Annotated in this window: 51 protein-coding genes (2 of these 51 only partly in view); 35 read left to right on the top strand and 16 right to left on the bottom strand. The window is 69.5% G+C overall.

Features of this window, described 5'->3' with window-relative positions; translation table 11 throughout:
* The 5 genes from ACSVDD_RS20855 to ACSVDD_RS20835 form a co-directional block, all read right to left on the bottom strand.
* Positions 1–623 carry the 5' portion of an ABC transporter substrate-binding protein gene (locus tag ACSVDD_RS20855; protein ID WP_448191316.1) on the bottom strand. It extends 592 nt beyond the left edge of the window, so 623 of the gene's 1215 nt are visible here — the first part of the coding sequence; it begins with the start codon at positions 621–623; the stop codon falls past the left edge of the window.
* A gap of 49 nt (positions 624–672) precedes the next feature.
* Entirely contained in the window at positions 673–1755 is a 1083-nt protein-coding gene (locus tag ACSVDD_RS20850) for a 3-hydroxyacyl-CoA dehydrogenase family protein (protein WP_448191315.1), read from the bottom strand.
* Positions 1756–1825: 70 nt separating this feature from the next.
* On the bottom strand, positions 1826–3490 hold the full coding sequence (locus ACSVDD_RS20845) for an acyl-CoA dehydrogenase family protein (RefSeq protein ID WP_448191314.1): 1665 nt from the start codon (positions 3488–3490) through the stop codon (positions 1826–1828).
* A complete protein-coding gene (locus ACSVDD_RS20840; RefSeq protein WP_448191313.1) occupies positions 3487–4728 on the bottom strand; it encodes a thiolase family protein in 1242 nt (413 codons plus the stop codon). The genes ACSVDD_RS20845 and ACSVDD_RS20840 overlap by 4 nt, the downstream gene beginning before the upstream one ends.
* 10 nt (positions 4729–4738) lie before the next feature.
* Positions 4739–6598: a feruloyl-CoA synthase gene (locus ACSVDD_RS20835; RefSeq protein WP_448191312.1), complete on the bottom strand. Its 1860-nt coding sequence runs from the start codon at positions 6596–6598 to the stop codon at positions 4739–4741.
* A 541-nt stretch (positions 6599–7139) separates the two neighbouring features.
* On the opposite strand from ACSVDD_RS20835, the gene ACSVDD_RS20830 reads away from it, so the two are divergent.
* Both ACSVDD_RS20830 and ACSVDD_RS20825 read left to right on the top strand, forming a co-directional pair.
* Positions 7140–7919 carry a crotonase/enoyl-CoA hydratase family protein gene (locus tag ACSVDD_RS20830; protein ID WP_448191311.1) on the top strand — a complete coding sequence of 260 codons (780 nt, stop codon included), beginning with the start codon at positions 7140–7142 and terminating at the stop codon, positions 7917–7919.
* Between the two features lie 52 nt (positions 7920–7971).
* Positions 7972–8466, top strand: a complete 495-nt coding sequence (locus tag ACSVDD_RS20825) for a MarR family winged helix-turn-helix transcriptional regulator (RefSeq protein WP_448191310.1) — start codon at positions 7972–7974, stop codon at positions 8464–8466.
* 6 nt (positions 8467–8472) lie between these two features.
* Here the strand turns inward: ACSVDD_RS20825 and ACSVDD_RS20820 are convergent, their stop codons facing one another.
* The 3 genes from ACSVDD_RS20820 to ACSVDD_RS20810 all read right to left on the bottom strand — a co-directional run bounded on the left by ACSVDD_RS20820 (position 8473) and on the right by ACSVDD_RS20810 (position 12415).
* Positions 8473–9012, bottom strand: a complete 540-nt coding sequence (locus ACSVDD_RS20820; protein ID WP_448191309.1) for a GNAT family N-acetyltransferase — start codon at positions 9010–9012, stop codon at positions 8473–8475.
* A gap of 178 nt (positions 9013–9190) precedes the next feature.
* A complete protein-coding gene (locus tag ACSVDD_RS20815; protein WP_448191308.1) occupies positions 9191–10567 on the bottom strand; it encodes a sigma-54-dependent transcriptional regulator in 1377 nt (458 codons plus the stop codon).
* On the bottom strand, positions 10568–12415 hold the full coding sequence (locus tag ACSVDD_RS20810; RefSeq protein WP_448191307.1) for a sensor histidine kinase: 1848 nt from the start codon (positions 12413–12415) through the stop codon (positions 10568–10570).
* 191 nt (positions 12416–12606) lie between these two features.
* Between ACSVDD_RS20810 and ACSVDD_RS20805 the strand changes: the two genes are divergently transcribed.
* Positions 12607–13947: an MFS transporter gene (locus ACSVDD_RS20805; RefSeq protein ID WP_448191306.1), complete on the top strand. Its 1341-nt coding sequence runs from the start codon at positions 12607–12609 to the stop codon at positions 13945–13947.
* A gap of 54 nt (positions 13948–14001) precedes the next feature.
* On the opposite strand, the gene ACSVDD_RS20800 is transcribed toward ACSVDD_RS20805, so the two are convergent.
* The gene (locus ACSVDD_RS20800) at positions 14002–14388 is read right to left on the bottom strand and encodes a NifB/NifX family molybdenum-iron cluster-binding protein (RefSeq protein WP_448191305.1); all 387 of its coding nucleotides are present in this window, start codon (positions 14386–14388) and stop codon (positions 14002–14004) included.
* Between the two features lie 180 nt (positions 14389–14568).
* Here ACSVDD_RS20800 and exbB point away from each other — a divergent pair, with 180 nt between their 5' ends.
* From exbB to ACSVDD_RS20775, 5 genes are all read left to right on the top strand, one after another.
* Positions 14569–15375: a tonB-system energizer ExbB gene (exbB, locus tag ACSVDD_RS20795; protein ID WP_448191304.1), complete on the top strand. Its 807-nt coding sequence runs from the start codon at positions 14569–14571 to the stop codon at positions 15373–15375.
* Positions 15376–15378: 3 nt separating this feature from the next.
* Positions 15379–15804: a TonB system transport protein ExbD gene (gene exbD / locus ACSVDD_RS20790; RefSeq protein ID WP_448191303.1), complete on the top strand. Its 426-nt coding sequence runs from the start codon at positions 15379–15381 to the stop codon at positions 15802–15804.
* Positions 15801–16559 (top strand): energy transducer TonB, encoded by a 759-nt coding sequence (locus ACSVDD_RS20785; RefSeq protein WP_448191302.1) that lies wholly within the window; start codon positions 15801–15803, stop codon positions 16557–16559. The genes exbD and ACSVDD_RS20785 overlap by 4 nt, the downstream gene beginning before the upstream one ends.
* 99 nt (positions 16560–16658) lie before the next feature.
* A complete protein-coding gene (locus ACSVDD_RS20780) occupies positions 16659–17663 on the top strand; it encodes a putative 2OG-Fe(II) oxygenase (protein WP_448191301.1) in 1005 nt (334 codons plus the stop codon).
* A gap of 172 nt (positions 17664–17835) precedes the next feature.
* Entirely contained in the window at positions 17836–19995 is a 2160-nt protein-coding gene (locus ACSVDD_RS20775) for a TonB-dependent receptor (protein ID WP_448191300.1), read from the top strand.
* Between the two features lie 199 nt (positions 19996–20194).
* On the opposite strand, the gene ACSVDD_RS20770 is transcribed toward ACSVDD_RS20775, so the two are convergent.
* Positions 20195–20575 carry a hypothetical protein gene (locus tag ACSVDD_RS20770; RefSeq protein WP_448191299.1) on the bottom strand — a complete coding sequence of 127 codons (381 nt, stop codon included), beginning with the start codon at positions 20573–20575 and terminating at the stop codon, positions 20195–20197.
* Between the two features lie 242 nt (positions 20576–20817).
* Here ACSVDD_RS20770 and ACSVDD_RS20765 point away from each other — a divergent pair, with 242 nt between their 5' ends.
* The 5 genes from ACSVDD_RS20765 (at position 20818) to ACSVDD_RS20745 (ending at position 27687) form a co-directional block, all read left to right on the top strand.
* On the top strand, positions 20818–21030 hold the full coding sequence (locus tag ACSVDD_RS20765) for a hypothetical protein (protein ID WP_448191298.1): 213 nt from the start codon (positions 20818–20820) through the stop codon (positions 21028–21030).
* A 140-nt stretch (positions 21031–21170) separates the two neighbouring features.
* Entirely contained in the window at positions 21171–21554 is a 384-nt protein-coding gene (locus tag ACSVDD_RS20760; RefSeq protein ID WP_448191297.1) for a hypothetical protein, read from the top strand.
* 176 nt (positions 21555–21730) lie between these two features.
* Entirely contained in the window at positions 21731–25597 is a 3867-nt protein-coding gene (locus ACSVDD_RS20755) for a PAS domain-containing hybrid sensor histidine kinase/response regulator (RefSeq protein WP_448191296.1), read from the top strand.
* A gap of 82 nt (positions 25598–25679) precedes the next feature.
* A complete protein-coding gene (locus ACSVDD_RS20750; protein WP_448191295.1) occupies positions 25680–26084 on the top strand; it encodes a response regulator in 405 nt (134 codons plus the stop codon).
* Between the two features lie 10 nt (positions 26085–26094).
* A complete protein-coding gene (locus ACSVDD_RS20745; protein ID WP_448191294.1) occupies positions 26095–27687 on the top strand; it encodes a response regulator in 1593 nt (530 codons plus the stop codon).
* On the opposite strand, the gene ACSVDD_RS20740 is transcribed toward ACSVDD_RS20745, so the two are convergent.
* Positions 27671–28213 carry a nitrogen fixation protein NifQ gene (locus ACSVDD_RS20740; RefSeq protein ID WP_448191293.1) on the bottom strand — a complete coding sequence of 181 codons (543 nt, stop codon included), beginning with the start codon at positions 28211–28213 and terminating at the stop codon, positions 27671–27673. The genes ACSVDD_RS20745 and ACSVDD_RS20740 overlap by 17 nt on opposite strands.
* A gap of 152 nt (positions 28214–28365) precedes the next feature.
* On the opposite strand from ACSVDD_RS20740, the gene ACSVDD_RS20735 reads away from it, so the two are divergent.
* The 4 genes from ACSVDD_RS20735 to ACSVDD_RS20720 are packed head-to-tail and all read left to right on the top strand — an operon-like array spanning position 28366 to position 31647.
* Positions 28366–29607, top strand: a complete 1242-nt coding sequence (locus ACSVDD_RS20735; RefSeq protein ID WP_448191292.1) for a hypothetical protein — start codon at positions 28366–28368, stop codon at positions 29605–29607.
* Positions 29608–29623: 16 nt separating this feature from the next.
* The gene (locus ACSVDD_RS20730) at positions 29624–30418 is read left to right on the top strand and encodes a motility protein A (protein ID WP_448191291.1); all 795 of its coding nucleotides are present in this window, start codon (positions 29624–29626) and stop codon (positions 30416–30418) included.
* Entirely contained in the window at positions 30405–31187 is a 783-nt protein-coding gene (locus ACSVDD_RS20725) for an OmpA/MotB family protein (RefSeq protein WP_448191290.1), read from the top strand. Before ACSVDD_RS20730 ends, ACSVDD_RS20725 begins: the two co-directional genes overlap by 14 nt.
* A 40-nt stretch (positions 31188–31227) precedes the next feature.
* Positions 31228–31647, top strand: coding sequence for a secondary thiamine-phosphate synthase enzyme YjbQ (locus ACSVDD_RS20720; RefSeq protein WP_448191289.1), 420 nt, complete (start codon positions 31228–31230; stop codon positions 31645–31647).
* Positions 31648–31654: 7 nt separating this feature from the next.
* Here ACSVDD_RS20720 and ACSVDD_RS20715 read toward each other — a convergent pair whose 3' ends face one another.
* A complete protein-coding gene (locus ACSVDD_RS20715) occupies positions 31655–32923 on the bottom strand; it encodes a lytic murein transglycosylase (protein WP_448191288.1) in 1269 nt (422 codons plus the stop codon).
* Positions 32924–33148: 225 nt separating this feature from the next.
* On the opposite strand from ACSVDD_RS20715, the gene ACSVDD_RS20710 reads away from it, so the two are divergent.
* From ACSVDD_RS20710 to ACSVDD_RS20685, 6 genes are all read left to right on the top strand, one after another.
* Positions 33149–33481, top strand: coding sequence for a hypothetical protein (locus ACSVDD_RS20710; protein ID WP_448191287.1), 333 nt, complete (start codon positions 33149–33151; stop codon positions 33479–33481).
* A gap of 133 nt (positions 33482–33614) precedes the next feature.
* Complete coding sequence (locus ACSVDD_RS20705; protein ID WP_448191286.1) at positions 33615–34115, top strand: DUF4405 domain-containing protein; 501 nt, start codon at positions 33615–33617, stop codon at positions 34113–34115.
* A 70-nt stretch (positions 34116–34185) separates the two neighbouring features.
* The gene (locus tag ACSVDD_RS20700; RefSeq protein ID WP_448191285.1) at positions 34186–35142 is read left to right on the top strand and encodes a cation diffusion facilitator family transporter; all 957 of its coding nucleotides are present in this window, start codon (positions 34186–34188) and stop codon (positions 35140–35142) included.
* On the top strand, positions 35142–35861 hold the full coding sequence (locus tag ACSVDD_RS20695) for a DUF72 domain-containing protein (protein ID WP_448191284.1): 720 nt from the start codon (positions 35142–35144) through the stop codon (positions 35859–35861). Before ACSVDD_RS20700 ends, ACSVDD_RS20695 begins: the two co-directional genes overlap by 1 nt.
* Before the next feature lie 63 nt (positions 35862–35924).
* Positions 35925–37235, top strand: coding sequence for a hydroxyacid-oxoacid transhydrogenase (locus ACSVDD_RS20690; RefSeq protein ID WP_448191283.1), 1311 nt, complete (start codon positions 35925–35927; stop codon positions 37233–37235).
* A 150-nt stretch (positions 37236–37385) separates the two neighbouring features.
* Positions 37386–39311: a propionyl-CoA synthetase gene (locus ACSVDD_RS20685; RefSeq protein ID WP_448191282.1), complete on the top strand. Its 1926-nt coding sequence runs from the start codon at positions 37386–37388 to the stop codon at positions 39309–39311.
* A gap of 63 nt (positions 39312–39374) precedes the next feature.
* Here ACSVDD_RS20685 and ACSVDD_RS20680 read toward each other — a convergent pair whose 3' ends face one another.
* Positions 39375–40805 carry an MFS transporter gene (locus ACSVDD_RS20680; RefSeq protein WP_448191281.1) on the bottom strand — a complete coding sequence of 477 codons (1431 nt, stop codon included), beginning with the start codon at positions 40803–40805 and terminating at the stop codon, positions 39375–39377.
* A gap of 133 nt (positions 40806–40938) precedes the next feature.
* On the opposite strand from ACSVDD_RS20680, the gene ACSVDD_RS20675 reads away from it, so the two are divergent.
* The 4 genes from ACSVDD_RS20675 to ACSVDD_RS20660 all read left to right on the top strand — a co-directional run bounded on the left by ACSVDD_RS20675 (position 40939) and on the right by ACSVDD_RS20660 (position 45702).
* Positions 40939–41832, top strand: coding sequence for a LysR family transcriptional regulator (locus ACSVDD_RS20675; RefSeq protein WP_448191280.1), 894 nt, complete (start codon positions 40939–40941; stop codon positions 41830–41832).
* A gap of 134 nt (positions 41833–41966) precedes the next feature.
* A complete protein-coding gene (gene glpD, locus ACSVDD_RS20670) occupies positions 41967–43502 on the top strand; it encodes a glycerol-3-phosphate dehydrogenase (RefSeq protein WP_448191279.1) in 1536 nt (511 codons plus the stop codon).
* A 29-nt stretch (positions 43503–43531) separates the two neighbouring features.
* Complete coding sequence (gene glpK, locus ACSVDD_RS20665; RefSeq protein ID WP_448191278.1) at positions 43532–45040, top strand: glycerol kinase GlpK; 1509 nt, start codon at positions 43532–43534, stop codon at positions 45038–45040.
* A gap of 131 nt (positions 45041–45171) precedes the next feature.
* A complete protein-coding gene (locus ACSVDD_RS20660) occupies positions 45172–45702 on the top strand; it encodes a peroxiredoxin (RefSeq protein ID WP_448191277.1) in 531 nt (176 codons plus the stop codon).
* Here the strand turns inward: ACSVDD_RS20660 and ACSVDD_RS20655 are convergent.
* On the bottom strand, positions 45677–46963 hold the full coding sequence (locus ACSVDD_RS20655; protein WP_448191276.1) for a cation:proton antiporter: 1287 nt from the start codon (positions 46961–46963) through the stop codon (positions 45677–45679). The two genes, ACSVDD_RS20660 and ACSVDD_RS20655, sit on opposite strands and share 26 nt — an antisense overlap.
* Positions 46964–47050: 87 nt before the next feature.
* Positions 47051–47611, bottom strand: coding sequence for a Spy/CpxP family protein refolding chaperone (locus ACSVDD_RS20650; protein ID WP_448191275.1), 561 nt, complete (start codon positions 47609–47611; stop codon positions 47051–47053).
* 95 nt (positions 47612–47706) lie between these two features.
* Between ACSVDD_RS20650 and ACSVDD_RS20645 the strand changes: the two genes are divergently transcribed.
* The 3 genes from ACSVDD_RS20645 (at position 47707) to ACSVDD_RS20635 (ending at position 51183) form a co-directional block, all read left to right on the top strand.
* On the top strand, positions 47707–48297 hold the full coding sequence (locus ACSVDD_RS20645; RefSeq protein WP_448191274.1) for a Crp/Fnr family transcriptional regulator: 591 nt from the start codon (positions 47707–47709) through the stop codon (positions 48295–48297).
* A gap of 78 nt (positions 48298–48375) precedes the next feature.
* Positions 48376–49887 carry a S10 family peptidase gene (locus ACSVDD_RS20640; protein WP_448191273.1) on the top strand — a complete coding sequence of 504 codons (1512 nt, stop codon included), beginning with the start codon at positions 48376–48378 and terminating at the stop codon, positions 49885–49887.
* A 171-nt stretch (positions 49888–50058) separates the two neighbouring features.
* Positions 50059–51183, top strand: coding sequence for a tyrosine-type recombinase/integrase (locus tag ACSVDD_RS20635; protein ID WP_448191272.1), 1125 nt, complete (start codon positions 50059–50061; stop codon positions 51181–51183).
* A gap of 10 nt (positions 51184–51193) precedes the next feature.
* Here ACSVDD_RS20635 and ACSVDD_RS20630 read toward each other — a convergent pair whose 3' ends face one another.
* Positions 51194–51493 (bottom strand): hypothetical protein, encoded by a 300-nt coding sequence (locus ACSVDD_RS20630; protein ID WP_448191271.1) that lies wholly within the window; start codon positions 51491–51493, stop codon positions 51194–51196.
* Between the two features lie 180 nt (positions 51494–51673).
* Between ACSVDD_RS20630 and ACSVDD_RS20625 the strand changes: the two genes are divergently transcribed.
* The 5 genes in view from ACSVDD_RS20625 to ACSVDD_RS20605 are tightly spaced (at most 18 nt apart) and all read left to right on the top strand, a layout consistent with a single transcriptional unit that may run on beyond the window.
* The gene (locus ACSVDD_RS20625; RefSeq protein ID WP_448191270.1) at positions 51674–52057 is read left to right on the top strand and encodes a hypothetical protein; all 384 of its coding nucleotides are present in this window, start codon (positions 51674–51676) and stop codon (positions 52055–52057) included.
* Positions 52054–52380, top strand: coding sequence for a hypothetical protein (locus ACSVDD_RS20620; protein WP_448191269.1), 327 nt, complete (start codon positions 52054–52056; stop codon positions 52378–52380). The genes ACSVDD_RS20625 and ACSVDD_RS20620 overlap by 4 nt, the downstream gene beginning before the upstream one ends.
* A complete protein-coding gene (locus tag ACSVDD_RS20615; RefSeq protein WP_448191268.1) occupies positions 52377–53840 on the top strand; it encodes a terminase large subunit domain-containing protein in 1464 nt (487 codons plus the stop codon). Before ACSVDD_RS20620 ends, ACSVDD_RS20615 begins: the two co-directional genes overlap by 4 nt.
* Positions 53837–55921, top strand: coding sequence for a portal protein (locus ACSVDD_RS20610; protein ID WP_448191267.1), 2085 nt, complete (start codon positions 53837–53839; stop codon positions 55919–55921). The genes ACSVDD_RS20615 and ACSVDD_RS20610 overlap by 4 nt, the downstream gene beginning before the upstream one ends.
* An 18-nt stretch (positions 55922–55939) precedes the next feature.
* A protein-coding gene (locus ACSVDD_RS20605; RefSeq protein WP_448191266.1) for a hypothetical protein crosses the window boundary here: on the top strand, positions 55940–56643 show its 5' portion. It continues 271 nt past the right edge of the window; only the first 704 of its 975 coding nucleotides appear in the window; its start codon is at positions 55940–55942; the stop codon falls past the right edge of the window.

The raw sequence follows: 56643 nt of genomic DNA, 5'->3' as shown, positions 1-56643 counted from the left end.
AAGTCGTTGGAACCAAGCGGGTGACGCACCGCTCCGATCACCTCGCCGCCGCCGGTCGTGACCGCCGCGCGGGCGTTGCGCTCCAGGTCGTGGCCGAAGGCGTAGTCGCTGGTGACGAAATACCAGCGCTTGCCGCCGCGCTGCACCACCGCCTTGCCCACGCCGTTGGCGAGCGCCCAGGTGTCGTAGGTCCAGTGCACGGTGTTGGGCGTGCACTTCGGCCCGGTGAGGTCGGCGGTGCCGGCGCCCGATCCGATGAACACCTTGTTCTGCTCACGCGCGATCTCGTTGACCGCCAGCGCCACCGCCGAGTTCGGCACGTCGAGCACGACGTCCACCCCTTCCTGGTCGAACCACTTGCGGACGATGGAGACGCCGATGTCGGCCTTGTTCTGGTGGTCGGCCGGAACGATCTCGATCGGGCGCCCGGCGACCTTTGCCCCGTAGTCCTCAACGGCCATCTGCGCGGCGAGGACCGAACCACGTCCCTGGTAGTCTGAATAGACACTCGACATGTCGTTGAGGATACCGATGCGGAGCGGCTTGACGTCGGCCGCCGCGGCCATTGAAACCCCGGCTGCTCCCGCCATCAGAATGGTCAGTGTGAAGAGGGCCTTGCGCATTCCGTTTCCTCCCGCTGGTGTTGTGGCGCATGAGATCGTCCGAACCGCGTCAGGCCGGCAAAAGCCCGAGGCTCTTCGGAAGGGACAGGCGATGGATCTCGATGAGTGGGGCGAGGAGCCGCGCGACCGCATCCCGCCCGAGCGAGACCATCGTCTGCCATGGCTGCATCGTCCAGTGCAGGCCAATGGTGGCGCCCAGGTCGATGTCGGCCGGTGAGGCGACCTCCTGATCCAACGCGTCAAGCACGGCGAAGAAGACGGCGGCGCGCAGACGGTGGCTGACGACCGTGGCCTGCGCGCCCGCCGCGCGGTCCTCCACCGACCAGAGACCACCCTCGGCGGCCTTCGCCACCAGCCCGGGCGCCGGCGCATAGAAAGGATGGAGCCGAGCCAGCGTGCCGGCGGCATGGCAGGCGATGACCGGCTTGGTCAGGTCCATGACGCGGAACGGCCCGGCGGGGGTGCCGAACACCTCACGCGCCACGCTCTCCACCACCCCTGCGGGCACTCCCTCGTCGACCAGCCGGACCGCCTCGTTGAGGTAGGGGACGAAGAAGCGGTTGATGGCGAAGCCGAAGACATCGCGACAGACGATCGGCGTCTTGCCGGTGCGCTGCGCGAACGCCGTCGCGGCGTCGCGGGCGGCAGAGCCGGTGGCCGCACCGGGAATGATCTCGATCAGCGGATTGACGGCAGCCGGGAAGAAGTAGTGCAGGCCGATGAAGCGCTCCGGGTTGGCGATCCGGCCGGCCAATTCGCCGATGCGCAACGTGCTGGTGTTGGTAGCGATGATCGTCTCGCGCGGAAGCGCCGCCGAGAGGTCCCGGAACAGGGCCCCCTTAGCGTCCTCGTCCTCGACGATGGCTTCGACGATCAAGCCGCAACCGCTCAGATCCGAAAGCGCCGACGCCGCGCGCAATCGCTCGGAGGCCATGCGGGCATCGTTCTCGCTCAGCCGGCCGGCCTCCGCGGCGCGGGTCCACGAGAGCCGGGCGCGCTCGACGGCCCGTTCGGCCGCCCCCGGTTGCCGGTCAAGGATCAGAACCTTGTATCCAGCGCGCGCGGCGCCTTGTGCGATTCCCGCCCCCATGGTTCCGGCGCCCACCACGCCGACCCGCCCGGTCTTGTCCATGATCCCCCCGTTTGCATGGCTTCCATCGTGACGCCCACGCTTTCCCCCTCTTCAAAGGCGGGGGCCTGCGCTAGGCCATCGTCAGTGCGTCGGCAAAATCGTCGGGCGCCGTTGCTTCTCCGCAGCCGCGCGCCAGGTGGTGAACCTCGGGCAGCATGTGGCGGCGAACGAAGGCGGCCAGTGCGCGGATGCGCTCCGGAGCCGGCGCCTGCGCAGCCGCCGCTTCGAGCCGCGCCCAGGCGGTCGCGAAGGCGACGAGGCCGGTCAGCCGCAGGTAGCCGGCGGCGGCGAAGCCCGGATCGGCGATCCGGCGCACCACCTCGCTTGCCTCGCGCCAGACCGACAGGGCATCGGCGAGGGACGCGGCCGTGTCGCGGCAGCCCGCGGCTTCGGCCACCGCCGCCGCGTCCTCCACGTCGCGGGCGAACGCGTCGGTCCCGCGTCCGGCCGGCAGCAGGCGGCCGGCCAGCGTCATGGCCTGGATGCCGTTGGTGCCCTCGTAGATCTGGGTGATCCGCGCGTCGCGCAGGATCTGCTCGACCCGGTATTCGCGCAGGTAGCCGTAGCCGCCGTGCACCTGGATGGCGAGGTGGGCCGTCTCGACCGCGGCGTCGGTGGCCAAGGCCTTGCACACCGGCGTCAGGAAATCGACGAGGTCGGGGCGCGCGCCCAGTTCCTCCTCGACCGCGGCGCGGTACACCATGGCCCGGCAGCCGAGCGCCAGCGCCGCCTGGGTCAGCAGCATGCGGCGGACATCGGCGTGGCGGTCGATGGGGGCCGCCCCCTCCACGCCGGCCGCCTTGCCCTGCCGGCGCGCCGCCGCGTGGTGCCGGGCGCGTTGGCCCGCCACCTCGGCGAGGCCGACGCCCTGGACCGCCACCTCCAGCCGCTCGAAATTCATCATGGTGAACATGCGCGCCAGCCCCTCGCCCGGCGCGCCGACGATCTCGCCCACCGCCCCGTCGAAGGCGAGCTGGCAGGTGGGCGAGGCGTGCATGCCCATCTTGTCCTCCAGCCGGACGACCGAGACGGCGTTGCGCCGCCCGTCCTCCAGCTCCGACGGGCACAGGAACAGCGACAGCCCCTTGACCCCGGCGGGTGCCCCCGGCGTGCGGGCCAGCACGAGGTGCAGGACCCGCCCGGTCATGTCCTGATCGCCGCCGGAGATGAAGATTTTGCTCCCGTCGAGCCGCCACCCCTCGGCGTCCGGGCGGGCGGTCGTGGTCACCAGACCGAGGTCGGAGCCGGCCTGCGGTTCGGTCAGGCACATGCTGGCGAGCCATTCGCCGGACGCCAGCCGCGGAATCCACAGCGCCCGCTGCTCCGCCGAACCGCTCGCGGCCAGCGTGCGCATGGCGCCCTGCGCCAGCGTCAGGATCATCTGGAAGGAGATGCAGGCGCCGGCCAGCATCTCCGACACCGCGGCGGCGAGGACGTGCGGCAACTCCTGCCCGCCGAACCGCTCGGCCACCGCGAGGCCGGCCCAGCCGCCGTCGCGGTGGGCGGCGTAGGCCGACACGAACGCCTCGGGCATCCGCGCCCGGCCGTCCACCAGCCGCACCCCTTGTGCGTCGCCCACCGGGTCGAGCGGCGCCACCACGGCATCGACGAAGCGGGCCGCCGCGCCGAGGATGTCGGAGGCAAGCTCCGCCTCGTATCCCGGCAGGCGCTCCGCGTCCGCCGCGGCCCGCAGGGTGAACAGGATGTCGCCGACCGGCGTCCGATAGTCGATCACGCGGCCTCCGGATTCTCGATGAGGATGGCCACGCCTTGCCCGCCACCGGCGCAGGCCGAGGCGATACCGTAGCGCAGGTTCCGCCGCCGCAGTTCGCGCGCCACCGTGACGGTCAGCCGGACGCCGGACGCGGCCAGCGGGTGGCCGATGGCGATGGCGCCGCCGTTGACGTTGACCCGGCTGCGGTCGAGGCCGAGCTCCCGTTCCACCGCCAGGTACTGCGCGCCGAACGCCTCGTTGATCTCGAATCGGTCGATGCGGTCGAGGGTCAGCCCGGTCATCTCCAGGAGCGCCCGAATTGCCGGCGCCGGACCGATCCCCATGATCTCCGGCGGCACGCCGACCACGGTGCCGGCGGCGACGCGGGCGAGCGGCACGAGCCCCTGCGCCCGGACGAACCCGCCGGCAGCAACGACGCACGCCGCGGCGCCATCGACGATGGCCGAGCTGTTGCCGCCGGTCTGCACCCCGCCGAAGGCGGGCCGGATCTTGGCGAGCGACGCCAGATCGGTCGGCTTGACGTGCTCGTCGGCGGCAAGCGGCGGGGTGCCGCGCGGCAGCCGGATGCCGCGCGTGGCGTAGCCCTCTAGCTCGAACGTCTCGTCGGCGACGGCGACCAGCTCGCCCTCGAAGAAGCCATCGGCCTGGGCCGCCACGGCGCGGGCGAAGCTCTCGGCGGCAAACGCGTCCACCTCGCCGCGCGTGATGCCGTAGCGCTTGGCAAGGTTCTCCGCGGTGTCGCCCATGCGCGTGCCCGACGCGGTGTCGAGCGTCGCTTCCCACAGGAAGTCCTTGAACTCCACCTGCCCCATGCGGAAGCCGGCGCGGTGGGTGTAGGCGGCCACGGGGTTGCGCGACATGGACTCGGTGCCGACGCACAGCGCCGCCTCGGCCTTGCGCAGCGCCAGCGTGTCGGCGGCGGTCAGCACCGTCTCGAACCCGGTGCCGCACAGCCGGTGCACGAGCAGCGCCGGCACGTCGATGGGCAGCCCGGCATAGAGACCGATGTGGCGCGGCAGGTAGTAGGCGTCGAAGCTCGACTGCGCCATGTTGCCGGCGATCACCGTGCCGACGGCGTCGGCCGGGACGCCAGTGCGCGCCAGCACGGCGCGCGCGGCCTTGATGCCGAGGTCGGTCGGCGAGACGTCGCGCAGCGTGCCGTTGTAGTCGGCGAACGGCGTGCGCACGCCGTCCACCAGCCAGATGTCGTCGTACCGGGTGCCGAGATGGGTGGGCATGGGCGCGTCCTCAGGTCAGGCGGATGATCGCGGGGTCGTCGTCGGCGTACAGCCTCTCCACGAGGTCCGCCCGCCGCTCCAGGACACGCCGCTGGTTGATGTAGCCCTTGTCGGTGATCTCGTTGGCGTCGATGGACGGCGGCTCCTCCATCAGCAGCGCCCGCACGACCCGTGCGGAGCTGCCCGCCCCGCCGCCGGCAAGCGTGCGCAGCGCGGCGGCGACGTGGGCGCGCACCTCCGGGCGGGCCAGCAGGTCGGCGAACGGCATGTCGGGGTCGGCGCCGGGGCACAGCGACAGGCAGGCCGGCCGGTTCGGGAAGATCAGCACGCCGACCTCCTCGCGGTCGTGCCCGGTGACCACGGCGTCCTGGATGACCGGCGCGCCGGCTTCCAGCACGGCGATGCGCAGCGCGCCGACGTGCACCCAGGTGCCGGACATCAGCTTGAAGTCCTCGGCGATGCGGCCGTCGAAGCGGATGCCCTTGGCCGGGTCGCCGGGGTCGGCGAGGCGGACGGCGTCGCCGGTCTTGTAGTAGCCCTCCTGGTCGAAGGCGGCGGCGGTCAGGTCCGGGCGCTTGAAGTAGCCGGGCGTCACGTTCGGACCGCGTACCCGGATCTCCTGCTTGCCGCCGGAGGGCACCAGCTTGATCTCCGTCCCCGGCACCGGCAGCCCGATGTTGCCGCTGTGCCCGGTCAGGAAGTGCAGGCCGGTGGCGAGCGGCGCGGTCTCGGTGCATCCCCAGGCCGACACCAGCGGAACCTGGCGCCCGGTCGCCTCCAGCGAGAGCCGCTGCAAGCCCTGCCAGAGGTGTTCGGGCAGGGCGGCGCCAGCGTAGAACATCAGCTCCAGCCGGGTGAAGAAGGACTTCTGCAGCGCCCGGTCCCCGCGCAGGATCGGCAGCAGCATGTCGAAGCCGCGCGGCACGCTGAAGTAGATGGTGGGGGAGACCTTGCGCAGGTTCTCCACCGTCCGGCCGATCAGGTGCGGCACCGGCTTGCCGTTGTCGATATACAGCGTCCCGCCGTGGCGCAGGATCATGTTGAAGTTGTGGTTGCCGCCGAAGGTATGATTCCACGGCAGCCAGTCGAGGATCACCGGGGGGCGCTCGGCCAGGAACGGCCACGTCAGCGTCATTGCCTCCTGGTTGGAGCACATCATGCGCTGGGTGTTCAGCACGCCCTTCGGCAACCCGGTCGAGCCCGAGGTGTAGAGGATCTTGGCGACCGTGTCGGGGCCGACCGACGCGTTGGCGTCCCGCATCCGCCGATCAGGCTCCGCCGCGAGCAACGCGTCGAACGGCAGCGCGCCGGGCACGGCCTCGCCGTTGCGGCTGGCGAAGACCGCGGCGCCGAAACGGTCCACGGCGCCGAGCGCGCCGGCGAAGGCGGCGGCGTCCTCGACGTAGATCAGCGCGGGGCGCAGTTCGCCAAGGATGTGTCGCAGCTTGGAGAAGTCCTTGGACATCAGCGAATAGGCCGGCGAGACCGGCGCCACCGGCACGCCGACATGCATCGCCGCCAGCATCAGCAGCGCGTGGTCCACACCGTTGTCGGAGAGGATGGCGACCGGGCGGTCGCGGTCCGCCCCGCGCTCGACCAGCGCCTGGGCGATGCGCTCCACCGCCGCCAGGGCCGCGGCGTACGACACCTCCCGCCAGCCGTCGCCTTGGCGTTCGGCCAGGAAAACCCGGTCCGGCGCGCGCTCCGCCCATCGCGCCAGCAGGTCGCCGAGGCAGCGCGGGCAGGGACCAAGGTCGAGCGGCGAACGCAGCACCATGCCGCCGTCCGGTCGCGGTTCGACGGTGACCTGCGGCGGGGCGAAGATCGCGGCGCCGTGCGCGTCCGTCGTGTCGTGTGTCGATGTCAGCATGATCCTACCCACCCCTGGCGGCGGACGGCGGCGGGGGGCATAGGCGGCGTACGCCCGCAGCCTCCCGCGTCCCGAAACGCCGGCGTTCCTGTCAAAAGTCGAGACGATGGTTGGGCGGGGCCGCCGGGGGCGGCCCGCGGGAAGTTCAGCCCTCGGGTGGGCGGACCTGCATGAGCGCTGGAATCATGGTGGTTTCCTCCGTGGCGGCGGTCTCGTCGGCGCCCCTTCGGCGCCCCGCAGGGCAGAAGGAAACTCCAGGGACCTGCGCTATTTTTTTACGATTGTTGCCAAGGCGAACAATCCTGTCAACGTCATTTGTTGCACAACACAACATTATTCGCTTGGAGACGGCAGGGCCGCACCGGCCGCGAACTTGGAAACATCAGGAAAAACGCGCCTTTCAGCGCTTTCTCCGCGGGTGTGCGACGAAACCGCGCAGTGCTTTGGCGGCAGAACTGTTGTTGATCGCAACATTTTCTTTGGCTAGGCTCGTGTTCGGGAATGGGAGGGGCCGCCCAGTGGTCCGAGTAGGAGTGCAGCCATGAATGAACACACGTTCGCCCACCTCACCGTCGAGCGGAAGGGGGCGCTCACCCTGGTCGGCCTGAACCGTCCGGACAAGCGCAACGCCATCAGCGACGCCCTGCTGGGCGAGCTGGACGCCGTCTTTTCCCGGCCGCCGGAGGGCACGCGCTGCATCGTGCTGCACGGCCACGGCGAGCATTTCTCGGCCGGGCTCGACCTGTCGGAACACCGCAGCCGGACCGCCTATGAGGTGATGCAGCACTCGCAGGCATGGCATCGGGTCTTCCACCAGATCCAGTTCGGCGGCGTGCCGGTGGTGGCCGCCATGCGGGGGGCGGTGATCGGCGGCGGCCTCGAGCTGGCAGCAGCAGCCCACGTCCGCGTCGCCGAGCCGAGCTGCTTTTACGCACTACCGGAGGGGCAGCGCGGCATCTACGTCGGCGGCGGCGCCTCGGTGCGCGTCGCCCGCATCATCGGCGTCGGCCGCATGACCGAGATGATGCTGACCGGGCGGTCGTACGACGCCGAGGACGGGCTGCGACTGGGCCTGTCGCACCATCTCACCCCCGAGGGCGAGGCGATGGCGACGGCAACCCACTTGGCCGAGCGCATCGCCAGCAACGCGCCGATGTCCAACTACGCGATTCTCAACGCGCTGCCGCGCATTTCCGATATGAGCATGAACGACGGCTTCTTCACCGAATCTCTCATGGCAGCGCTGGTGCAGACCAGTTCGGACGCCGAGGAGCGCATGCACGCCTTCCTGGAGAAGCGCGGTCCCAAGGCTGGGGCTTGACGGCCACCGCGTGCGGGAGCAGGCATAGGGCCCGACACAGAGAGGTGGACGCATGGCGGCCGGAAAGCGGCGGCGAACGGCGCGGAGCGCAGAGGACGAGGGATTCGAGGCGGCTGCCAGAGGGCCGGGCGTGGACGTCGACATGCTCGAGGACATCGTCGGCTATCCCCTGCGCCGCGCCCAGACGGCCATCTACCAGGACTATCAGCGCGCGATGGCCGAACACGGCATCCGCCCCGCCCAGTTCGCCGTCCTGGTCATCGCCGGCAAGAGCCCCGGCCTGACGCAGTCGGCGTTGGCCGAGGCGATGGGGATTGACCGCTCGGGCTCGGCCCTGCTCATCGACGCGCTGGAGAAGAAGGGCCTCGTCGCCCGCATCCCCTCGGCCACCGATCGGCGGTCCTACGCGATCATGCTGACGGTCCGCGGCCAGGGCGTGCTCGACCGCATGAAGGAACTGGTCCACGAACACGACCGCCGCGTCTGCGCCCGGCTGACGCCCGAGGAGCGGACCACCTTGATCGCACTGCTGAAGCGCCTGTATTAGGGCGGCCTACGCCGCCAGCCCCAGCGTCCGGACAAGGCCGCCGCGGGCGGGGGCTTCCACGGCGTAGATGCCAAGCGGACCGCTGAAGTGCCTCTCCGAGCCGACATACCGCATGCCCAGCCTCTCGGCGACCCGTAGGGAGCGGCCGTTGTCCGGCCCGATCATGGCGATCACGCTGCCCAGCTTCAGCGTGTCGAGTGCGTGCTCCAGCCAGCGCCGTGCCGCCTCGGTGGCGTAGCCGTTGTCCCATTGGTCCCGGCGGACCGCATAAGCGATCTCGGTGCGGCCGTCCGAGAGGGGAGTAAGGCCACACATGCCCAGGAGGTCGCCGGTGGTGCGCGAAACCACCGCCCAACAGCCCAGGCCCGCCTCCTGCTGCTGCTCCATGATGCCCGCCAGCCGTCGGCCCGTCGCGTCCACATCGCGATCCGCGCCGAAGACGCTGTGCCGCATCACCTCCGGGTTGCCGGTGATGCGATGAAGGGGAAGGTGGTCGTCGGCGGAGAAGGGCCGCAGGCAGAGCCGGGGGGTGACGAGGAAACGCATGCAAACCTGAGTCATCACTGCGCTTGTGCCAGACGCATGCACGCCGGCAGCGGCAACCTAGGCCTTTTCGCCAGACAGGCAATGATCCCGATCAATATAAGCCGGCATCCGGTCCCGAGGGGCACGACCGCTGCCCATCGGGAAATCGGTCAACCCATTGGGTTGGCTGGCTGTTTCGTCAGGGCACGAAGGCTTGGCGGTCGATGCCGTAGCGCTGCATCTTTTCATTGAGCGTACGGCGGGGGATGTCCAGGCGTTCCATCACCCGGCCGACGTCGCCGTCACAGGCGGCGAAGGCGCTGCGAATGGCGCGGCATTCGAAATCAGCCACCATCTCGGAAAGCGGCCGTGACGCGCCGGGTGCGGCGGTGTCCCCGCCGCTTCCCGGCGCCAGCGACACAGTGCCCGCGCCGAGACCGAGGGCAAAGCGCTCCGCCGCGTTCTTCAACTCGCGCACGTTGCCCGGCCAGCCATGGCCCATCAGGGCCGCCCGGTCGGCCGAGCCGAGCGTTCGCGGCGGCCGGCCATGGATGCGCGCCGCTTCGGAGGCGAAATACTCGAACAGCAGGGGGATGTCGTCGGCCCGGCGGCGCAGCGGCGGAATCAGGATTTCCGCCACCGAAAGACGGTAATAGAGATCCTCGCGGAAGCGCCCCGCGCGCACCGCTTCCAGAAGGTCCACCTTGGTGGCCGCGACCGTGCGCACGTCGATCGGGATCGAGCGGTTGGAGCCCAAAGGCTCGACCGTCCGCTCCTGTAAGGCGCGCAACACCTTGACCTGCAAGGCCATCGGCATGCTCTCGATCTCGTCGAGGAACAGCGTGCCGCGGTGGGCGTGCTCGAACTTGCCGGCCCGCCGCCCGGCCGCCCCGGTGAAGGCGCCGGGCTCATGGCCGAAGAACTCGCTTTCGAACATGCTCTCGGGAATGGCCCCGCAATTGACCGCGACGAAGGGCTGGCCGGCGCGTGGCCCCAAATCGTGCAGGCAGCGGGCGACCAACTCCTTGCCGGTGCCGGTCTCGCCGTGGACGATGACGTTGACGTTGGTTCCCGACAGTTCGAGGATCTGGCGGCGCAACGCATCCATCGCCGCCGCGGTGCCGAGGATGCGCGCCTCGATGCCGCTGTCGGCGGTCACCTGCCGGCGCAGGCGGCGGATTTCCAGCACCAGCCGGCGCTTTTCGCAGGCCCGCCGCACCGTGTCGGCCAGCCGGTCGGGCACGAAGGGCTTTTCGATGAAGTCGTAGGCGCCCTGCCGCATGGCGTCGACCGCCATGGCGATGTCGCCGTGCCCGGTGACCAGCACCACCGGCAGGTCGGGGTCGCGCTCCAGCGCGTGGCGCATCAGGGTCAACCCGTCCATCCGCGGCATGCGGATGTCGCTGACCAGGATGCCGGGAAAGTCGGCGTCGAGGCGATCCAGCGCCGCGGCTGCGTCCTCCACGGCGACGGTGCGCAGCCCGGCCAGCCCCAGCCATTGCACCAGCGCCACGCGCACCGCCTGTTCGTCGTCGACGACCAGGACATCGCAGGATTCGGCGCGGGACTCGGACATTCAAGGGCTCCGAACCAGAGGGGCCGCCGCCTTGGGCAGAACGACGGCGAAGACGGCGCCGCCGCCGGGAGCGTTCTCCGCCCGCAGGGTGCCGCCGAAATCTTGCACGATGCCGTAGGACAGCGAAAGGCCCAGCCCCAGCCCCTGGCCGACCTCCTTGGTGGAGAAGAACGGGTCGAACAGCTTGTCGAGATCGCCCGCCGCGATGCCGGTGCCGGTGTCGGCGATGCGCACCTCCCAGACCCCGCCATCCGCCCCCTCGGCCACGGTGAGCGACAAACGGCGCAGCGGCGCCTCCTTCATGGCGTCGGCGGCGTTGCGCAGCAGGTTGACGAAGACCTGCTCCAGCCGGATGGAATCCCCCATCGCCCAGGCGTCCGGACCCCCGGCGTCCGGTCCGGCGTGCCGGACCAGCTCGATGCCGTCCTCGCGCAGCGACGCCTCGACCAGCAGCAGCGCCCGGTCCAGCGCCCGGCCAAGGGCCACCGGCTCGCGCCGGCCGGGGCTCTTGCGGGCGAAGGTCTTGAGGTGGCTGGTGATCTCGGCCATACGGCTGGTCAGATCGTCGATCATGCCGAGGTTGAGGGCGACGGTGGCGAGGTCGCCGCGCTCGGCGAAGATTCGGGTCGAGGCGATGAAGGTGCGGATGGCCGCCAGCGGCTGGTTGATCTCGTGCGCCAGCGCCGCCGACATCTGGCCGAGCGCCGCCATCTTGCCGGCGTGGACCAGCGCCTCCTGGGCGCCGCGCAGATCGGCGGTGCGTTCCTCCACCTTGCGTTCGAGTTCGTCGCGGGCCGCGTGCAGCGCGTCGGCGACGGCGGCGCGCGCCTCCAGCAGCGTGCGCTGGCGCTGGCGGCGCTGGCGGAGCGCCAGGACCAGCAGTCCAGCCGCGAGAATCCCGGCCGCGGCCATGACCCCGGTGTCGCGCTGGCGCTGCTCGACCGGGGCGAGGTCGCCGACGTAGTGCAGCGTCCAGCCATGATCGGGCAGGGTGCGCGACAGCATCAAGGATCGGCGCCCGCCGGTGCGGACGATCCGGGCGTCGCCGGACAGCCGGGCGACCTCCTCGAAAGCGGCGCGGTGGAGCGGCGCGTTGGCGTATTGCTGGGTGGCGGCGATCTCGGCGGCGGTCGCCGGGGTGAGGTCGGCCAGGGTGCCGTAGCGCCAGTCCAGGCGGCTGGCCAGAATGGCGACCTGATGGGCGTCGGTCAGCATCACCCCCTCGCCGCCGCGCGCCCATTCCTGCTGCAAGGGCTCCAAATCCACCTTGACGACCGCCACCCCGGCCACCGCGCCGTCCTGTGCCCGGACGGCGCCGGCGATGAAATAGCCGGGCATGCTGGTGGTCACCCCGACGCCGTAATAACGGCCGCTGCCGCTGGCCACCGCCTGGATGAAATAGGGCCGGAAATCGTAGTGCGAGCCGACGAAGCTTCCCGGCTCCCGCCAGTTGCTCGACGCCAGCGTCAGCCCGCGCCCGTCCATGACGAAGAGCGCGGCGGAGCGCGCGTCGTCGTTGACGGTCGCCAGGGTGCGGTTGGCCCGCTCGGCCAGCGTCGCGTCGCCGCCAGCGGCCAGCAGGGCGCGGATGTCGGGATCGCGGGCCAGCAGCGCCGGCAGGTAGGAGTATTTCTCCAACGCCGTCGACACCATGCTGGCGTAGAGGTCGAGGCGCTGGTACCCGGCCGTGCGCATGTCGTCCAGCGCCCGGCGCCGCACCGCTTCGCCGGCCGCCCAGCCCATCAGCGCCGCCACCACGGCGAGCAGGACGATCATCCGCCCCGGCCCGCGGGCGAAGAATCGTCTGGCCGACGCGGCCTGCCGGCCCCCGATCCATCGCGCCTGCATGCCCCCTCCCAGATCCGGTACATCGGCGGAATTCCGCCGAGAACCCGCACCCCTTTCGGCGGAATTCCGCCGACGGCAACCGTCCTCACCCGGCATTTTCGTTGAAACTCAACGCGTTGCCAAGCGTCCGCCAACTGGTCCCGATCTTGAGTAAGGCCGGGCGGCCAACAGCAAGAACCGGGAGGACACGCATGGACGCCACATCCGCCACCGCCACCGCCGAAACCGCGCGCATCGACACCGCGCAGCCCGGCAGCCTCGCCGACATGCGCCGCCGTTTGAAGGCGATCTTCATCGGCTCGATCGGCAACCTCGTGGAATGGTACGACTTCTACGCCTACGCCGCGTTCGCGCTCTATTTCGCCAAGTCCTTCTTTCCCGATGGCGACGAGTTGGTCCAGCAGCTGAACGCGGCGGTGCTGTTCGCCGCCGGTTTCCTGGTCCGCCCGCTCGGCGGCTGGCTGTTCGGCCACATCGCCGACCGCCACGGCCGGCGCACGTCGCTGACCATCTCGGTGCTCTTGATGTGCTTCGGCTCGACGGTCATCGCGGTGACGCCGTCCTACGCCACCATCGGCTTCGCGGCCCCGGTCATCCTGGCCTTCGCTCGCATCCTGCAAGGTCTCAGCCTGGGCGGCGAATACGGCACCAGCGCCACCTACCTCAGCGAGATGGCCGATTCCAAGAACCGCGGTTTCTATTCGAGCTTCCAGTACGTGACGCTGATCGGCGGCCAGCTCTGCGCCATTTCGGTGCTGCTGCTGCTTCAGCAGGTCTTCCTGTCGGCCGAGGAACTGCGCGCCTGGGGCTGGCGGATTCCGTTCGTGATCGGCGGCCTGCTCGCCATCGTCGCCGCCGTCATGCGCCGCAATCTGGAGGAAACCGACAGCTTCATCGCCGCGAAAAAGCAGGCGCCGAAGGAGAGCGCCATCCGTGCCCTGATGCGCCACCCCCGTGAAGTCGTCCTGGTGATCGGGCTGACCATCGGCGGCACCGCCGCCTTCTACACCTACACCACCTACATGCAGAAGTTCCTGCGCCTGTCGGTCAAGCTGACCGACGACCAGACGACGCTGGTCACCGCCGGTTCGCTGATCTTCGCGCTGATCCTTCAGCCGATCTACGGCGCCATTTCCGACCGCATCGGCCGCAAGGCGCTGCTGATGGGCTTCGGCATCGCCGGCACGCTGTTCACCGTCCCGCTGCTGACCGCCTTGCAGAACGCCCACGACGCGTTGACCGCCTTCCTGCTGGTGGCCGCCGCCTGGATGATCGTCACCGGCTATACCTCGATCAACGCGGTGGTGAAGGCCGAGCTGTTCCCGGCCGGCGTGCGGGCCACCGGCGTCGGCCTTCCCTACGCGCTGACCGTCTCGATCTTCGGCGGCACCGCCGAGCCGATCGCCCTGTGGCTGAAGTCGGCGGGCCACGAGGTGTGGTTCTACTACTACCTGACCGGCTGCATCGCGGTGTCCCTGCTGGTCTACACGCTGATGCGCGACACCAGGAAGCATTCCGCCATCACCGCCTGACGCGCTCCGAAACGGCGCGCCGCCCACCGCCTTGGCCGGGCGGCGCGCCGGCTGTCAGCGGTGTTCGGAGAACAGGTCGCGCACCTTGCAGAGCAGCTTCCCGATGGGGCGCGGCTTGGGCGGCGTGACGGTGTCGGCGAACCAGTCGGCCACGGCCTTGGCGGGCTCCGACTCGCCGGTCATGATGGCGGCGATCCCGCGCTTTTCCATGCGCTTGAGAAAGCCCTCGCCCGCCGAGTTGGCGATCACCGCGACGATGCCGTCCAACGGGTGCGGGCCGTTGTCGCGCCAATGGTGGAAGGACTGTTCCCTGGTCAGCTCGACCTGGGACACCAGCGTCGGCGCCCGGTCCGGCGTCGCGTCGTACACCAGCCAATGCCGCGCCTGTCCGGCATGGCCCGTGACGGTCTGGTAATCCCGTGTGGCAACGGCGACGCGCATCGCGCTTCCCTCGACTGCGTATAAATGACGATGATCAAGTCGGACTATAGCCGGAGTTGCGGGGCAAGGCTTCGAAAAACATCGTGCGAATGCGAGTCGTTCGCATTATAAGCGGAAGGGAGGCGGGTCCGTGTCCATCGGCCCGCCGCCGATCCCTCCAGCCGGAGCTTGGTTTCCGCGATGCCCGACACACTTCCTGGGCGAACCGCCGCCCGTTTCCTGCCGCTCCCGATCATCCTCCTCGCCCCGGCCGCGGCGCTGGCGCAGGAGGGCGCGCCGGAGGTGGCGGCGGCCACGCTGCCGCACGATCTGTCGCCGCTGGGCATGTTCCTCGCCGCCAGCCCGGTGGTGCAGGCGGTGATGGTCGGTCTGGCGCTCGCCTCGGTCGCCACCTGGACGGTGTGGCTCGCCAAGTCGCTGGAACTGGCGGCGGCGAAGCGTCAGGCCCGCGCGGGGCTGGCCGGGCTGGAGCAGGCGCGCTCGCTGACGCAGGCGGCGGAACTCGTCGGCTTCACCAAGGGGCCGGTCGCGGACCTGCTGCGCGCCGCCATCGCCGAGGTGCACCTGTCGCAGGACGTGCCCGGCGAGGGGCTGAAGGAGCGCGCCGCCTCGCGGCTGGAACGGATCGAGGCGGCGGCCGGCCGGCGCATGATGCGCGGCACCGGGCTGCTGGCCAGCATCGGCTCGACGGCGCCGTTCGTCGGGCTGTTCGGCACGGTGTGGGGCATCATGTCCGCCTTCATCGGCATCGCCAAGGCGCACACCACCAACCTCGCCGTGGTGGCGCCGGGCATCGCCGAGGCGCTGCTGGCGACCGCCATCGGGCTGGTGGCGGCGATCCCGGCGGTGGTCGTCTACAACATCTTCTCGCGCTCCATCGCCGGCTGGCGAGCGCAACTGGCCGACGCCTCGGCGTCGGTGCTGCGCCATCTCAGCCGCGACCTCGACCGCCGCGCCCTGCCGCGCCTCACCAAGGCGGCGGAGTGAGCCATGGCCGCGCGCCTCGACCACGGCGAGGGCGACCTCGCGGAGACCCACGAGATCAACGTCACGCCGTTCATCGACGTGATGCTGGTGCTGCTGATCATCTTCATGGTGGCGGCGCCGCTCGCCACAGTGGACGTGCCGGTGGATCTGCCGGCCTCCACCGCGGCGCCGCAGCCGCGCCCCGATGCCCCGCTGTTCCTGACCGTCCGGGCGGACCGTTCGCTCGCCCTCGGCGACGCGGCCATCGAGCGTGAGCGGCTGGGCGCGGCGCTCGACGCGGCGAGCGGCGGTGCGAAGGACAGCCGCATCTTCCTGCGCGCCGACCGCACGGTGGACTATGGCGAGTTGATGGGTGTGATGAACGGGCTGCGAGCCGCCGGCTATCTGAAGGTGGCGCTGGTCGGGCTGGATGGCGGGGCGGCGCCGTGAGCGCGGCTGCGGTGCATCCGGACGGCGGCGACCTGCGGCGCTGGACGGCGAGCCTCGTCGTGGTGCTGGCCGCGCACGTGGCCGGCGGGGCGGGGGTGCTGGCGTGGCGCGCGACGGCCGACATGGCGGTGCCGCCGAGCGCCGTGTTGATCGACCTGGCACCGCTGCCGGAGTCTGCACCCGCACCGCCGGTCGAGACCGCGGCGGCCCCGGCGCCGCTTGAACCGCCGCCGCCCGAGCTGCTGCCGCCGGAACCGATCCCAGAACCGCTGCCCGACCTCCCGCCGCCACCGGTGCCGGCGCCCGAGGTGGCGGTCGCCCTGCCGCCGCGCACCAAGCCGCGGCCACCGGAGCGTCCGCAGCCCGCCACCAAGCCGGTCGAACCGCGCCCGCCGGTGTCGGCTCCCGCGCCGCCCGCCGCTGCGGTGCCGGCTGCGCCTGCCCCGGCGGTTGCCGCGCCCTCCGGGGCGGTGCGGAACTGGCAGGGCACGGTGCTGGCGCACCTGGAGCGGCACAAGCGCTACCCGCGCGCCGCCCAGTCACGGCGGCAGCAGGGGGTTGCCCACGTGCGGTTCGTCATCGACCAGCAGGGCCGTGTGCTGTCGCACAGCCTGGAGAAGGGCTCGGGCGTCGCCGCGCTGGACGAGGAAACCCTGGCGATGGTCGAGCGCGCCGACCCGCTGCCCGCCCCACCGCCGGACATGACGCAGCCGCGCATCGAACTGGTGGTGCCGGTGGTTTACGCCATCAAGTGAGGGCCTCCTTAAGCCTCGCCATTATCGATAGCTCCCGATACAATCCCGCCGCGTAATTGCTACGCCGATTCGCCGGTCACCGCAGGCAGGACACTCGGGATGGATGCTGATCTGGAGGGCGTGGCCTCGCCGGGGGCGGAAGAGGCGTTCCGCCGAATTCTCAAGGGTAATGAAGAGGGCGGCCTGCGGCTCTACAAGCAGGCGCTTTCAAACCGCGATGCCGGCCGCATTCCGGTCGGCGTGCACATCTCGATGATGCGGCAGGCCGGACGAGCGGCCATAGCCGATGTCATGGAGCAAACGGGCCGCCTTTTCGGCCATGATCTCGCGCTGTCCTCGGCGATGCCGGGGGTTTCGGCCGAACGCCGGATGTCCGAGTACCGCGCGCTTTTCGCGCGAGGGCAGGTGAACGCGCGGATGCTGGCCGGCTATGCCGACGCGCTCAGCGACGCGGGGGATGCCGCCAACCTCGCGGACCTCATGGATCCGGCCCGGCTGCGGGTGGTCGAAGCCGATTGGACGATGCCGGACGGGTCCGGGCGGCCGTTGCGCGCGGCGGTCGATGAGCTGCTTGCCGCGTCGAAAGACAAGGCGGAGTGGCGGGAAGCCGTCATGAGCGTCCGCAACATGCACTATCTGCCCGGCGCGCTCGATCTCGACCATCCCACGATGCGCTTCCTGGTCCAGTGCATTCGGCGCGAGGTGGAGTCCGCTCTGGCCGCTTTGACGTTCAGCAACCCGCTGCATCGGCTGGCCCATTGGCCATCGAAAACCTACACGCTGAACAGTTGGGCCATGTACTCGGACGGGGCCGGCTACAACACGCAGCACCACCACCCCAGAGGCATGCTGACCGGAGTCTATTACGTGGCGGGCGACTACGGAGAGAACGCCGACCCCGGCGACGGCGCCTTGCGGTTCGGGCCGAGCCCGACCGGCCGCGCCGAATGCGAGGGATGGCCCAGCGCCGTCATTCCGGCGGTGCCGGGGACGCTGTTGCTCATGCCCTCCTACTACACGCACTTCACCTTGCCCGTGGGCCGGCCGATACGGCGGGTCGTCATTCCCTTCGATGTCGTGGAGCGGCTGGATACGGGCGAATAGCCTCCAGCGTCCGTTCGAGCCGGCGGCGGCGATCTGTTTTCGCGAATGCGAATCAATCGCAAAAATGGGTTGCTTCCCGAGCCGGCTACCCCTTATGCCTATGCCTCAGTGATGCGAATGACTATCAATTGCGAATAGCCATCCGCGCGACGACACACGCAAGAGGCAGGACATGACGGGGATGATCGGCGGGTTCGGTGCACGGGGGGAGGGCGGAGGCATCCGCCGTGCGGTGCTTCTGCGGACGACGGCGCTGGTCGCCGTCTGTCTGGCCGGCGCGGCGAGCGCGGCGGAGACGGCGCAGGCCCCGGTCGTTCTCGATCCGGTGAAGGTGGAGGACAGCGCCCCCTCCGCGCGCGCCGCCGAAGGCTACGTCGCCAAGCGCACGAGCGCCGCCACCAAGACCGACACGCCGCTGCGCGACGTGCCGCAGTCGGTGACCGTGGTGACCGACGAGGCGATCAAGGATCAGGCCATGCAGGGCATGGGCGACGTGGTGCGCTACATGCCCGGCATTACCGCGGGGCAGGGCGAGGGCAACCGCGACCAGCTGACCATCCGCGGCAACAGCACCACGGCGGACTTCTTCACCGACGGCGTCCGTGACGACGCGCAGTACTTCCGCGACCTCTACAACGTCGAGCGGGTCGAGGCGCTGAAGGGGCCGAACGCCATGATCTTCGGCCGTGGCGGCGGTGGCGGCGTGATCAACCGCGCGTTGAAGGAGGCGGACGGCAAGACGGTCCGCGAACTTGGCCTGCGCGGCGGTTCGTTCGGCGACAAGCGCGTCAGCGCCGACGTCGGACAGGCGCTGTCCGACAGCGTCTCCGCCCGCGTCAACGCCATGGCCGAGAAATCCGGCAGCTTCCGCGAGGGCGTCAAGCTTGACCGCTGGGGCGTCAACCCCACCGTCACCGTCAAGCCGGGCGACCGGACCAAGCTCAAGCTGAGCTATGAGTACGTCCACGACGAGCGCACGGCGGACCGCGGCATCCCGTCCTTCCAGGGGCGGCCGCTCGACACGGGCGTGTCGACCTTCTTCGGCAACCCGGAACTGAACGTCGCGGAAACCAACGTCGACACCGTCGACGCGCTGGTCGAGCACGAGATCACCGACCATCTCACCATCCGCAACCGAAGCCGCTTCGGCGATTACGACAAGTTCTACCAGAACGTCTATCCCGGTGCCGTCGCCACGGCCGGCACCCGTGTGGCGCTGTCCGCCTACAATCACGCGGTCAAGCGCCAGAACCTGTTCAACCAGACCGACCTCGTCTACGACCTGACCACCGGAGCGGTGAAGCACACGCTGCTGGCCGGCGTCGAACTGGGGCGTCAGAAGACCGACAACTTCCGCCAGACCGGCTTCTTCCCCGGCAACGCCACGACGCTCAGCGTGCCGGTCGCGACGCCCACGGTGTTCACCCCCATGGTCTGGCGCCAAGCCGCCACCGACGCCGACAGCCGGGCCATCACCACCGTGGCGGGGGTCTACGTTCAGGATCAGATCGAGCTGACCGAGCAGTGGCAGGTGATCGCCGGGCTGCGCTACGACCGCTTCGACATCGATTTCCACAACAACCGCAACGGCCAGGACCTCGGCCATACGGACGGCCTGTGGTCGCCGCGCCTGGGAATCGTCTACAAGCCGGTCGAGCCGCTGTCGCTGTACGCCAGCTACAGCGTGTCGTACCTGCCCGGTTCGGGCGACCAGTTCACCACGCTGACCGGCACGACGGCGGCGCTGGACCCGGAGAAGTTCGTGAATCTGGAGGTGGGCGCCAAGTGGGACGTCCGTCCCAACCTGTCGCTGACCGCGGCGCTGTTCCAGCTCGACCGCGACAACACCAGCGCGCCCGATCCGAACAACCCGGCGCTGGTCGTGCAGACCGGCAGCCAGCGCAGCCGCGGCCTGGAACTGGGCCTGACCGGCAACATCACCGAGGCGTGGCAGGTGATCGGCGGCTACGCGCTGCAGAACGCCGAGATCACCAGCCGGACCAGCACCGCCTTCGCCGGCGCCACGGTGCCGGTGGTGCCGCGCCACACCGTCTCGCTGTGGAACAAGTATCAGTTCACGTCGATGTGGGGCGCCGGCATCGGCGTCGTCCACCAGAGCAGCGTCTATGCCGCCGCCGACAACGCGGTGACGCTGCCGGGCTTCACGCGCTTCGACGCTGCGGCCTACGCGAAGCTGACCGAGAACGTCCGGCTCCAGCTCAACGTGCAGAACCTGTTCGACCGCAAGTACTTCACCACGTCGAACGGCAACAACAACATCGCGGTGGGCGCGCCGCGCACGGTCCTGGTGTCGCTGACCAGCAACTTTTAAAGCGCTTCACGCTGCATCTTGAAGCCCCTCCCCCCTCGCGGGGGAGGGGTTGGGGAGAGGGGGAGTTCCCGGCGGCAGCCGGGATATAAGTTCCTGGCCGGCGGTGCCGGCGCCACCCTCTCCCCAACCCCTCTCCCCTCGCGGGGGAGGGGCTTCAGGCCCTGGCGAAAACAGCTTCAAGTGCTTCCAGTGCCGGCGCTCAGTCCCGCGGGATGAGCGCCAGCACCGCGTCGATCGCCGGGGCGCCGTCGCTGCGCATGGACTCGGGAAGCACCGTGCGGGCACCCTCGATGGCCCCGCGGATCTCGCCGGGTGAGACGCCGGCCGCCGACAGGCCGCGGGCCAGCGTGCCGCACACCGCGCTCAGCGCGGCGACCTGTGCGTGCAGGGCGACCTGCTGCTGGTACAGCGCCTCGATCTGGCCCTGCGCCTGCCTGGTGGCGCTGATCAGGCTGCGGAACGCGTCGTTCTGTTCGAGCAGCGCCGTGCGCATGGCATCCGCCTCGCCGCGCGTGCCGAAGTCGTTCCCCGCGTCGGCCAGGAAGGTCTTCCACAGCCGCTCGAATTCAGTTCGGGTCATACCGTCGTACATCGGGAGGCTCTGCCGGGCTGTGGTTTCCGCCCGAGTCTAACACGCGCCAGGGCTGGGCGACAGCCGCGCGGACAGGCGCCTTTCCGGCCCCGCCGACGCTTCGGCGCAAGGGGGTGGTCAAGCGGGCGATCGGTCATGGACCTACGGTCATCAGCCATCCGCGGCGTTGCGGCACCGGGCCGGGCTGGGTAGGGTCCGGGCTCCCCCCAACAACGACAACGAGACCTGCCATGAACGGACTGCGCCCGCAGACGTGGCGATGCCGCGTTGCCGATCTTTTGGACGATCCCGTCGCCGAGGCGGTGCTGCGCCGCGACGGGCTGTCGCGCGACGACGTGTTCGCCGAACTCGCCCCCATCGCCGACGCTCTGACCCGCCGCCGCCGCCGCGAGCGCGGTGCCGGCCCCTGGGCCTTCGCCGAGGCGGACGCCCCGGCCGCCTGAGGTCTCCTTGCTCCACGAATCGCCTCACGAATCGAAAGACGCTGGACGGCGTGCGGCCATTACCTTGACGTGACCTGCCTTGACGCTGTTCGCGTGGCGGACAATGTGAAGTGTCGTGTCCTCGGTTCAAGGAGGCGGGCTTGTTCAATCCTTTGATCACGGCCACCGCCGGCTGGTCGGAAGCGGTGGAGGAGCGGGCGAAGCGGCTTCTCGACTTTCGCCTGGGAACCGAGAACGGCGTGCCGCTCACGATGGCGACCATGCTCGCGCGCTGCCATTACGACCCGGTCGCCAGCGCGCGCTTTTTGATGATCATCCCGCCGCTCACCGCCCAGCGCGAGCTGACCAAGACCGTCACACGCTTCCGAATCGGCGGCGAGCCTTGCCCGGACCCGGTGGCCACCGCGCGCGCCGCGCTCTCCTTCGCCGGCCGCGCCGTCGCCATGCACGAGATTCACCCCGAACGGCAGTTGCTCGCCAACCTGCTGGGCGCCCTTACTGGCATGAAGCGCCCGTCGCATTGACGTTTTCCCGCCTGCCTTATCTCTGCGCACAACCATCCGGGGGTGCGGCGGTGTGGACACCCGCTGTTTGTCAAGCGGGTGTCGCCACCACGTGCGATGGTTGATAAACTGTCTGCCGAGCGTCGGCGCGAGGGAGGCGGATGAACGGCAAGCGGTTTGGTGTGGCGTCACGGCTCATGGCCGGGACGATCGGCGCAGCGGCGCTGATGCTGGGCGCTGCGCTGATGGTGGCGCTGGCGCTGGGCGACATGGATACCGCCGGGCAGCAGCCGCTGCTGGCGGGTGCGGTGGCGGTGTCGCTGCTCGCCGCCGTGACGACGCTGGCGTTGAGCGTCGCCATCGTCCGCCGTCTGGAGCGCGTCAAGCACAGCGTGCGCACTCTGGTTGCCGGCACCCCGGCCGTCAATGCCAGGGCCGTGCCCGCCACCGGCGACGAGGTCGCCGAGATGGCGCAGGCGGTCGACTACTTCGTGGCCGAGATCCACCGCCGCGAAGAGGCGCTACGCGAGAGCGAGGCGCGGTTCCGCGGCCTGATCGAGGGCTCGATCCAGGGCATCCTGGTGCACCGCCGGTTCACGCCGCTGTTCGCCAACGAGGCGTTCGCGCGCATCCACGGCTTCGCCGGAGTCGAGGAGCTGATGGCGCTTCCCGACGTGAAGGGCCTGATCGCGCCGGAAGAGCGGGCGCGCGCCTGGAAGTCCTACATGCGTCTGATGGCGGGCGATCTGCAGCCCGGCGTGCAGCGAATCCGCAACCTGCGGCGTGACGGCAGCATCGTGTGGCTCGACATCATCGACCGCGTGGTCGAGTGGATGGACGGCCCGGCGGTGCAGACCATCGTCGTCGACGTAACCGAGCGCGTGCGCGCCGAGTCCGACGCCGCTGCCGTGGCCGCCCACCTCAGCGACGCGGTGGAGGCGATGCCCAGCGCCATCCTGCTGGTGGATGCCGACGACACCATCCTGCTGCACAACCGGAAATTCCGCGAGTACTGGAACTTCACCCAGGAGGAAATGGGCGCCTATCCCAACATCGGCGACCATCTGCGCTACTGGGTCACCCGCGACATGCCCGACGTCGACGCGGACGCCTATGTCGAGAGCCGTGCGCGGGTGCTGAGCAGCGGCCGGCCCTATTCGCATCAGGTGCGCTCGGTGGACGGCCGGGACATGGAGATCCGCGGCTCGCCGCGCCCGGCCGGCGGCTGGGTCATCACCGTCACGGACGTCACCGACCGCATGCGCACGGTGGCGGCGCTGCGCAACAGCGAGGAACGCTTCCGCGACCTCATCGAGGGGTCGGTGCAGGGCATCCTGATCCTGCGCGACTTCCGCGCGCTGTTCGTCAACCAGGCCTTCGCGGCGATGACCGGTTACGGCGAGCCGCGGGAGCTGCTGAGCGTGCCGCTGCTCGACGACCTTGTCCCGGCCGAGGAGCGCGAGCAGACGCTCGCCTGGCACGACCGCTTCATGGACGGCGCCTCCATCGACGAACCGGTGCGCCGCAGCCGGCTGCGGCGGCGCGACGGCTCGTACATCTGGGTGGACGTGACCACCCGCGGGGTCGACTGGATGGGCGAGCGGGCGATCCAGATCACCTGCGTCGACGTCTCCGCCCAGGTCGCTGCCGAAAACGCGCTGGCGGCGCGCAACGCCCAGCTCCAGGCCCTGTTCGACGCCCTGCCGAGCGGCATCTGCATGTTCGACCGTGACCGCCGCGCCGCCTTGTGGAACGAGCAGTACCTCCGTTTGTGGCGCTATCCCGACGGGCTGATGGACCAGCGCCCGACGCTGGCCGACCTCGTCCGCTTCGTGGTGGCGCGCGGCGACTTCGGCGCCGTGGACGTGGACGAGCAGATCCGGCGCGTCACCGGCTATGTGGACGGCGGCGAAGCCGTGGACGTGGAGATCGCCCTGTCCGGCGGTCCGGTTCTGGCGATTCGCGGCAACGGCATGCCGGACGGCGGCTACGTCTACACCTACGCCGACGTGACCGAGCGCATCCGCGCCCAGGACCAGCTGCGTCAGGCCAAGGATCAGGCGGAGGAGGCGGCGCACGCCAAATCGACCTTCCTCGCCACCATGAGCCACGAGATCCGCACGCCGATGAACGGCGTGCTCGGCATGCTGGAGGTGCTGGAGCGCACCACGCTGGACATCGAGCAGCGCAAGGTGCTGGGGGTGATCCGCGAATCGGCCTCGGCGCTGCTGACCATCATCGACGACATCCTCGACTTCTCGAAGATCGAGGCCGGCCGCTTGCAGATCGAATCCGTGCCGGTGTCCGTGCGCGACCTGACCGAGGGGGTGGCGGACCTGCTGGCGACCCGCGCGCGGGAAAAGCGCCTGGACCTCGTCACCCAGGTCGATCTGGACGGGGCGGAGAACCGCGTCGGCGACCCGGTGCGGTTGCGGCAGGTGCTGCTGAACCTCGTCGGCAACGCGGTGAAGTTCACCGAGCGCGGCTTCGTCGCCGTGGTGGTGCGCCCCGGCGCCACGCCGGACAGCGTCCGCTTCGAGGTGCGCGACAGCGGCATCGGCCTCAGCGACGAGGAAAAGGCCCGCCTGTTCCAGCCCTTCACCCAGGCCGACGCCTCGACCACCCGGCGCTTCGGCGGCAGCGGGCTCGGGCTGTCGATCTGCCGCCGGCTGGTCGGCATGATGGGCGGCTCCATCGGCGTCGAGGGCGCGCCGGGCGGCGGCTCGACCTTCCGCTTCGAGGTGCCGCTGCCCCGTATGCCGATGGACGAGTCGGCCGCCGGCCCAGAGATTGCCGGCGCGGTTGCCGGCGCGGTTGCCGACTTGGCCGGCCTGCGCGTGCTGGTCGTCGACGACACGCCGGTGGTACGCGACGCCTTCGCCGCGGCGCTCGCCGGGGCCGGGGCCGAGGTGGTGCCGGCGGCGGACGCGGCGGCCGGCTTCGATGCGCTGCACGGAGCGCTGGCGGCGGAGGCGCCCGTGCAGGTCGCCGTGCTCGATCACGACCCCGGCGCCCTCGACGGCTTGGCGCTGGCCGCCGCGCTGAGGCGCATTCCCGGCCTGGACGCCACCCGAATCATCCTCGCCACCGGCCGCGAGGATTCCGGCGTGGTGGCCGACGGCGAGCGGATGGGCGTCGCCGAGGTGCTGTACAAGCCCGTGCGCCGTGACGTGCTGCGCGCCGCGGTGGCGCGCGCCGCCGGCCGCGCCGCGCCCGAGTCGGCGCCATCGGCGCGGCACGCCGACATCGGCAAGGCGCTGCCGCCGCCGCCGGACGAGGCGCTGGCCGCCGGTGCGCTGATCCTGGTGGCGGAGGACAACCCGACCAACCAGATCGTCATCCGCAAGCAATTGGAACAGCTGGGCTTCGCCGCCGAGATCGCCGGCAACGGCGCGGAGGCGTGGGACGGCTTGCAGCGCAAGGCGTACGGCCTGCTGCTGACCGACTGCTTCATGCCGGAGGTGGATGGTTACGAGCTGGCGCGGCGCATCCGCATGGCCGAGCGCGACAGCGGCCGGCGCCTGCCCATCGTGGCGCTGACCGCCAACGCGCTGATCGGCGACGCCGAGCGCTGCTTCGCCGCCGGCATGGACGATTTTCTGTCCAAGCCGGTGGATCTGCAAAGCCTGTCGCGCGTCATCGCGCGTTGGCTGCCGCAGGCCCTGGCGCTACGCCGGCCGGTGGTGGATTCGGTCCCGCTCGCGGTCGCCCCCGCGCCCGCCAGGACGAACGGTTCCGCCGTGCTCGACCTCGGCCATGTGGTGGCGACGTTCGGCAGCGTCGACGCGGCGCGCGACCTGCTGCTCTTCTTCCTGGAGACCACGGCGCCGCTGCTCGACGAGATGACGGACGAACTGGCCGCCGGGGACGCCGATGGCGGTCGGCACGCCGCCCACGCCGCCGCCGGGGCCGCGCGCACCGCTGGTGCGGTCGAGCTTGCCACGGTGTGCACGGAGATCGAGCGCAGCGCCGCCAGGGGGGATCTGGGCACGGCGGCGCAGCGCATCCAATGCCTGCGCGAGGCGTTCTCCCGCGTCGAGCGGGTCATCCGGTACGAGTTGTAGTCCAACGATGTTGCCCGCGGCGGCAGCGTCCTGTTACCGTCCCAGGGGTTGAGCTGTGCCGGTCGGCACGAGAGGAGCGAGCATGGACAAGAAGCCCGTCGAATACGAGCAGCACACGATCCTCGTCATCGAGGATCAGCCGTTCGTCCGGCGCACCATCATGCAAATCCTCATGCAGATCGGCTTCAAGACCATCGCCGAGGCCGACAACGGCGAGACCGGCATGGCCGAGTGCATCCGCGTCAACCCCGACGTCATCGTTTGCGACATCGACATGAAGCCGGTGAGCGGCTTGCAGTTCCTTGCCCAGCTGCGCGCCAGCAAGGACGTGGCCAACAGCCGCACCCCGGTGGTCTTCCTGACCAACCACACCGAGTCGGAAATCGTGAAGAAGGCCATGGCGTTGGGTGTCAACGGCTTCGTCGTCAAGCCGCCGTCCTTCGGCGCGCTCAAGGAACGCGTGGACCGCCTGTTGGCCGCGCGCTAGGCGTCCGCCCATGGCCACCCGCCCCATGGCCGAGCATTCGGACGTCCTCGCCGACCTGCACACCGCCAACGTCACGCTTGAGCAGAGCGTCGCCGCGCACGCCGCCGAGATCGCCCGGCTGACCGCCGCGCTGGAGGCCGCCCAGGTGCGCGCCGACGAGGCGGTGCGCGCCAAGACCCGCGCGCTCGCCTTCATGAGCCAGGAGATCCGCGTTCCCGTCGGCGCCATCGTCGATGCCGTGCACCCGCTGCTGGCCGCCCCGCTCGGGCCGGCGGAGCGTGAGCGGGTGTCGCGCATCCTGCGCTCGGTCAGCACGTTGCGCCTGCTGCTGGACGACCTCGGCGACCTCGCGCGCCTGGAGGCCGACGAGATCACCCTGGAGCAGGAGCCCTTCGTCGTCGAGACCGTGGTCGGCAGCGCCGTGTCGGCGTTGCGCGAAGCTGCCGAGGAGCGCGGCCTGCGCGTCGAGGCGTTCATCGACCCGGCGGTGCCGGCCAAGGTGGTGGGCGACGCCGCGTGGCTGCGCCACGTGCTGGTGGATCTGCTGGGCATGGCGCTGCGCGACAGCGACGCCCCGGTGATGACCGTCCGCGTCACCGCCGCGGCGCTGGCCGATGGCCGGCAGGGGCTGCAATTCACCGTTGCGGATGCCGGGGCCGGGCTGGTGCGCGAACTGCGCGCGTGGCTCGACGACGCGGTGCCGGGGGCGGCGGGCGCGGCGGCGGTCAGGGCCAACCGGGCCGGCGCGCGCGCTCTCGGCCTGCATGTGTGCCGGCGCGTCCTCGGCCTGATGGGCGGCGCTTTGGGGGTCGAGTCGGACGGCACGGTCTGGTTCACCGTCGCTGCCGATCCCGGCCCGGCCAGCCCCGCGGCGCCGCGCGACCGTCCGTCGCTCAGCATCCTGGTGGTCGAGGACAACCCGGTGAACCAGCGCGTCAACGCGTGGCTGCTGGAGAAGGACGGCCACCGCGTCACCGTCGTCGGCGACGGCCGGCACGCGGTGCGGCTGGTGGCGACCGGCGGCTTCGACGCGGTGCTGATGGACCTCGACGTGCCCGGCCTCGACGGCTTCGACGCCACCCAGGCGATCCGCGCGCTCGGCGGGCCGGAGGCGCAGGTTCCGGTGATCGCCATCACCGCCAGCGACCTGCCGGAGGACATCGCGCGCTGCCACGCCGCCGGCATGGACGACCATTTGCCGAAGCCGGTGAGCCCCGCGGCGCTGTCCCGCGTGCTCGACCGCCTGATCGAGCCGGACGAACCGAACGCTGCCGCGGCGGAGTTCGACCCGTCCGTGCTGTCGTCGCTGGAGGGCGTGCTCGGCGCCAACCGGGTGCGCGCCCTGGTGACCGAGTTCCTGGGGCGCACCGACGCGCTGCGCGCGCACTTGCGGCACGCCGACGCCGGGGCGCTGGCCGATGCGGCGGCCGAACTGAAGAAGGCCGCCGGCAGCGTCGGGCTGTGCGCCGTCTACCGCACGGCGGTGGCGCTGGAGCACGCCGCCCGCGAGGGCCGCATCGAGGCCGAGACGCTGGCCCTCACCCTGGACGAACAACTCGCCCGCGGCGAGGAACGGTTGCAGGGCCTTATCGGCTCGGGGTGAGCGGCATGCCCTTCTCGCCGTCGAAGCAGGCGTCGTAGTCGTCGCACTTCTCGCAGTGTGGCGACTTGCAGAGCAGGAATCCCTCGCGCTGGCAGAGCTGGCGGTAAAAGAACTTTTTCCACTTCATGTCGCCGCTGTTCAGCGCCGCCATCGACGGGAAGTGCTTGAGGAACATGGCGCTCAGCTCGCCGCGGTCGGCGAAGCCCATGTCCTGCCAGAGGTGGTTGGGCTCCAGGCTTCGCCGCGCGATGATGGCGGCCAGCCACACCTCTTCCTCGGCCGTGCCGGCACGATTCTCCAGCAGCATGGCGCGCAGATCGGCTTCCTCCAGCGCGTCCTCGCCGGTGTCGTCAGGGTGGCTGGAATCCAGCAGGTGGGCGCGGTCCGGCAGGTGCTTGGCCAGCAGCCGGGCCAGATCCGCGAGGCCGAGACCCAGCGCCAGCGGCAGCGGGCGTGCGTCCCGCGCGGCCAGATCGACGATGCGGCCGAACAGGTGGCGGTCGAGGTCGGCGTCCGAAGGAACCATGGCGGCGCACCATCCCAAGAGCGATTGGACATCCATGATGACCTATTTCGCAGGTGCAGCAAAGCGCCTTCGACGCGCGCGGATTTGACCCATTGAAGCCGAACGGTTTTCGGAGCCAGACTCCCAATGCTTTCAAGCGCACGGAGGCGACGATGGCGGACGCCCTGGGGCATGCCCTGCTGGCCCGGTTGGCGGCGTTGTGCGACGCGCCCGAACCGCTGGCGGCGCTGCTGGTCGATTTCCGCGGCGTCGAGCACGGCGACGACCCGCGCTTCTCGCTGACGCTGGACCATTACCTGGAAAGCTGGCTAGGCGCGCGCGAGCGCGAGGTGTTCCGGCTGCCCGGCCCGCGCCTGCTGATCCTCGCTCCGGCCGAGGCGGCGGCGCTGCTGGACAGCGGGGCGAACGCGCTGGTGCGCGTGCTGCGCGGCCACGGCTTCGGGCTGATGCACTTCACCACCTACGACGTGGCCAATGACGCCGCGCGACTGGCCGCCGACATCGTGCCGCCGGGCGCGCTGGACCGCGCCACGATCGCAGCCGCCGCCGAACGCGTGCCGACCGCAGCGCTCGGGCAGGTGCTGGAGGTCGAGCGCGTGCTGCACGGAGCCGACATCGAGAGCCTCGTGCGCGAGCAGGCCGTGTGGTCCTTCGCCGACCCGGACGAACCGGCGCTGGTGCTGACCGAGCTAGCGGTGTCGCTGGAAGAGCTTGAGGCGCGCCTCGACCTGCCGCTGCGCCGCGATGCGTGGCTGCGTCACGAGGTGTTCGCCAGGCTCGACCATGGCTTGATGCGCCACATCGCGCGCGACCGGTTGCGCGACCGCCGGCCGCTGGCCTTCGACCTGCACACGGCGACCGTGCTGGACGACCGCTTCGCCGCTCTGGCGCACGCCATTCCCGCGGAGATGCGCCGCCATCTGACCACCGAGCTGGCGTGTTGGGAAGTCGGCCTGTCCGCCGCCCGCTTCGCCGCCGCGGCCGACCGACTGGCCGATTTGGGCTTCGCGGTGGCGGTGGACCACGTGCCGCTGCCGGCGCTGCCGACGCTCGATCTGGGGGCGGCTGAGGTGGCCTATGTCAAGGCGCTGTGGGCGCCGCGCACGCCGGACGCCGCGGCGCTGCTGCGCGCCGGGATGGAGCGTTTCGGCGCGGAGCGTCTGGTGCTGTGGCGTTGCGACCGTGCGGAAGCCTTCGAGGCCGGCCGGCAGGCGGGGGTAACGCTGTTCCAGGGGCGCGCCGCCGACGAAGCCGTCCGCGCTCCGCAAGCCGAAGCCGTGGAGGCGCCCGCCGCCCGTCCGCGCGCTCACGCCGCCGTGACGGAGGAGCCGCCGCCGGAAGCCGAAAAGCCCAGGGCGGGTCTGCTGACGCGTCTGTTCGGGCGCGGCGGTTGAGATTCGGAGGTGGGTGTTGAGCCCGACGCACAAGATCCCCGGCTTCCTGAGTTCGACGGTCTTCGGCATGGCTGGAGCCACCGGGCTGCTGGTCTACATAGGCATGGGGCATGGGGTGCAGGCGCTGTGGAACCCGACCGGGGCGGTGATCGTCAGCGGCGGCATCGCCGTGGCGGCGCTGCTGGCCTTCCGCATGCGCGAGCTGCTGGCCGCCGCCGAGGCGCTGTTCGCCATCTTCCGCGAGGAGGACTCGATTTCCGCCGACATCGCCGAGATTGTCGCCTTCGCCAAGCTCTACCAGCGCGGCCAGATCCAGCAGGCCGAGGCGCAGGGCGGCAAGGTGGCGAGCCCGTTCCTGCGGCTGGGCCTTCAGCTCATCAGCGACGCCACGCCGGTCAACGACATCCTGCACGTGATGAACTGGCGCATCCAGAAGCTGATCGAGCAGGAGGCCGTGCAGGCCCGGCTGTTCCGCACCCTGGCCGGGCTGGCGCCGGCCTTCGGCCTGCTGGCGACGCTGGTCGGGTTGATCGGCATGATGGCGCAGCTGGGCACCGCCACCATCGCCCAGGTCGGCGAGCACATGTCGGTGGCGCTGGTCGCCACTCTGTACGGCGTCGTGCTCGCCAACGTCGTCTTCAAGCCCATCGCCATCAAGCTGGAGCAGCGCACGGCGCGCCGCGTCGCCATGCTGAACGTGCTGCTGGAGGGCATTCTGCTGGTGCGGCTCGGCCGCTCGCCGACGGTGGTCGCCGACGCGCTGGCCGAATTCGTCCGCGAACGCAGGGACGAACTCCATGGCGCGGCATGATCCCAGCGAGTTGCCGGACGAGGGCCTGTTGGCCCGGCGCGCCCGCATGCCGGCCTCCAACGCCGACGAGGATCACGAGATCTGGCTGCTCAGCTACTCCGATCTGGTGACGCTGCTGTTTTCGGTGTTTGTCATGCTGCTGGCGATCACCTCGCTGAAGGACCAGCTCCCCACCACGCCGCTGCCGCCGGAAACGCCCGCCGTCACCGTGCCAGCCACTGTGGAAGACGAACCCGCGGTGCCCGAACCGCCGCCGGTGCCGGTCCGCCCGGAGACCGTCGACAGCCGCCCGCGCCTCGACGCCGATCAGGTGGCGGTGGAGGCGCCGGAGCCGCTGGTGGACCGCTGGCGCGCGCGCTTGGCGGTGCTGGGCGTGCCGTCCGGCGTGGCGGTCAGCGTGCGGCAGAACCGGGTGGGCATCGTCATCGGCGACGCCATCCTGTTCGCCGCCGGTCAGGTGGAGCTGTCTGCCCCCGGCCGCAGCCTGTTGCGCCGGCTGTTGCCGGTGCTGCTCGCCGCGCCCGGCGACATCGTCGTCGAGGGGCACACGGACGCCACGCCGGTGACGGGCGGGCGCTTCCCCTCGAACTGGGAGCTGTCCGCCGCTCGGGCGTCGAGCGTCGTGCGCACGCTGACGGACCTGGGCGTGCCGGCGCGCCGGCTGTCGGCGGTGGGCTATGCCGACACGCGGCCGGTCGCGGCGGGGCACGACCCGGTGTCCAACGCCCGCAACCGCCGCGTTGCGATCAGCTTGCAAGCGGATGAATAATCCCTCCCCCGCCTCCGGCGGAGTTCATGGAGGGAAGGACTTGAAACAGGCGACGACCAGGCTGCCCGTCGAAACCCGCGGCCGGGGCTTGGTGGAGATCACGCACCCCGTCGCCCGCTGGCTGGGCGGTACGGGCATTGCGACCGGGCTGCTGACGCTGTTCTGCCGGCACACCTCGGCCTCGCTGGTGATCCAGGAGAACGCCGACCCGGACGTGCGCACCGATCTGGAGCGCTTCTTCAAGCGCCTTGTCCGGGAGGACCCGTCGCTTTACGAGCACACGCTGGAGGGGCCGGACGACATGCCGGCCCACATCCGCGCGGCGTTGACGGCGGTGCAGCTCTCCATCCCCGTGACCGGCGGCCGGATGGCGCTCGGCAGTTGGCAGGGCATCTACCTGTTCGAGCACCGCGCCCGCCCGCATGCGCGCGAGGTGGTGCTGCATATGATCGGGGAGTAGGGCGGCGTTATCCCGCCGCCATGCCCGACGCCTGCCGCAACCGCTCCAGCAGCGACTTCGTCGCGAAGCCGTCCGGCACCGCGTTGATGGACTTCTGGAACCGGCGCACCGCGTTGCGGGTGTTGGCGCCGACGATGCCGTCCGCCGCGCCCGGCTCGAAGCCCAGCGTCGTCAAGCGCTGTTGCAGCTCCATGCGCTCGTCCTTGCTCAGCGCCGGCTCGTTGCGCGGCCAGGAGCCCTGCACGCCCGGCCCGCCGGCCATGCGGTCGGCCAGCAGCGCCACCGCCAGCGCGTAGCTGGTGGACGGGTTGTACTTCATGATGGCGCGGAAGTTTTCGCGCGCCAGGAACGCCGGCCCCTGCGCCCCGGCCAGCAGCAGCACCGAGGCGTTGCCATCGCCCGCCAGCTCGCCGCCGCCCACCGGCCGCACGCCCAGGCGCCGCCACTCGGCCACCGGCTTGCTCACCGTCAACTCGGCCTGTTCGTAGGGGAAGTCGGCGGGCAGCGTCACCTCTTCGCCCCAGCGCTCGCCGCTGCGCCAGCCGTTGGCCAGCACGAACTTGGCGGTCGAGGCGAAGACGTCCGGCAGGCTGCCCCAGATGTCGCGCTTGCCGTCGCCGTCCTCGTCGACGGCGTGCTTGAGGAAGATCGTCGGCATGAACTGCGTCATGCCCATGGCGCCGGCCCAGGAGCCGTTCATGCGCTCCGGCGTGATGTCGCCGCTGTCGAGGATCTTCAGCGCCGCCAGCAGCTCGGTGCGGAAATAGGCGGCGCGCCGGCCCTTGTAGGCCAGCGTGGACAGCGCATCCACCACCGGGAAGCCGCCGGTCTCGCGCCCGAAGTCGGTCTCGATGCCCCAGAACGCCGCCAGGATCTCCGCCGGCACGCCGGAGCGCTGCGAGACACGGCGAAGCACCGTCTGGTTCTGCTGGATCTTCTCCCGCCCGTTGCGCACCCGCACGTCGGACACCGCGCTGTCCAGGTACTGCCAGGGCTGGCGGGTGAACTCCGGCTGGCTCGAATCCAGCTCCAGTACCCGGTCGCGCAACTGCACGTGGGCGAAGGCGCGGTCGAGGGTCGCCGGACGCACGCCCTGACCCAGCGCTTCGGTGCGCAAGCCGGCCAGCCACTCGGCAAAGGTCTGTGTCTGCTGCGCGCTGGGAGTGGCGACGGCGTTGTCGGCTTGACCGCCCGCGGCGGTGACGGGGGTCGCGCTGGTGGTCTGGCAGCCCGCGAGGATCGCGGCGGCGAGCAGGACGCGGAGGGGGTGCTTCATGGACGGGGCACGCTGGGAAAGGACCGGGGAAGGGGTGCCCGCGCAAGGTAGGCTCAAGCCTCGCCGCGCTCAACCGCCAAAGTGCCAGGACCGTTGGAAAACCTCATCGGACACCGTGAACAAATCTTGAACGGATGGGGTCGAAACCCCATATGTAGAGCCGTTCCAAGACCATCTGTGACCAACGTGAGGGCGGCCCGAGACGCCGGCCCCGGGAGGAGTTCCGTGCGGTACTTTCCGATCATCGACCTGACGCCGCAGGTGTCCATGCTGCTGGCGCACGGTGCCTTGCAGTTGAGGCCCGGCCAGTGGGTGCGGGGCGAGAAGGGCCGGGGCCGCTACCTGCGCACCGATCTGCGCACGGGTGTCACCTATGTGAGCTGGGTGCGCCCCGGCGACGACTGGAAGGCGGCGGCCGACCGCTTCCACCGCGCCTGCCGCAAGGGCTTCATCGGCAAGTACCGTCCGCTCTACGAGGCCGAAAAGGCGCGCCGCGAGATGGCCCGCCAGATCGCCGAATTCGAGCGCCGCGAGGTGCAGCCCGAACTGGCATTCTGATGAGGGGAGGGGCGGGGCGCCGTTACACACGGTTACACACGGCGCCCCGCCCGGACATGCCCCGGTTACAATACGGACCTAATGTCGGCGGCCTTCGATCCATCCGCCACGCGAGGCTGCCACCGTGTCCGTCATGACCAAGACTTTCTCCCGCCACGTCGTTACCCCGGTCACCATCGTCCTGTTCATCGTCTCGACCGTGACCGGGGTCATGCTTCTGGCGCGCTGGTACGCCGGGCTGGTGCGGTTTTCCCACGAATGGCTGAGCGTCGCGTTCTCGGTGATCGCGATGTGGCATCTGGTCAGGAACTGGGGCGCCTTCACCCAGTACCTCAGGCGGAACATGGCGCTTGCGGCGTTCGCCGTCAGCCTCGTGGTTTCGGTGGTCCTGACCGGGATGACGGGGACGACCGCGCCGAGCGGCGGCCCCGGCGCGGTCTTCCGGGCGATGTCCGGCGCCACGCTGGAAACGGCGGCCCCGGCTCTCGGTGTCGCCCCGCCGGCCGCTGTCGCCATCCTGAAGGCGGCGAACATCGACGCCCAGGCCGGCGAGACGCTGGACGCCATCGGCAAGCGGGCGGGCATCGGCGCCCCCGGCGTCCTGTCCCTCCTCGTGACGAGCCGGGGGCGATAGTCCGCCGCCGGGAACCCCGCCCCCCGATCCATGTTGCACCTCCGTGGTTTTTCAGCGGAGGTGTTCCGGCTTGGCCGACCATTCCAGCACGCGGGTTGTGGTCGCGGCGTTGATCGGCAACGCGCTGATCGCGGTGACGAAGTTCGTCGCCAGCGCGTTCACCGGCTCGGCCGCCATGTTCAGCGAGGCGATCCACTCCGTGGTGGACAGCGGCAACCAGATGCTGCTGCTGCACGGCATCCGCCGCGCCCGCCGGCCGGCGACTCCCGAACACCCCTTCGGCTATGGGCGCGAGGTGTATTTCTGGGCGTTCGTCGTCGCCATCCTGATCTTCGGCATTGGCGCCGGGCTGTCGCTGTACGAGGGCTGGCAGGCGCTGCGCAACCCGCAACCGCCCGGCAATCCATGGGTGAACCTCGTCGTGCTGGGCATTGCTTTCGTCTTCGAGGGCGGGGCGTGGTGGGTCGCCATGCGGGAGTTCCGCCGCTCCATGACCGGCACCAGCCTGTTCGCCGCCGTCCGCCGCTCCAAGAACCCGGCGGTGTTCGTCGTGCTGTTCGAGGACAGCGCGGCCATCATCGGCCTCGTCCTGGCGGCGGCCGGCATCCTGGCCGGCATGCTCACCGGCAACCCGGTCTACGACGCGCTGGCGTCCATCGCCATCGGCGTCGTGCTGGCGGTGGTGGCGGCGCTGCTGGCCTATGAATCCAAGGGCTTGCTGATCGGCGAGGCGGCCGAGCGCCGGGTCATCGACGGCATCCGCCGCATCGTCGGCGAGGAGCGCCGCGTCAAGCGCCCCATCGACGTGCTGACCATGCACATGGGTCCCGACGACGTGCTGCTGAACCTCAGCGTCGAGTTCGCCGACGACCTCACCGCCCACGAGGTGGAGGACACGGTCTGCACCCTGGAAGGCCGCATCCGCCGGCAGTTCCCGCAGATCCGCCGTGTCTTCGTCGAGGCCGAGAGCCTGCGCGAGCGCCGCGACCGGCCGCTGCCTCCGCCGCGTCAGGCGCGCGCCGTCTGATGATCCGCATCGGCACCGCCGGCTGGAGCATCCCCAAGGCGGTCGCCGACCGCTTTCCCGGCGACGGCACGCATCTGGAGCGCTACGCCCGCGTGTTGCCTTGCGTGGAGATCAACAGCTCCTTCTACCGGCCGCACAAGCCGGAGACCTACGCGCGCTGGGCCGCCTCGGCCCCGGCGGGGTTCCGCTTCGCGGTCAAGCTGCCCAAGGCGATCACCCATGTCCGCCGCCTGAACAACGCCGCCGACCTGCTGGACCGCTTCCTGGCCGAGGCCGGGGAACTGGGCGGCCGGCTCGGCCCGCTGCTGGTGCAGTTGCCGCCGAGCGGCCGCTTCGACGCAGCGGTGGCCGGCGCCTTCTTCGAGGCACTGCGCGCCCGCTTCACCGGTGACGTGGTATGCGAGCCGCGCCACGCCTCGTGGTTCACCGATGCGGCCGAGCGGCTGCTGGCCGCGCACCGGGTGGCGCGCGCCGCCGCCGACCCGGCGCCGGTACCGGCCGCGGCCGAGCCCGGCGGCTGGGACGGGCTGGCGTACCTGCGCCTGCACGGCTCCCCGGAGATCTACTACTCGCCATACCCGCCGGACGCGCTGGAGCGGATCGCCGCGCGGCTGGGGACGGAAGCGGCGCGACGGCCGGTGTGGTGCATCTTCGACAACACCGCGCTCGGCCACGCCACGGCGGACGCGCTGTCCGTATTCTCCCGGCTGACAGGTTGACATCCGGGGGCGGTCGCGCTCCCATGGTCGACAACAAAGCAATCCGTGGGGAGGATCACCGTCATGCCGCGCACTCAGAGCGCCTACTCCGTCGATCCGCTGGGCGAGCGGGGCTTCACCGTCGAGGCCTCGTCCATGAAGTTCGGGCCGGGCATGCTGGCTGAGCTGGGCAAGGACGCCCGCAATCTGCGCATGCTGCGCGTGGCGCTGTTCACCGACCCCAACGTGGCGCAGACGACACCCTTCCAGGTGGCGCTGGAATCGCTGCGGGAGGAGGGTTTGGACGTCGCGATCTACGACCGTTGCCGGGTCGAGCCGACCAGCGCGTCGTTCCTGGAGGCTGCCGATTTCGCCCGCGACGGCACGTTCGACGGCTTCATCTCCATCGGCGGCGGCTCGGTGATCGACACCGCCAAGGCGGCCAACCTGTACGCGACGCACCCCGCCGACTTCCTGGCCTACGTCAACAAGCCGCTGGGCGAGGGACGGCCGGTGCCGGGGCCGGTCAAGCCGCACATCGCGTGCCCGACCACCTGCGGCACCGGCAGCGAGACCACCGGCGTCGCGATCTTCGACCACGTCGAGATGAAGGTGAAGACCGGCATCTCGTCCAAGTACCTGCGGCCGACCATGTCGGTGGTGGACCCGACGACCACCTACAGCCTGCCGGCCGGCGTGGTGGCGGCGACCGGCTTCGACGTGCTGACGCACGCGATTGAATCGCACACCGCGCGCCCTTACGTGACCCGCCCGCGCCCCGGCAGCGCCGCCGAGCGCCCGCCCTACCAGGGCGCCAACCCCTGGTCGGACATGGGCAGCTTGCAGGCGATCCGCCTGGGCGGGTCGTACCTCGTGCGCGCGGTGAACGACCCGGCCGACCACGAGGCGCGCGACGGGCTGATGTGGGGCGCCACGCTGGCCGGGCTGGCGTTCGGCAACGCCGGGGTGCACATCCCGCACGCCATGTCCTACTCGGTGGCCGGCATGAACCACAGCTTCGTGGCGCTGGGCTACGAGAAGGCCAACCCCATGGTGCCGCACGGCATTTCGGTGGTGCTGAACGCGCCCGCGGCCTTCCGCTTCACCGGCCCCGCCGCCCCCGAGGCACACCGCCGCGCCGCCGAGGCTCTGGGCGCCGAGGTGCGCGGCCTCGCCCCGGAGGACGCCGGCAACGCGCTGGCCGAGACACTGATCGCGCTGATGCGGGCGACCAACCTGCCGAACGGCCTGTCGGCGCTGGGCTACGGCCCGGACGACGTCCCCGGCCTCGTCAAGGGTGCGATGGCGCAGCAGCGCCTGCTGTCCATCGCCCCGTGCCCGGTTGGCGAGGAGGATCTGCGCGGGCTGTACGGGGACGCGATGCGGTACTGGTGACGGCGCCGCCGCCCCGCGTCCTGGCGCCGCATCGCCCGTCATCGGGTTTGCAATTCCCTTATGTTTTGTAGCACATTGACGCGCCTGCGCGACGGATCGTTGCGCAGGTGTCGGGGGAATCTGCAGCTAACGAAAAAAAGGACGCTCTCCATGAGTCAGACGTCAGCCGCCACCTATGACGCGATCCACGCGCGCTCGCTCTCCGACCCCGAGGGGTTCTGGGCCGAAGCCGCCGAGAAGGTCACCTGGATCAAGCGCTGGGACAAGGTGCTCGACGACACCAACCCGCCGTTCTACCGCTGGTTCAAGGGCGGCGTTCTGAACACCTGCTACAACGCCGTCGACCGCCATGTGGAGCAGGGCCGCGGCGATCAGGCCGCCATCATCTATGACAGCCCGGTCACCGGCACCGTCCAGACCATCACCTACAACGAGTTGCAGGATCAGGTCTCCCGCTTCGCCGGCGCGTTGCGCGCGCAGGGCGTGGAGAAGGGCGACCGCGTCATCCTCTACATGCCGATGATCCCGCAGTCGGTCGTCGCCATGCTGGCCTGCGCGCGCCTGGGTGCCGTGCACTCGGTGGTGTTCGGCGGCTTCGCCCCGCACGAGCTGGCCACCCGCATCAACGACGCGGCGCCGAAGGTCATCGTCTCGGCGTCCTGCGGCATCGAGCCGAACCGCGTCGTCAAGTACAAGCCGATGCTCGACGCCGCCATCGAGCAGGCCGACCACAAGCCCGCCGCCTGCATCATCTTCCAGCGCCCGCAGGAGACCGCGACCCTGGTCGAGGGCCGTGACGTGGCCTGGGCCGACGCCGTCGCCAAGGCCGAGCCGGCCGAGTGCGTTCCGGTCGAGGCGACCGACCCGCTGTACATCCTCTACACCTCCGGCACCACCGGCCAGCCCAAGGGCGTGGTGCGCGACAACGGCAGCCACGCCGTGGCGCTCCTGTGGACGATGAAGCACCTCTACAACGTCGAGCCCGGCGAGGTGTACTGGGCGGCGTCGGATGTGGGCTGGGTGGTCGGCCACTCCTACATCTGCTACGCGCCGCTGCTGAACGGCTGCACCACGGTGGTGTTCGAGGGCAAGCCGGTCGGCACGCCGGACGCCGGCACCTTCTGGCGCGTCATCGAGCAGCACAAGGTGCGCACGCTGTTCACCGCGCCGACGGCGTTCCGCGCCATCAAGCGCGACGACCCGAACGGCGAGCTGATCAAGAAGTACGATCTGAGCACGCTGCGCGCCCTGTTCCTGGCCGGCGAGCGCTCCGACCCCGACACGCTGCACTGGGCCGAGGACAACCTGAACGTTCCGGTCATCGACCACTGGTGGCAGACCGAGACCGGCTGGGCGATCACCGGCAACCCGCTGGGCGTGCACCTGTTCCCGATCAAGTACGGCTCGGCGACGCGTCCGATGGCCGGCTGGGACATCCGCATCCTGGACGCCGAGCACAAGGAAGTGCCGCGCGGCGACACCGGCGCCATCTGCGCCAAGCTGCCGCTGCCTCCCGGCACCTTCCCGACGCTGTGGAACGCCGAGGACCGCTTCGTCAAGTCGTACATGGCCGACTATCCGGGCTACTACCAGACCGGTGACGCGGGCTTCATCGACGACGACGGCTACGTCTACATCATGGCCCGCACCGACGACATCATCAACGTGGCCGGCCACCGCCTGTCCACGGGTGCGATGGAAGAGGTTCTGTGCAGCCACAAGGACGTCGCCGAGTGCGCGGTCATCGGCGTCGCCGACGACCTCAAGGGGCAGGTGCCGCTGGGCTTCCTGTGCCTGAAGGCGGGCGTCACCCGTCCGTACGAGGAGATCGTCAAGGAAGTCGTCGCCCTGGTGCGTGACCAGATCGGCCCGGTGGCCGACTTCAAGCGCGCCGTGGTGGTGGACCGCCTGCCGAAGACGCGCTCGGGCAAGATCCTGCGCGGCACCATGCAGAAGATCGCCGACAACGCCGAGCACAAGGTGCCGGCGACCATCGACGATCCGGGCATCCTGCCGGAGATCGCCGACGCGCTGAAGTCCCTGGGCTACGCCGCCAAGTACGACGGCGCCGAGTAGGCTCCCCCGACCACGAAAGCCCCTCCCCCGGAAACGGGGGAGGGGTTTTGCGTTTGTTGGCGGCTAGATGGGTAGTTTTGCAGGTTCGGCGCGGTTTCGGATGGTGATGAGCGCAAGGGCGATCAGGGCCGTCGCGAGCGCGAAGGTGATCCGCATGCTGCTGGCGACGGCCTCGGGAGGTGCCGTGGTCATGTCGGTCGCCCGCGATGCGAGCGCGAACACGGCGCCCATGACGGAGGCCCCGGTGATGAGCCCGAGATTGCGAGACAGGTTGAGCATCCCGGAAACGACGCCTCGCCGGTCCGGGGCGACATCCGCCATGACGGCGGTGTTGTTCGCCGCCTGGAACAGCGCATAGCCGGCGGTGGTGACGACGATGGGGACGACGTAACCGGAAACGCCCAGCGTGGCCGGGATCACGGACAGAAGGCAGCAACCCGTGCCTGTTCCGATGAGTCCGCCGATGGTCATGCGCCGTGCGCCGAAACGGTCCACGATACGGCCGGCGGGCACGCCGGTCAGCGCGGCGGTCAGTGGGCCGACCGACATCACGAATCCGACAAGCGCGGTGTCGAGCGCGAACGTGCGCGCGAGATAGAACGGCCCGACCACCAGCGTTGCCATCATCACCGTCGAGACGAGCATGCTCATGGTGAGGCCCGCGCTCAGAACCGGATCGCGAAACATCGCTAATTGGATCAAAGGTGATGTCGCCCTGGACTCGGCGAGCACGAAGAGGCCGGCGCCGACGACGGCCGCGAGCAGCAGAGCCCCGTTGAGCGGACCGAAGTTGCCGCGCCCGATGGTCATGGCGAGTGCATAGGCGCCGAGCGTCAGGGCAAGCAGGAGCGTGCCGGGATGGTCGAAGCCGGCCGGGTCCGCTGTCTGCGCCTTGCGATCGGCGGGCAACTGGCGACCGGCGAGAAGAAACGCGAGGACGCCAAGCGGAAGATTGATCAGGAAAATGGCGCGCCAACCAAACCCGGCGATCAGGACGCCGCCGAGCGACGGACCGAGAGCGGTGCCAATCGCGGACATCGTTCCGAGCAGTCCCATGGCACTGCCGGTCCGTGCTTTTGGAACCGTTTGACCGACGAACGCCATGGTGAGGGCCATCATGATGGCGGCGCCGAGCCCTTGCGCCGCCCGTGCAGCGATCAGCAGCCACAGTGTGGACGTGACGCCGCACAGGCATGAGGCTGCTGTGAACAGGACGATGCCCGCCAGCAGCAGCCGTCGGCGGCCGATCCGGTCGCCGAGCCGTCCCACGCTGACGATCAGAATGGTGCTGGCGAGGAGATAGGCAACGACGATCCACTGGACCTGCTGAAAGGAGGCGCCGAACGCCTCTGCCAAAGTCGGCAACGCAACATTGGCGATGCTGGTGCCGAGGGAGGACAGCAGCATGGAGATCGACAGGCCGGCAAGCGCCCATCGAACCGAGGGCGCGGCGTGGCGCCGGCTCCAGTCCTGGTGTTCCATTGGCTTCAGCATGACCTTCGATCCCTTTCTGCTCCCCGAATGGGGCTTCGGGAACTCTGGCCCCGTGCCTGACATGGCGGAAGGCGCAGCGTTTGCACTCCATTGATGCACGCAACGCCATATCGGACGGTGCTATGGTCGATGCATGCCACGACCCGATCTCAACCTGCTCGTCACACTCGATGTCCTGCTTGCGGAAGGCAGCGTTGCGCGCGCCGCCCAGCGCTTGCGGCTCAGTCCTTCGGCGATGAGCCGGGCGCTGGCGCGATTGCGCGAAACGACAGGCGACCCGCTGCTGGTGAGGGCCGGACGCGGCCTCGTTCCCACGCCGCGGGCGCTCGAACTGCGCGAACAGGTCGGCCGGCTCGTGCAGGATGGCGAGGCGGTCCTGCGCCCTGCCGAGACGCTCGATTTCAAGCGGCTCGTGCGGACGTTCACGCTGCGCACGAGCGACGGCTTCGTGGAGAACTTCGGACCGGCGCTCATTGCCCGCGTCGCTGAGGACTCTCCCGGTGTGCGGCTGCGCTTCGTGCCGAAATTGGACAAGGACAGAGCACCGCTTCGCGACGGGACCGTCGATCTGGAAACCGGGGTCGTGGGGAAGGCGACGGGTCCGGAAGTGCGCACGCAAGCCTTGTTCCGAGACCGTTTCATCGGCGTCGTGCGGCTGGGCCACCCACTCTGTCGGGGCGACGTCACCCCCTCCCGCTACGCCGCCGGCAGGCACATCCTCGTCTCGCGGCGGGGCCTCGACAAGGGGCCGATCGATGAAGCCTTGCAGCCGCTTGGTCTGGAACGGGACATCGTCACCATTGTCGGCGGCTTTTCAGCCGCGCTGGCGCTGGCCCGAGCCACCGACTTGATCGCCAGTGTCCCTGAGCGACACACGGAAAATCTGCGCGTCGGCCTGCACAGCTTTCCGCTTCCGGTCCTCTCCCCGCAGATCACGGTTTCGATGCTCTGGCACCCCAGGCTCGACGCCGATCCAGCGCACCGCTGGCTCAGACACTGCGTTCGCGACGTTTGCATCCGGCCATGAGCCATACCGGGAGCATACCCCCAGCACTTTCGTTTTAGGCGCGGTTATTTCGCATTGAAGTTCACATTGCCCGTGCATATGGTTTTCCCACGAACCAAACGAACGCCGGCCGGGCCGGCGGTGCGAAGGGGAGGATGGCGGTGGTCTACGACCTTGCCATCGTCGGCGGCGGCATCAACGGCTGCGGCATCGCGCGGGACGCCGCCGGGCGCGGCTGTTCGGTCTTCCTGTGCGAGCAGGGCGACCTCGCGTCCGCCACGTCGTCGGCCTCGACCAAGCTGATCCACGGCGGGTTGCGCTATCTGGAATACTACGAGTTCCGGCTGGTCCGCGAAGCGCTGAAGGAGCGCGAGGTGCTGTGGCGCATGGCGCCGCACATCATCTGGCCGCTGCGCTTCGTGCTGCCGCACCTGCCCGGCCTGCGCCCGGCGTGGTTCCTGCGTCTCGGGCTGTTCCTCTACGACCACCTCGGCGGGCGCGAGCGGCTGCCCGGCACGCGCGGGCTCGATCTGCGCAGCGACGCGGCCGGAGCCTCCCTCAAGCCGGGGTTCGCCCGCGCGTTCGAATATTCGGACTGCTGGGTCGAGGACGCGCGTCTGGTCGTGCTGAACGCGCAGGACGCCGCCCGCTTGGGCGCCACCATTCGCACGCGCACGCGCTTCATCGACGCGGAGCGCCGTAACGGCCTGTGGCACGCCACGCTGGAGGACACGCGCACCGGCGAGCGCTCCACCGTGCGCGCCCGCGCCCTGGTCAACGCCGCTGGCCCGTGGGTGGCGGACGTGCTGACCAAGGGGGTGCGCACGGATATCGGGGCGAGCACCCGTCTGGTGCAGGGGTCGCACATCGTTGTCTCGCGCCTCTTCGAGCACGAGCGCTGCTACATCTTCCAGAACGCCGACGGGCGCATCGTCTTCGCCATCCCGTACGAGCGCGACTTCACGCTGATCGGCACCACCGACCGCGACTACAAGGCCGACCCGGCGGGCGTGCGCGCCTCGCCGGAGGACATCGCCTACCTGTGCGCCGCGGCCAGCGAGTATTTCGCCAAGCCGATCCGCGCGGAGGACGTGGTGTGGACCTACTCCGGCGTCCGCCCGCTATACGACGACGGTGCCTCGGCGGCGCAGGCAGCGACGCGCGACTATGTGCTGGCGCTCGACGCGCCGGCCGGGGCGCCGCCGCTGCTGAGCGTCTTCGGCGGCAAGATCACCACCTACCGCAAGCTGGCCGAGGCGGCGCTGAAGAAGCTCGCCCCGCACCTGCCCATGGCGACGGACGCCGGCTGGTCGAGCCGCTCGCCGTTGCCCGGCGGCGACTTTCCGGTGGACGGGTTCGACGCGCTGGTTGCCGAACTGCGCGCCCGCTACCCCTTCGTCGCCCCGGAGCACATGAGGCGTCTGGTGCGCGCCTACGGCACCCGCACGCGGGTGCTGCTGGGCAAGGTGGCCAGCCTTGCCGACCTCGGCCGCAGCTTCGGCGCCACCTTGACCGAGGCGGAGGTGCGCTACCTCATGGAGGAGGAGTGGGCGCAGACCGCCGAGGACGTGCTGTGGCGCCGCTCCAAGCTCGGGCTGCGGCTGAACGCCCGGCAGATGCAGGAACTGAACGCCTACATGGCCGATGCCCGCCGCGATCCGGCGGGCATCACGGACAAGGCGGCGGAGTGACAGCGGTGGAGTGACAAGGGAGTCCCGACATGCCCGACGCCGGCTACGTCCTGGCCATCGACCAGGGCACCACATCCACCCGCGCCATCGTTTTCGACGGGCAGGGGCTTCCGGTCGGCGTGGCGCGGCGGGAGTTCGCGCAGCACTACCCGGCGGACGGCTGGGTCGAGCACGACCCCGAGGACATCTGGCGCGACACCGTCGCCGTCATGCGCGACGCCATCGCCGACGCGCATCTGACCGCCTCGAACATCGCCGCCATCGGCATCACCAACCAGCGCGAGACCACCATCGTCTGGGACCGCGCGACCGGCGAGCCGATCCACCGCGCCGTCGTCTGGCAGGACCGCCGCACCGCCGACGCCTGCCGGTCGCTGGTCGAGGACGGTTTCCTCCCTCTGGTCAAGGCGAAGACAGGCCTGCTGATCGACGCCTATTTCTCCGCCACCAAGGCCGCCTGGATTCTCGACGCCGTGCCCGGCGCGCGGGTGCGGGCGGAGCGTGGCGAGCTGTGTTTCGGCACCGTCGACAGTTTCCTGCTGCACCGCCTGACCGGCGGGCGCGTCCACGCCACCGACGCCACCAACGCGTCGCGCACCATGCTGTTCGACATCCACCACCAGGACTGGGACGACGAGTTGCTGGCGCTGTTCCGCGTGCCCCGCGCCATGCTGCCGGACGTGCTGGACAGCAGCGCCGAGTTCGGCGCCACCACCCCGGACATCCTCGGCGAGCCGGTGCCCATCACCGGCATTGCCGGCGACCAGCAGGCGGCGACCTTCGGGCAGGCGTGCTTCGAGCCGGGCATGGTCAAGTCCACCTACGGGACCGGCTGCTTCGCGCTGCTCAACACCGGCGGCACGCCGGTCGTCTCCGGCAACAACCTGCTGACCACCGTCGCCTACCGCCTGGACGGCCGGCCGATCTACGCGCTGGAGGGTTCGATCTTCGTGGCCGGCGCCGCGGTGAAGTGGCTGCGCGACGGGCTGGGCATCATCACGCACGCCTCGCAGACCGACGATCTGGCGACCCGCGTGCCGGACAGCCACGGCGTCTACATGGTGCCGGCCTTCGTCGGGCTGGGCGCGCCGCATTGGGACCCGCACGCGCGGGCCACCATCTCCGGCCTGACGCTGGACGCGGGGCCCGCGCACATCGCCCGCGCGGCGCTGGAGGCGGTCGCCTACCAGACGCGCGACCTGCGCGACGCCATGCTGTCCGACTGGCCGGCGCCCGCGGGGGCGCTGCGGGTGGACGGCGGCATGGCGGCCAACGACTGGCTGTGCCAGTTCCTCGCCGACCTGCTGGAGGTGCCGGTCGAGCGCCCGGCAGTGATCGAGACCACGGCGCTGGGCGCCGCCAGCCTCGCCGGCTTGCACGCCGGGATCTACCGCGACCAGGCCGCGGTGGCCACGGCGTGGCGCTGCGACCGCCGCTTCGAGCCGCGGATGGACGCGGCGAAGCGCGCCCGGCTCTATGACGGCTGGCTCGATGCGGTGGACCGGGTGCGGCGCCCGCACCGGCCGGGAATGGCCTAAAAGCGCTCCTTCCGACCGTGCCGGATATCCGCCTTTCCGGTTGAACGAAGGGGTTGGATCGGCGCCGGCCCTGCCGTATGGTCAGGCCCAAGTTTCGGCCATTTTTCATCATGCCATTCAGGAGAATCCCCATGGAAGGACGCAAGACGCCTTCGGTTGTCTTCAAGACCCGTGTCCGCGACGAGAGCATCGGCGGCCCGAACCCGTTCCGCTGGCAGGACGTCAAGAGCGACGACATGTTCGCCGGCAAGCGCGTGGTGGTGTTCTCGCTGCCCGGCGCGTTCACGCCGACCTGCTCCAACGAGCAGTGCCCGGCCTATGAGCGGATGTACGACGAGTTCCGCGGCCTGGGCGTGGACGAGATCTACTGCCTCAGCGTCAACGACGCCTTCGTCATGTTCCAGTGGGGCAAGAACCTCGGCCTCGAGAAGGTCAAGCTGATCCCGGACGGCTCGGGCCACTTCACCCGCCGCATGGGCATGCTGATCAACAAGGACCACGTCGGCTTCGGCATGCGCAGCTGGCGCTACGCCATGGTCGTCAACGACGGCGTCATCGAGAAGTGGTTCGAGGAGCCGGGCATCAACGACGAGGGCCAGAACGGCGACCCGTACGGCGAGTCGGCCCCCGAGAACGTCATGAAGTACCTGAAGAGCCGCTAACCTCGGCCACCGGCGGGGCGCTTGGCGTCCCGCCGGATTCGCGGCGACTGCTGTCCACCCGGCGCATGACCGGCGTCACCGTCGTCCCATGCACGACGATGGACACCAGCACGATGAACCCCACGACCGCCCACAGCACATCCGGCTGCGCGAACTGCACCTTGTTCAGCGCGTAGGCCAGATAATAGAACGATCCCAGGCCGCGGATTCCAAAAAAACCGATGACCGCCTGCTCGTGCCGCGGCACCGCCGTCCCGGCCAGCCCGACGAACCCGGCGACCGGGCGGACGGCGAACAGGATCACCACCCCGGCCAGCGCCGCCGTCCAGCTCAGCGGCTCCAGCAGGCCGCGCGCCAGCGCCCCGCCGAACAGCACCAGCAACGCCATCATCAGCAGCCGTTCCATCTGCTCGATGAAGTCGTGCAGCTTCTCGTGGTACTCATGGCTCCGCTCCTCGTGGCGCAGCGCCAGCGCCGCGATGAACACGGCGAGGAAGCCGTAGCCGTGCACCAGCTCGGTGGCGCCGTAAGCGATCAGCGTGATGCCCAGCGAGACGAAGCCGTCGCCGGTGCGCGCCAGCTTGGCCCGGTTCGGCAGCCGGAAGGTGAGCACGCCCAGCGCCTTGCCGGCCAGCCAGCCCATGCCGACACCGGCCGCCAGCTTCCACACCACGTCCATGCCGAACCACTCCAGCGTCCAGTCGCCCGCCGCAGCCCCGGCCGCCGCCATGGCGATGGCGAGGTTGACGAACGGGAAGGCCAGCCCGTCGTTCAGCCCGGCCTCCGAGGTCAGGCTGAAACGCACCTCGTCCTCCTCGCCCGACTTCGGCGGCCCGACCTGAACGTCGGAGGCCAGCACCGGGTCGGTGGGCGCCAGCACCGCTCCGAGCAGCACCGCCTCCGGCGCCGACAGCCCCAGAATCCCCCAGCCGATCAGCGCGATGGCCGCGATCGACAGCGGCATGGTGATGCCCAGCAGCCGCCACGTGATCATCCACGACCGCCAGCCCAGCGGCCGGTCGAGCTTCAGCCCGGCGCCCATCAGCGCCACGATGACGATGAACTCGCTCAGCCGCTCGGTGGCCTGCGGGTACTCCAGCGGGTCGGGGAACTTCAGCACGGGGATCTGGAACAGCCCGAAGCCGAACAGCACGCAGACGATGGGCAGCGAGAGCGGCAGTTCCTTCAGCACCATCGGCAGCCACGCGACCAGCAGGATCAGCAGGCCGACGCAGACCAGTGCCACGATGTAGGAAGACATGACGCACGCCCTCGGACCAACGCCGCCCGACCTCGGCGACCCCCGGTCTAAAGAACGCGCGGAACGCGTTTCCGTTACGCCCCGTCCTCAACCGCCGTGCGGCTTGCCTTGTCCGTGATGGCCGTGCCCCATCTCGTTTCCAGGCCCGCCATAGCCGCGCAGTGTGTTGTACCGGCTGGCCTGCTCGTCGCTCAACGCGGCGCGGGTTTCCAGGTGCGCGGCGAGGTGGACGGCCCGCAACTCGCCCTGGATCTGCGCGATCCCGGCCGTCGCCGCGGCCAGCGACGCCTGGTCGATGCGGCGTTCCGCGAATTGCCGGTCGAGGTCGCGTTCGCGCTCCACGATGGTCGTGCCGAGCGGCTTGGCCGCCGCGGTCATGCGGGCCAGGATGTCCTTCATGGCGGTGACCTGTTCCGCGCTCAGCCCGAGATCCGCCGCGAGATCGAGGACGTGCGGCGGTCCCGGATAGCCGTTCAACTCGGCCGCCTTGGCGAGCCCCATGCCCTTGGCCTTCAGCAGGCTTTCCATATCCTCCGGCGACAGCGCCTTGATCTCGCGGGTCTGCTGCCCGGCGTACGGTGACGGTGTCTGGGCCGGCGCAACGGCCGGGACCAGCAGGATGAGGGCGACGAGGCCGCGTGCGAGCATGGGAACTCCCTTTGATCGGATGCTGCACCATGGATCGTCGGCACACCGTCCGTGTATGATCCGGATCATATGGCCGGGAGGCAAGGATGCGGGGCGTGGCAGCATGGGTGGGCCTGATCGCCCCAGGCCGGCTGGTGCGGCGGCGGCTGGGGGTGGGCGAGGCGCTGTTCCGTCAGGGCGACCGCACGCTGGCGGTGTTCTTCGTGAACGCCGGCCGCATCCGCCTCGTCCGCCATCTGGACGATGGAACCTCGGTGGCGGTGCATGTCGCCAGGGCAGGCGAGACCTGTGCCGAGGCGGCGCTCTGGGCAGAGGCCTATCACTGCGACGGCGTCGCGGAAGCTCCGTCGGAGGTCACAATCGTCCCCAAAACGGACCTGATCGCCGCGCTCGGGACCGACCCGCAGGCGGCGTTGGGCCTCGCCCGCGCTTTGGCGACACAGGTGCGGGACCTGCGCGCCCGGCTGGAGTTGCGCAACATCCGCTCGGCATCCGAGCGCATCCTGACATGGCTGCGGATGCAGGCGACCGGCACGCCGCCGGAGGTCGTGCTCGACCGTCCGTGGACGGAGATCGCCGCCGAAATCGGCCTGACGCACGAGGCGATCTACCGCGCCTTGGCTAAGCTGGAACGCGGCGGCCGGCTCCTCCGCACGGAGGGACGCATCGTGCTGACGGGCCGCTGACCGCCCTCTCGCTTGTTCGTCGCGCAACGCACCCCACATGGGCAAGGCACGCCCCGCACGATTCCCGGACCCGTCCCGATGCCGCTCCGCCCGTCCCTCGCCGCGCTGACCCTTGCCGCGATCCTTGCGCTGCCGATGGCGGCACCCGCCCAGGACAACAAACCCGACACCCCCAAGGCCGAGCGCAGCGAGAAGCCCGCCGCCTTCGACGCGCAGCGCGCGGTGACCCATCACACCGTTGGCTCCCTGGCCTACACGGCGGTGGCCGAGTTCCTGCCGGTCAAGGACGCCGGCAAGGACGAGGTTCTGGCGCGGATCTTCACCACCACCTACACGCTGGACGGGTCCGAGCCGGGCAAGCGGCCGGTCGCCTTCGTCTTCAACGGCGGCCCCGGCGCCGCGTCGGCCTACCTGCACCTTGGCGCCCTCGGCCCACGGATCGTGCGCTTCAACGCGGATGGCTCGCTGCCCCGGCCGCCGGTGCCGATGGCCGACAACCCCGACAGTTGGCTGAGCTTCGCCGATCTCGTCTTCATCGACCCGGTCGGCACCGGATACAGCGGCGCGCTCAAGCCCGGCGACGATGCCGAGAAGCGCTTCTGGAAGGTGGACGCCGACGCCCGCACCCTGTCGGAGATCGTCCGGCTGTGGATCGCCCGCAACGACCGCTGGGCCTCGCCCAAGCTGCTGGTCGGCGAGAGCTACGGCGGCTTCCGCATCGCCAAGATGGCGCGCGAGCTGTTCCGGCAATCGGGCATCGCCGTCAACGCGCTGGTCATGGTGTCGCCGGTGATCGACTTCGGCACGGTGCGCGACGAAACCACCGGCCTGCTGACCACGGCGCTGAGGCTGCCGGCCATGGCGGCCAGTGCCGCCGCGCAGGGGCTGGTCGAGGAGGCCCCGGCCGACGCCGCCGAGCGCGCGGCGCGTTTCGCGCTGACCGACTACCTCGCCGGGCTGGCGACGCTCGACGTTGGCCGCCTGGACGCCTCGGCCAACCTGTTCGCCGAGGTGGCGCGGCTGACCGGCTTGCCGGTGGAACTGGTGGCCCGCCACCGCGGCCGGGTGTCGGCGGGCGTCTTCGCACGCGAGCTGCTGCGTGCCAAGGGGCGCGTGGTCAGCATCTACGACGGCGCCTTCAGCGGTCCCGACCCCGACCCGTCGTCGCCGCGCGTTGCCGAGGACCCGTACCTCACCGGCACCGTGCCGGCCTATTCGACGGCGTTCGCCGCCTACGCCCAGCAGGAGCTGAACTTCCGCACGGAGCTGCCGTTCCACCTGCTCAACGGCGCCGTCAACCGCGGCTGGGAATGGCCGCGCGAGGGGCACCCCAGCGCCATGGACGAGTTGCAGCAGGTGCTGTCGCTGACGCCGGGGCTGCACGTGATGATCGCGCACGGCCGCAACGACATGGTGACGCCCTACCTGGGCTCGCGCTGGCTGGCGGCGCAGCTGGAACTGCCGGACGGGCAGCGCGGCCGGGTCCGCGTGCCGGTCTACGACGGTGGGCACATGATGTACACGCTGCCGATGCCCCGGAAACAATTATTTGAGGATGCTCGCCAGTTGGTTGAGGACGCAATCCGTTGAATTTGCTGGGCTAAAGTATTCAGAACGGAAATAGCCGTTCTGGCTCCAGCACGGCAATTCGGTCACAGGTCCGTCACAGCCCTCGCTGTGATCGGGGCGGCGGGGCTTGCCGAACCCGTTGGAACCCCTTAGGTTTCTCGCTCAAATCACAGATCGGGCTGTGAGGGACCTGTGACGGACGTTCGGATTTTTCAGTCCAACGGGTACTACCGTGAGGTTGTACCGGTCCCGGACACGTACGCGACCCTGCTCCGGCGGAAGGACAGCAAGAACTGGTACGTTCGGCTGATCATCCCCGGCGTGGACACCCCGCGGCCGAAATCCACCGGGAAGTCCAACCTCGACGAGGCCATGGCGGTGGCCCGCGAGTTGAGCCGCAAGACCGTGATCAAGCTGTACCGGGAGGAGCCCATCACCGAGCCGGTGATGAAGGACCTGTTCGAGGAGTTCATCGCCTGGGTGAGGAAGAGGAACCCCCTGCACGACCACGTCCGGCGGCACGAGGGGATCAGCCGGAACCACGTCCTGCCGATGTTCGGGACCCGCCACTTGTCGTCGTTGACCCAGAAGGACGCCGAGCGGTTCACCCAGAAGCGGATGAAGGACGGGGCGAAGCTGTCCACCATCGCGGTGGATTTGGTGACGTTGCGGACCTGGAGCGAGTTCGCGGTCGAGAAGGGGTACCGGCGGGACAAAATCCGGGCTCCGATCAAGCAGCAGCCCCCGGACGACTACGACAACAGCTACTTCGACCTCCGGACCTTCGTGAAGCTCCGGCGGGCTCTCCGGTACGAGCACGAGGAACTGCACCTCCTGGTGCTGTTCTGTTACCACACCGGCTGCCGCGTCGTTGAGGCCCGGAACTTCCGGCATGAGGACGTGGTCAAGAAGTGGAACCCCAAGACGGGCGAGCCGGCCCGGATCCATCTGCGGGGCAAGCAGAAGAAGCGGACGATTCCGGTGCTGCCGGTGGTCCAGACCATCGTGGAGAAGGTCGGGTTCGTCCGGGGCGGTCGCACCTCCGGACCGGTGTTCTCCGACCTCAAGCGGCTCTCCGAGCAGTTCCACTACTTCCTCCTCCGGGAGGGGCTGTACGAGGACGGCGAGGGCAACCACCGCACGCTCGGCAGCCTGCGGCACACCCGAGCCACTCTGGAGCTACAGCGGGGCAGGGCGAGGCCCGGCCGGCTCGCGGCCTGGATGGGCCACACGGAACGCGAGCAAGCCCGGACCTACGACAAGGTCCTGGCCGAGATGCAGGCCGAGGGCTTGTTCCGCCGCCGCCCCAAGCGGTGAAAGGCCGGGGTTACCCGGCCTTCCTGAGCTTGTACTTCAGTCCCGCGTACCGGGTGTCGTCACCATCGATCTCGCCGTCGAGATCGAGGCTGTGCCCCCGTGCGTCCAGGGCCATCATGATGCGGGCGTACTCCTGGGGCGACGGCACGTACCCGTTCTGGATCGCGTAGACCTGGGTGATCTGCCGGTGAGCGTCCTGGAGCCGGGCGTCCGACCAGGACTTGTACGCCGCGGCCTTGTACCGCGAGCAGTCGAACGTGTGCACCGCCGTCTCGCCGTTCGGCTTCGTGACCTCAATCGCAACCTTCATGACACCCTCCATAGCTTGACCCCGAGCTTGAGCATATCACGAATCCTATTCGTTGCAATTGTAAATTCAGCAACCTTACAAAGTAGAACCTTAACGGGCAACTCCACGCCCGGCGTCCGCGGATAAATACGTCCTGGAGCAAGCCTCGACGCCCTCCAGGTCTAATCCGCAAGGACGACGATGAAGTTGATTCAAGTACTGCTGCGGGCTTTGTCCCTCCTGGATAACGCCGGCACGTCGCTGTCGCTGACGAACATCTTCGCCTGGGCCGCCATCGCCGCCCTCTTCGTCAGCCTCTTCCTGACCCCCGACCCCACATCGATCACCGCTTCCGTCGTGGCCACCCTGGTCGCGGTGGCGAACTACGCCCACAAGCGGTCGATCTCCAGTGCGGCGGCCCAGCAGGCCGATGCCAAGGATCAGATTCGTTCTGAGGTCCAGGCGAACGTCCAGGAGGTCCTGGACGGCCTCGCGGAGTGGAAAGCCCAGGTCGAGACCAAGGTGAAGGAGGTCGGCCAGACCGCCGAGGTGGCGGCCAAGCTGCGGCCGACGATCCGCCGGTGAGCCGCAACAAGGACCTCGCCGAGCAACTCCTGACCTACCGGCTCAAGCAGTTGATCGATGCCGCGACGGCCGGCGAGAAAATCGACCAGAAAACCTGGGATTGGGTGCTGAAGACCTACTCGGCTTACGACGCCGAGCAGAAGTTCGACAACATGGTCACGTTCGACGGTGTGTCGGACGAGGACTTGATCGAAGCCTTCACCAAAGACCAGCCCCTGTTCCTCGACAACGTGACGCAGAAGCCGTCCCGTGAACGGCACGTCGGCAAGGAAGGCCGGCGGAGCCAGGGCGTGCTCGCGGATGGCGACTGGCAGGGCGAATGACTGTCGAAGTTGATCGCCAGACCCTGAAGCCGAAGATCCCGAAGTCGGCCATCGTGAAGGAGTTGTGGAAGCGGAAGAACCTCCGGTTCATCCTGCGTCCGCACCAGTTGCCGATCTACGAATTCTTCCACTCGAACGATCAGAACCAACTCTGGAACATCGCACGCCAGACCGGGAAATCGACCTCGCTCTGCCTGCTGGCGGTCGAGCACTGCATCCTGTTCCCTGGCCACTTCGTCCGGTTCTTCGCCCCGTCCACCAAGCAGGCCCGCGAGATCGTCGAGCAGAACATGCCGGTGATCCTGGAGACGTGCCCGCAGGACATGCTCCCCGTCTACCTCCGGAACCGGAACAAGTACGTGTTCCCGAACGGCAGCACGATCACGCTCCAGGGCGTCGATGCCGCCGACGGTAAAGGGCTCAGAGGCGGAAGTACTCACCTCGCCATCCTGGACGAGGCTGCGTTCATGGCGAACCTCCCGTGGATCATCGACTCGGTCATCATGCCGATGTTCTTGAACACGAACGGCCGCTACATCATGAGTTCTACGCCGCCCCCGACCCTGGCCCACCCGTGGGTCGGGTACGTCGAGGAACACCAGCGGCGGGGCACCTACCTGTGCCGCACCTTCGACGACAACACGTGGCTGTCGCCGGAGAAGCGGGAGCGGATCGAGTTCGACCAGTCGATCATCGGCCCCGAGGGCGAGATCCTGATCCCGGCACGCGAGAGGGACAGCTTCAAACGCGAATACTTGTGCCAGTTGATCAACGACTCCGACCACTTGATCGTGCCGGAGTGGCAGGCCGTCAAGGATCTGGCCGTCGAGGAGCGAGAACGCCCGACCCATTTCGTTCCGTTCGTTTCGGCCGACTGGGGCGTGAAGGACTACGACGCGATCCTGTTCGGGTACGTGGACTTCCGGGAGCAGTTGCTGGTGATCGAGGACGAAGTCCTGGTCAACTACCAAGCCCCGTCCGACACCGCAATGGACATCAAGAAGAAGTTGAACGAACTCTGGCCCGGTCACCCGCACGGCCTGATCAAGTTCTTCTCGGACACCGAGTGGGACAAGATCATGGAAATCAGAAAGGTGACAGGAATCAACTTCCGGCCGGCCCTTAAATACGACCTGGACGTGGCGATTGCCGGGCTCAGGACGAAAATCAGCCAGTGCGGCGTCAGGATAAATCCGAAGTGCCAGAACTTGCTGCGGCAGTTGGACATGGGTGTCTGGGAGGTCGATCAGAAGGGCAAAAAGAAGGACTTCAAGCGGACCGAGAAGCTCGGTCACTGCGACTTGCTCTCCGCCCTGATCTACATGCACCGCATGGCCGATTACCGCACGAACCCGTACCCGGTGGGGTCCAGTCCGACCGTCACCACCCACCACATCCCCGCCCAGGTCCAGCGACCGGCAAACAGCGGGATTGAGGGCCTGTTCGCGAGGAAACGATGACGAACAAGAACCAGTACTTCGCCGCCCAAACCGGGGACGAACTCGCCAGTGAATTGACCGCCCGCATCGAGCAGTTCGAAGAGATCCGGCAGCCGGTTGTCCGCCGGTGGCGGCGGAACCTGCGGTACTACCACAACCAGTACTACGAGAACACCGAAGGCACGGACTCGATCCACTTCGTCGGCGAGCAGTCCGAGTACTCGGCCGTTTCGGTCAATCATTTCCGGAACATCATCCAGCACCTCTTGAACCTGATCGTCGGCAACCGCCCGACTTTCCAGGCTCGTGCGACGAACTCCGACCAGAAGTCGCTCCAGCAGGCCCGGCTGGCCAACAACCTGCTCGACTACTACCTGCGGGAAAAGCGGCTCGACGCCAAAATCAAGGCCGCGGTCGAGTACGCCCTGCTGCTCGATTCCGGCTACATCCTGACCACCTGGGACGCGGATTCCGGCCGGGAGTATGGCGTCGAGGACATCACGCCCGAGCAGCCCACGACCATCACCGAGGTCGTGCCGGGCTCGATGGACGCTCCAGTCGCCCCGGAGTTCCAGGCCCCGCCGGAAACCCGGCAGCGGGTGGTGTACGAGGGTGACCTCCGGTTCGACGTGATCCCGCCCTGCGACGTGATCGTGGACCCGACCAAGGCCGACCACAGCGACAACACCTGGGCCATCGTCCGGCGGTACCGCTCCCGCTGGGACCTGATCGTGAACTTCCCCGAGTTCGAGGACGAACTCCGGGAGATCAAGTCCCCGACCGAAGAGTCCATGACGGGCCTGTTCTGGTCGAACTCCCGCTCGCTCGGGACGGACGACATCGAGGTGTTCGAGTTCTTCCACAGCAAGACGCCGGCCCTCCCGAACGGCAAGTACGCCCTGTTCCTCCGGAGCGGCACCACCCTGCTGGAGATGCCGCTGCCGTACCGCGAGATCACCCTGCGGCAGATCTCGGCCGGCACCGAGCTTGGGACCCAGTTCGGCTACACCGTCGCGAACGATCTGGCCCCGCTCCAGGACCTCGTGAACATGGAGGTCAGCACGATCTCCACGAACCACGCGACCTTCGGCGTCCAGAACGTGGCGGCGGCCCGCGATGCCGGAATCACGGTCAAGCAACTCGAAGGCATGAACCTGATCGAGTACGACCTCGCCGGTGGCCCGCCCCAGGCCCTGAACTTGACCTCGACGCCCGGCGAGATCTTCCAGTTCCTGAACCTGCTCGTGAACATGATCGAGACGATCTCGGGCGTGAACTCGGTCGTGCGTGGCAACCCCCAGGCCAACCTGGAATCCGGTACCGCCATCGCCCTGGTGCAGCAGCAGGCCCTGGAGTTCGCCTCGCACCTTCAGGAGAGCTACGTCCGCCTGCTGGAGGACGTGGGCACCGACGCCGTCCGGATCCTGCGGGATTTCGCCAGCACGCCTCGGCTGGTCCACATCGCCGGCAAGTCCAAGGTCGCGGCCATGCGGGAGTTCGTCGGCAACGACCTGGAGAACGTGAACCGCGTCGTCGTGGACCTTGGCAACCCCCTGTCTCGTACCACGGCCGGCCGCGTGGAGCTTGCCCACAACCTGATCAACTTCGGGATCATCAAGACCCCCGAGGAGTACCTGACGGTGGTCGAGACCGGCAACCTCGACCCCCTGACCGAGCACGACAGTGCCGAGTTGGGCCTGATCCGGCACGAGAACGAGATGCTCATGGAAGGGCAGGGGGTCCCGTCGCTGATCATCGACAACCACCGGCTCCACATCCTGGAGCACAGCACGATCCTGATGAACCCCGAGGTCCGGATCAACAGCCCGGCCGTCGGCGTGGTCCTGAACCACATCCAGGAGCACATGGGGATGCTGAACGACGCGGGCGTGCAGCAGATCCACGCCCTCCTGGGCAACACGACCGGCCAGCCCCAGATGGCCCCCTCCCAGGTCCCGCCCCAGCCCGAACCCATGAAGGACGTGCAGGGCGGCGGCGTGCCGGTCCAGGGTCCCATGCCTCCCCGTCTCCCCGCCGGAGCCGCCCCCGCGGCGTCCGGTCCCATGAATGCCCCGCCGGCTGGTCCCGGCTCGGCCCAATAATAGAACAAAAGGTGAACAATGAGTGAGTTTGAAGCCTCTGTCTCGACCGACACCCAGGCCGGCGACGCCGGCACCGGTATCGAGCACACGGGTGGTTCCACCGGTGGTTCGTACGAGGGCGGAAACCCCGGTTCCCTACCCGAGGGGTACGAGATGGGGGACGATGGTGCCCCCGCCCGCAAGGCCCCGGATGCCCCGTCGAAGTACAAGGTGAAGGTGGACGGCTCCGAGGTCGAGATGACCCTGGAGGAACTCCAGCAGCACGCCAGCCTGGGCAAGGCCGCCCACCAGAAGATGCGGGAGGCCGCCGAGCAGCGTCGCCAGTTGGAGGAGGTCGTCCTCGCGATCAAGAACAACCCGGCCGCCGCCCTGAAGCACCTGGGCGTCGATCCGGACGCGTTCGCGAAGCACTACCTGAACGAGGCCCTGCTCCAGCAGTACGAGCCGGAGAAGTACAAGGCCCTCCAGGAGCAGCGGGAACTGGAGCAGTTCCGCAAGGAACGGGAACTCCAGGCCCGGCAGGCCCAGCAGCAGCAGGTCATGGCGGCCCGGCAGGCCGACGCCCAGAAGCTCATGGGTGAGATCTCCGAGGCGTTCAACGAGTCCAACTTCGTCGCCGACGACCGGGCTCGGGCCTTCAAGGCGTACCACGCCCTCCGGATCCTGGCCGGTGACCGGATCAAGGCCGCCCGTGAGGGCCGGCAGCCCAGCATGACGGTCAA

Source organism: Azospirillum terrae (assembly GCF_053470425.1).
This window is presented reverse-complemented; position numbering and strand designations above follow the sequence as displayed.

Excerpts from the sequence above, each read along its gene's own strand:
- ACSVDD_RS20850 (WP_448191315.1), bottom strand. The coding sequence starts at position 1,755 with ATGGACAAGACCGGGCGGGTCGGCGTGGTGGGCGCCGGAACCATGGGG.
- ACSVDD_RS20825 (WP_448191310.1), top strand. The coding sequence starts at position 7,972 with ATGGCGGCCGGAAAGCGGCGGCGAACGGCGCGGAGCGCAGAGGACGAG.
- ACSVDD_RS20770 (WP_448191299.1), bottom strand. The coding sequence starts at position 20,575 with ATGACCCGAACTGAATTCGAGCGGCTGTGGAAGACCTTCCTGGCCGAC.
- ACSVDD_RS20735 (WP_448191292.1), top strand. The coding sequence starts at position 28,366 with ATGGCGGACGCCCTGGGGCATGCCCTGCTGGCCCGGTTGGCGGCGTTG.
- ACSVDD_RS20690 (WP_448191283.1), top strand. The coding sequence starts at position 35,925 with ATGCCGCGCACTCAGAGCGCCTACTCCGTCGATCCGCTGGGCGAGCGG.
- ACSVDD_RS20675 (WP_448191280.1), top strand. The coding sequence starts at position 40,939 with ATGCCACGACCCGATCTCAACCTGCTCGTCACACTCGATGTCCTGCTT.
- ACSVDD_RS20740 (WP_448191293.1), bottom strand. The coding sequence starts at position 28,213 with ATGGTTCCTTCGGACGCCGACCTCGACCGCCACCTGTTCGGCCGCATC.
- ACSVDD_RS20840 (WP_448191313.1), bottom strand. The coding sequence starts at position 4,728 with ATGCCCACCCATCTCGGCACCCGGTACGACGACATCTGGCTGGTGGAC.
- ACSVDD_RS20695 (WP_448191284.1), top strand. The coding sequence starts at position 35,142 with ATGATCCGCATCGGCACCGCCGGCTGGAGCATCCCCAAGGCGGTCGCC.
- ACSVDD_RS20755 (WP_448191296.1), top strand. The coding sequence starts at position 21,731 with ATGGCCGGGACGATCGGCGCAGCGGCGCTGATGCTGGGCGCTGCGCTG.
- ACSVDD_RS20615 (WP_448191268.1), top strand. The coding sequence starts at position 52,377 with ATGACTGTCGAAGTTGATCGCCAGACCCTGAAGCCGAAGATCCCGAAG.
- ACSVDD_RS20780 (WP_448191301.1), top strand. The coding sequence starts at position 16,659 with ATGGATGCTGATCTGGAGGGCGTGGCCTCGCCGGGGGCGGAAGAGGCG.
- ACSVDD_RS20655 (WP_448191276.1), bottom strand. The coding sequence starts at position 46,963 with ATGTCTTCCTACATCGTGGCACTGGTCTGCGTCGGCCTGCTGATCCTG.
- ACSVDD_RS20680 (WP_448191281.1), bottom strand. The coding sequence starts at position 40,805 with ATGCTGAAGCCAATGGAACACCAGGACTGGAGCCGGCGCCACGCCGCG.
- ACSVDD_RS20815 (WP_448191308.1), bottom strand. The coding sequence starts at position 10,567 with ATGTCCGAGTCCCGCGCCGAATCCTGCGATGTCCTGGTCGTCGACGAC.
- ACSVDD_RS20725 (WP_448191290.1), top strand. The coding sequence starts at position 30,405 with ATGGCGCGGCATGATCCCAGCGAGTTGCCGGACGAGGGCCTGTTGGCC.
- ACSVDD_RS20805 (WP_448191306.1), top strand. The coding sequence starts at position 12,607 with ATGGACGCCACATCCGCCACCGCCACCGCCGAAACCGCGCGCATCGAC.
- ACSVDD_RS20715 (WP_448191288.1), bottom strand. The coding sequence starts at position 32,923 with ATGAAGCACCCCCTCCGCGTCCTGCTCGCCGCCGCGATCCTCGCGGGC.
- ACSVDD_RS20775 (WP_448191300.1), top strand. The coding sequence starts at position 17,836 with ATGACGGGGATGATCGGCGGGTTCGGTGCACGGGGGGAGGGCGGAGGC.
- exbD (WP_448191303.1), top strand. The coding sequence starts at position 15,379 with ATGGCCGCGCGCCTCGACCACGGCGAGGGCGACCTCGCGGAGACCCAC.
- ACSVDD_RS20705 (WP_448191286.1), top strand. The coding sequence starts at position 33,615 with ATGACCAAGACTTTCTCCCGCCACGTCGTTACCCCGGTCACCATCGTC.
- ACSVDD_RS20835 (WP_448191312.1), bottom strand. The coding sequence starts at position 6,598 with ATGCTGACATCGACACACGACACGACGGACGCGCACGGCGCCGCGATC.
- ACSVDD_RS20810 (WP_448191307.1), bottom strand. The coding sequence starts at position 12,415 with ATGCAGGCGCGATGGATCGGGGGCCGGCAGGCCGCGTCGGCCAGACGA.
- ACSVDD_RS20765 (WP_448191298.1), top strand. The coding sequence starts at position 20,818 with ATGAACGGACTGCGCCCGCAGACGTGGCGATGCCGCGTTGCCGATCTT.
- ACSVDD_RS20745 (WP_448191294.1), top strand. The coding sequence starts at position 26,095 with ATGGCCACCCGCCCCATGGCCGAGCATTCGGACGTCCTCGCCGACCTG.
- glpK (WP_448191278.1), top strand. The coding sequence starts at position 43,532 with ATGCCCGACGCCGGCTACGTCCTGGCCATCGACCAGGGCACCACATCC.
- ACSVDD_RS20640 (WP_448191273.1), top strand. The coding sequence starts at position 48,376 with ATGCCGCTCCGCCCGTCCCTCGCCGCGCTGACCCTTGCCGCGATCCTT.
- ACSVDD_RS20830 (WP_448191311.1), top strand. The coding sequence starts at position 7,140 with ATGAATGAACACACGTTCGCCCACCTCACCGTCGAGCGGAAGGGGGCG.
- ACSVDD_RS20630 (WP_448191271.1), bottom strand. The coding sequence starts at position 51,493 with ATGAAGGTTGCGATTGAGGTCACGAAGCCGAACGGCGAGACGGCGGTG.
- ACSVDD_RS20660 (WP_448191277.1), top strand. The coding sequence starts at position 45,172 with ATGGAAGGACGCAAGACGCCTTCGGTTGTCTTCAAGACCCGTGTCCGC.
- ACSVDD_RS20750 (WP_448191295.1), top strand. The coding sequence starts at position 25,680 with ATGGACAAGAAGCCCGTCGAATACGAGCAGCACACGATCCTCGTCATC.
- ACSVDD_RS20800 (WP_448191305.1), bottom strand. The coding sequence starts at position 14,388 with ATGCGCGTCGCCGTTGCCACACGGGATTACCAGACCGTCACGGGCCAT.
- ACSVDD_RS20625 (WP_448191270.1), top strand. The coding sequence starts at position 51,674 with ATGAAGTTGATTCAAGTACTGCTGCGGGCTTTGTCCCTCCTGGATAAC.
- ACSVDD_RS20820 (WP_448191309.1), bottom strand. The coding sequence starts at position 9,012 with ATGCGTTTCCTCGTCACCCCCCGGCTCTGCCTGCGGCCCTTCTCCGCC.
- ACSVDD_RS20650 (WP_448191275.1), bottom strand. The coding sequence starts at position 47,611 with ATGCTCGCACGCGGCCTCGTCGCCCTCATCCTGCTGGTCCCGGCCGTT.
- ACSVDD_RS20685 (WP_448191282.1), top strand. The coding sequence starts at position 37,386 with ATGAGTCAGACGTCAGCCGCCACCTATGACGCGATCCACGCGCGCTCG.
- ACSVDD_RS20610 (WP_448191267.1), top strand. The coding sequence starts at position 53,837 with ATGACGAACAAGAACCAGTACTTCGCCGCCCAAACCGGGGACGAACTC.
- exbB (WP_448191304.1), top strand. The coding sequence starts at position 14,569 with ATGCCCGACACACTTCCTGGGCGAACCGCCGCCCGTTTCCTGCCGCTC.
- glpD (WP_448191279.1), top strand. The coding sequence starts at position 41,967 with ATGGCGGTGGTCTACGACCTTGCCATCGTCGGCGGCGGCATCAACGGC.